We start from the raw sequence: 56,364 nt of genomic DNA, 5'->3' as shown, positions 1-56,364 counted from the left end.
AGCCTACATGATGACGATCGGGCACACGCCGGGTGTCGACCCCGAGAGCTTCGTGCATTCGAAATACATCATCCTGTGGGCCTGCAACACGCTGAGCACGAACTCGCATCACTGGCCGTTCATCGAGCAGGCGAAGAAGGCCGGCGCCAAGCTCGTGGTGATCGATCCCGTCCGCACCCGCACCGCGCGCCTCGCCGACTGGCATGTTCCGATCCGGCCCGGCACCGACGCTGCGCTCGCGCTGGCGATGATCCACGTCATCATCAAGGAGAATCTGGTCGATCGCGACTACGTCGACAAATACACCGTCGGCTACGACGAACTGGCCGAGCGCGCCTCGACCTACACGCCCGAATTCGCTGCGCAGGAAACCGGCATTCCCGCCAGCGACATCGTCAAGCTGGCCAGGGAATTTGCGACCACGCCGCCCGCCGTGGTGCGCATCGGCGTCGCGGTCGAGCGGCATGCCGGCGGCGGCCAGACCGTGCGCGCGATCGCGTGTCTGCCCGGATTGATCGGCGCCTGGAAGCATGTCGGCGGCGGCCTGCTCCAGCTGCCGATCTGGGCGTTCCCGGTCCGATGGGACGTCCTGATGCGTCCCGACCTTCAGCCAGAGAAGATGCGTGTGCTCAATTCCTGGCGTCTTGGAGCGGCGCTCACGGGCGAACTCGGCTTCGACCCGCCGATCAAGGCGCTGTTCGTCTACAACGCCAATCCGATGGCGATGGTGACCGAGCAGGGCAAGCTCGAAAAGGGCCTCGAACGCGAAGACCTCTTCACCGTCGTCAGCGAGCATTTCCTGACTGACACCGCCAGATATGCCGACATCGTTCTGCCCGCGACCACCCAGCTCGAGCAGAAGGACATCATGTTCTCCTGGGGACATCTCTATCTCTCCTACAACAACCAGGCGATCGAGCCGCTCGGCGAAGCCGTCTCCAACACCGAGCTGTTCCGTCGGCTCGCGCGCGCCATGGACATGACGGACGCCGCCTTCTTCCGGACCGACGACGAGATGATCGAGACCTCGCTCGACTGGAGCAATCCGGTGCTCGCCGGCATCACGCTCGACGACGTCAAGACCAAGGGCTATGTGCGCCTCAACATGCCGGCGCCCGCCGACTGGGCGCCGCATCGCGAGGGCAATTTTCCGACGGCGTCCGGAAAGTGCGAGTTCAAGTCGACGATCGCCGGCGGCGGCAACTTCGTGGTGCCGCTGTTTCGCCAGGGCTACAACGGCGACCAGGATGGCGCGCCGGTCGATCCCCTGCCCCACTACATCCCGCCGAACGAGAACGCGCGCCACGCTCCCGCGCTCGCAACGCGGTACCCGCTCAGCCTGATCTCGCCGAAAAGCCACGCCTTCCTGAATTCCAACTACGGCAACCTGCCGGCCCAGACTGCGCAGGCCGGCGAGGAGCAGGCGGTGCTGCTCAACCCGGACGATGCGGCAAAGCGCGGGATCGTCGCGGGCGCCCCGATCCGCGTGTTCAACGATCGCGGCTCGTTCGAGGCGTTCGCTACCGTGTCGCCCGACATCATGCCGGGCGTCGTGGTGGCGCCATCAGGCTACTGGCAGCGGTCCAACCGCAGAGGCGCGACGGTTCACGTGCTGACGCCGCCTGCCTTCGCCGACCTCGGCCGCGCGCCGACGTTCTCCGACATCCTCGTTCAGGTCAGCGGGGCCTGACGATGACATATGTGGTCACCGACAATTGCCGCGGCTGCCGATATACCGAATGCGTCACGGTCTGCCCGGTGGAGTGTTTTCACGTCGACGACGCCATGACCTATATCGATCCGGAAAACTGCATCGACTGCGGCGGCTGTGCACCGGCCTGTCCGGTGGGCGCGATCGAGCCGGACTATCGCCTGGCCGCGGACAAGAAGTACTGGATCGACGTCAATCGGAAACGCGCGGCCGAGACTCCCGTCATCAGCGCACGTCTTGCGCCGCTGCCGGGCGCCGACGCGCGCAAGCTGGAACTGGGTCGATGACGGGTTCTGCTGCGAGCGAACTGCGTATCGCCGTCGTCGGCAGCGGACCCAGCGGCTTCTACACGACCGAGGCCCTGTTGCGCTCGGGCGCGCCCGTGACCGTCGACATGTTCGAACGGCTTCCCGTGCCGTACGGGCTGGTGCGGTTCGGCGTTGCCCCCGACCATCCAAAGCTCAAGCAGGTCACGATGGCCTTCGACAGGATCGCGAAAGCGCCTGGCTTTCGTTTCATCGGCGGCGTCAAAGTCGGAGACGATGTCTCCGTCGGCGAGCTCCGCGAGGCCTATGACGCTGTCGTGCTTGCAACCGGCGCCGAACTGAGCCGACCTCTCGGCATTCCGGGCGAAGCTCTGCCCGGAAGCCACAGCGCAGGTGATTTCGTCGCGTGGTACAACGGCCACCCGGAATTCCGCGACCTCCAGTTCGATTTCGACCATGAGGCTGCGATCGTCATCGGTCATGGCAATGTCGCGCTCGACGTCGCACGCATTCTCGCCAAGACAGCCGACGAGCTGCGCCAGACCGACATCGCGCGCCACGCGCTCGATGTGCTGGCGGAGAGCCGGATTCGCGAAATCCATGTCATCGGCCGCGGCGGACCGGCGCAGGCGAAATTCAGCGCGAAGGAATTGCGTGACTTCCTCGAACTCGGCGCATGCGACACGGCTGTCGACGGCCGCGACGTCGCGCCGGACGAGTTCGAACCGCAGCCCCCCGGAGATCCGGAGCTGATCGAAAAGCTGGCGCTGCTGCGCGGCTTCTCGCAGCATGCCGTGACCAAGCCACGGCGCTGTCTCGTTCGCTTTGGCCTGTCGCCCCTCGCGATCAAGGGTCGCGGCCGGGTCGAAACGGTCTCATTCAGGCAGCGGTCAGGCGCCGTCGAGGACATCGCTTGCGGCCTCGTCTTCAGCAGCGTCGGCCGACGAACGACGCCTGTCGCCGGCGTTCCCTACGATGACGATCGCGGCGTCCATGCCAACATGGATGGACGTGTCGCGAACGGTGGTTCGGTGATCGATGGGCTCTATGTCTGCGGATGGAGCAAGCGCGGGCCGAGCGGCACGATCGGCACCAATCGCGGCTGCGGGATCGCCACTGCAGAGGCCGTCCTGGCCGATCTCGTCCACCGGCGGACGCGTTCGGACACGCCCGAGGCATTGCTTTCGCGCGTGGTCAACCGCGTCGCACGGATCGTGAGCTATCCGGACTGGATGACGATCGATACGGCCGAGAAATGCAGGGGAGCGTTGCTCGGCAAGCCGCGAGAGAAATTCGTCACGATCCCCGACATGCTCGCAGCAGTGGGCGCGTGACCCCGAACGGGGTCACTGCACCGAACAGAGCTTGCATCTATTCCTGATCGACGAGATCGTCCTCGAGGATCGCCATCTGGAACTGGAACGAGCGATCATCATCCTCGTCGTCGACGAAGAGCACGCCGATGAATTCCTCGCCGATATAGACCTCGGCGGAATCATCCTTCTTCGGCCGCGGCACGACGCGGATCTTGGGATTGCCGAATACGCGCTTCAGATACGCGTCCAGCTTTCTGACTTCTTTGACGTCCACGGCAAGTCTCCGATCAAAATTGGTCGGCGGGTTTTAGGACGAGACGCGACGAACCGCCAGCATGAATTGCCAAAGAATTTGGGGACGGCAAGGGCCGGAGAATCCGGCCCTTAACTCGAGATCAAAGCCCCATCGCGTTGATCATCTGATCCATGGTGCGCGACGGCTCGGCGCAGCCGGCTTCGCCGACGATCTTGGCGGGCACGCCGGCGACCGTGACGTTGTGCGGCACCGGCTTCACGACGACCGAGCCCGCCGCGATGCGCGCGCAATGGCCGATCTCGATGTTGCCGAGAATTTTTGCACCCGCGCCGATCAGCACGCCGTGGCGAATCTTGGGATGGCGGTCCTCGTTCTCCTTGCCGGTGCCGCCGAGCGTGACGCCGTGGAGGATCGAGACGTCGTCCTCGATGACCGCCGTCTCGCCGCAGACGAAACCGGTGGCGTGATCGAGGAAGATGCCACGGCCGATGCGCGCAGCGGGATTGATGTCGGTCTGGAACACCGCCGAGGCGCGGCTCTGGAGATAATACGCGAAGTCCTTGCGGCCCTTCAGCCAGAGCCAGTGCGCGAGGCGATGGGTCTGGATGGCATGGAAGCCCTTGAAGTAGAGCAAGGGATCGATGAAGCGCGAGGTGGCGGGATCGCGATCGTAGACGGCGACGAGATCGGCGCGGAAGGCGTTGCCGAGATCGGGATCGTCGCGCAGCGCTTCGTCATAGGTCTGGCGCACGAGATCGCCCGACAGCGCGGAGTGATCGAGCCGGTCGGCGAGACGGTGGATCACCGAATCCTCGAGGCGGCTGTGATGCAGCACCGTCGAGTAGATGAAGGTCGCAAGCTCGGGCTCGCGATGGACGATGTCCTCCGCTTCGCCCCGGATCCGGTCCCAGATCGGATCGAGCGATGCGAGCTTTCCTCCCGGATTGACCTGATGCACTGCCATGGGATTTGCTCTTTCGAATTGGCTCGTTTTGCGGGCTCTATAGCACAGTCTAGACGACAAAGTCCTGACCGGCTTGCCTGAGAGTGAACAGCACCTTGCCCCGCGAAAGCATGCCAACGCCTTGAAACACAACGATTTATTCTGGCGCCCCCAGGCGACAAGGTTGGCTCAAAGTGGTCAGGGTTTTGCCAAATTCAAGCCGGGGCGCGTCAAACTATTGGTGAATTCTCTCCCAAGCCTTATTGCGGGCTGGGTCCGGACGACGACGGAGCGGTTTTGAGCATCACCACCGAACAATTGCGCGTAGGCGCCGCGGGATCGCTTTGGCTGCGGCTGGCGGCCGTCACCCTGCCCCTCCTGATGATCGCGCCGGCGTTCTGGAACGGCTATCCGCTGTTGCAATGGGATACCGGCGGCTATCTGGCGCGCTGGTACGAAGGCTATCTCGTCCCCAGCCGGTCCACCGTGTTCGGCCTCTATCTGCACTATGGCGAAAGCTTCGGCTTCTGGATCAACCTCGCGGTGCAGTCGCTGGCCGCGCTGTGGCTGTTGCAACTCACCTTGCGCGTGCTCGGCCTGATGCAGACGTCCCGCTTCGTTGCGATCAGCCTGATCCTCATGGTGTCGACGGCGCTGCCCTGGCTCGCCAGCATGCTGCTCACGGACATCTTCGCCGGGCTCTCGATCCTGTCGCTGTTCCTGCTGGTCATCGGCGGGCAACGGACATCAACGCTCGAAAAGATCTCGCTGTTCGGCTTCGCCGCCTTTGCCGCCGCAACCCATAGCGCCACGCTCGGCGTGCTGCTCGGCCTCTGTGTCGCGGGCTGGATGGCGCGGCCGTTCCTGGGCCGCAGGCTTCCGCGCGCAGGACTGGCGCAGGCGAGCATGACCATCGTCGTGGGCGGCCTGATGCTGGTGTCGGCGAACCACGCGCTGTCGGGGAAATGGGCCTGGACGCCCGGCGGCTACGGCGTCGCCTTCGGCCGCATGATGCAGGACGGCATCGTCACGCGGTTTCTCAACGACCATTGCCCGCGCGAAAACTTCAAGCTCTGTCCCTATCGCAACCAATTGCCGGCGACCGCCGACGAGTTCCTGTGGGGCAAGAGCATGTTCAACACGCTGGGCCGCTTCGAAGGCATGAACGACGAAATGGGCTACATCGTCGTGCATTCACTCGCCGACTATCCGGCCTGGCAGGCCGGCGCGGCCTTGCGCGCGATGGGACAGCAATTGCTGCATGTGGCGACCGGCGAAGGCACCAATGGCTGGATCCCGCACACCTATGGGATCATCGAGCGCTACATCCCCGCGCAGGTCGCGCCGATGCGCGCCGCGCGCCAGCAGCACTGGAGCGTCGATTTCGACTACATCAACTGGCTGCATGTCCCCGTCGCGCTGGCCTCGATGCTGGCGCTGGTCGTACTGCTCGCGCATGGGCTCGCGAACCGCCGGCTCGACGACCTGACGCTGCTGGCGGGGACCGTGACGCTGGCGCTGCTCGGCAATGCCTTCATCTGCGCCGTGATCTCCGGCCCGCACGACCGCTACGGCGCGCGGATGGCCTGGGTCGCGACGTTCGTCGTGCTGATGGCCCTGTCGCGTCGCTTGGGCCCCGAGCCGGCGGACGAACCCTCAGCTGCGGCGTGAGAGGAAGTCCAGCACGCCGGTCTTGTAGACCTTGTCGCCGACCGCGCGCATGTGATCGCGACCCGGGATGTCGAGCACTTCCGAACCGGGGATGATGGCGCCGAGCGCGCCGGCGGATCCCGCGACGTCGTCGGTGGAGCCGACCGCGATCAGCACGGGCACCTCGATCCGCGCGGCCTCCTGCCTCGTCATGAGATCGCGCGTGCCGCGCAGGCACGCGGCGAGCGCCTTGCGGTCGGACCGGGTCTGATCGGCGAACGCGCGAAACGTGCGCCCGACGGGATCGGTGACGTCGTCGAGCGAAGGCACTTCCAGCGCCTTCGCCACGTTCTCGCCGGGGCCGGTGCCCTCGATCAGGCCGCCGATGCCGATGCCGCCCAGGATCGCCGAGCGCAGGCGCTGCGGCTCGTTGAGGCCGAGCCAGGCCGTCATCCGTCCGCCCATGGAGTATCCCATGATATCGGCCTGCGGGATCGCGAGATGATCCATCAGCGCCAGCACGTCGCCGGCCATGGTCGGAATCGAATATTGCGCGGGCTCGTAGAGCTTTGCACTTTCGCCATGGCCGCGATTGTCGAGCGCAATCACGCGGCGGCCGTTCTTGCGCAGCTCCGAGACCCAGGTCGGATAGACCCAGTTCACGTTCTTGCTCGAGGCAAAGCCGTGCACCAGGATGATCGGATCGCCCTCGCCTTCGTCGAGATAGGCAATTTCAACGGCGCCGTTGTGAAAGCTCGGCATCATCAGTTCCAGAGGTCTTGAGGGGGGACAAGCGATCTTAGAGCATGATCCGGAAAAGTGTGCAGCGGTTTTTCCTCGCGGCAAACGCGGAACGCGCTTGCGCGGAGATCATGCCCAAACAATAGCCCAGGCGGGTCGACGAATGACCTCAATCTCGTCGCGCTTTAGGCCTTAAGGGCCGCATCCGCCAGAGCGGCTTCGGCGGCGATCTGGGCACGGCGGAGCCGCCGCGCACGTTTCCGGTCGCACCAGGCCTGGGTCAGGCGCTCGGTGGTGGCCTTGATCGAGGACAACAGGCCGAACAGCGTCAAGACCGCGCCAAACAGCCACATCGCCAGATCGAACACGCCGCCGACGAGCAGCAGCGCGCCGCGCCCGAGCAGCTTCATGATCGCACGGGTCTTGCTGCCTTGCGCTTCGGCCAGCCGCGCCGCGCGCGCGACGTCCTTGGGGCCTTCGGCAATCCGCAGCGTGTCCATGGCACCGCGCGTGCCGGTCTTCCCGGCCACGCGCGTGACGTCCTTGCCGAGCCGGACCAGCGCGCCCGCCTTCTCGGCCCGGAACGCGGCCCGGATCGCGCTGACGGTTTCGCCCGGGCGGAACACGGAACCCTTGGCGACCGCGTTCTGCAGCATCGGGGTGTCGACGATTTCGCGTGCCGAACGGCCGGCCCATGCAGCGAGCCCTTCGCCGAGCCGTCCGACCTTCCGCGCATCCTTCACCAGCGTCAGCCCGGCCCGCACCGGCGCTGCGCCGCCGACGGAGACGTAGGTTGCCGCCGTCACCGCAAGGCCCGCGGTCGCAAGGCCCAGCACGAGACGGTCGGTCTCCTCGCCCATCGCCAGATGCTTGCCCTCACGCACGACGTCCCTGACGTCGCCAATCACGAAGAGGTCGCCGGCAACGGTTCCGGACAGGCTCGCGACATCGTCGGCGTTGCCGGTGACGAGGCCGGTGGCGAAACGTTTTGCGAAATGCGACGTGGAGTTCTCCGCCTTGACCGCATCGCTCACGCGATTGAGGAGGTCGTCCGGAAGCGCGATGTTGCGATCGCGCGCCAGCGCCACGAAACTGTCGGCGAGATCGGCGTCGCCGGCTGTGAGCGCGGCCTCGATGTTGTCCTGGACCAGTCGGTCGTTCTGCCGCAGCAGCGCGTCGAGCCTGAGCTCGGAGAGCAGGTGCGGATCGTCCTGGGCGGCGAGGACCGCACCGGCCTCGCGGGCACGCGGCGCTACCTGCGCGAGCAAAAGGCTGCAAGCCGCAATACCGGTCAACGCTGTGCTGATTCGCAGCCATTTCATGCAAAAAAGTCCGGAAGGTCCTGGCTCATCGGCGCCCGATGATTCGTCTTTCGTCTCAAATTGCGCGCGTTCACAGACATAGTATGCCAAAATTGCGACACAACGTCCCCGACGAAAGAAGGGCTTCTCTGGGGCGACAAGATTGTGTCGAATTTGGATGAGCAAATGAGCATGGGGCAGTTGCAACCTTTCGGTTCCACTGGACTAGCAATCATCCGTACCCCCCAGTATGGTCCGCGGCGTCTCAAAAGATACCCGCGTCAGCGTTGATTGTGTCTGCCGCCACTGCCACTCCAGGATGAACTACGATGTCCGACCATGTCGTCCCGCACTTCCATAACGATGCCGGTGTCCCCGTCATCGAGATCGGCTCGCAAGAGTTCATGTGCGTGGGCGCCAACCCTCCGTTCGATCATCCGCACGTCTTTCTCGACCTCGGCAACGACAACGAGATCATCTGCCCTTACTGCTCGACGCTGTACCGCTTCGCGGCCGACCTGAAGGCGGGCGAAGCCCGCCCGCCGGAATGCGTCCTGAAGGACAAGGTGGCCTGACCGCGTCCATCGGTCAGGGGTGGCGCTCTCCCGAACGATTGTCATCGCCGGTGCCGGCATCGGTGGACTGACGGCGGCGCTTGCGCTTGCCGCGCGCGGCTTCCGCATCGTCGTGCTGGAAAAGGCCGAGCGCCTCGAGGAAGTCGGCGCCGGCCTGCAGCTCTCCCCCAATGCCAGCCGCGTGCTGGTCGAGCTCGGCCTCACCGAGCGCCTCAAGCTGCGCGCCGTCGTTCCCGAGGCGGTCTCGATCATGAGCGCGCGGGCCGGCGGCGAGTTGCTGCGCATGCCGCTCGGCGAAGCAGCCTCGCTGCGCGCCGGCGCCCCCTATTGGGTGGTGCATCGTGCCGATCTGCAATCCGCGCTGGCCGGCGCGGTCGCCGACCATCCCGATATCGACCTGAAGCTGGGGGCAACCTTCGAGGACGTCGCGCCTCATGCCAAGGGACTGACCGTGGTCCATCGCAGCGGCACGATCCGCCGCAGCGATCTCGCCAGCGCCCTGATCGGGGCCGACGGCATCTGGTCGACGGTACGCCAGCATCTGTTTCCCGAGGTGCAGCCGCGCTTCTCCGGGCTGATCGCCTGGCGCGGCACGTTCGATGCCACGCAGCTGCCGAAGGACTACACCGCCCGGCGGGTGCAGCTCTGGATGGGGGCGAACGCTCATCTCGTCGCCTATCCGATCGCAGGCGGACGCCAGATCAACGTGGTCGCGGTGCTGCCGGGCACCTGGAACAGGCCGGGCTGGAGCACGCCCGGCGAACCGCGCGAGGTGATGGACGCGTTCGCCGCGCCGCGCTGGCCGCCGGCGGCGCGGATGATGCTATCCGCGGTCGACGGCTGGCGGAAATGGGCGCTGTTCGGCGTGCCCGACGGCTGCCCCTGGAGCAAGGGCCCGGTCGCGCTGCTCGGCGACGCCGTCCATGCGATGCTGCCCTTCGCCGCGCAAGGCGCCGGCATGGCGATCGAGGACGCCGCCGTGCTTGCGCAGCGCGTGAGCCTCGAGGCCGCCGAGAGCAGCGCGGGCATCACCGCCGCGCTGAAGCAATATGGCGCCGCGCGCCAGGCCCGCGTGCGGCGGGTGCAGCGGACCGCGCGGCAGCAGGGCCGCATCTATCATTTCAGCGGGCCGCTCGCGATCGCGCGCGATCTTGCGATCCGTGCGCTCGGCCCGGACCGCATGCTGGCGCGGCAGGACTGGATCTACGGCTGGCGGCCCTGAGGCTGGTGGAGTCTCAGCGCGCGGCGCTGCCGGATCTCGTCGGGGCGGGCTTGATCACCGGCGGCTGCGGAGTCGAGGCCGGCGGCTTTGCATCGGGCGGCGTCTCCCGGCACCTGTTGCGGCGCCAGGCGTCTTCGGCGAGCTGCGCCTGCCCGCGCACCGCGACATAGTCGTTGCGATAGGCGAGCTCGGACACGACAGCCCCGCCGGCCCCGGTCTGCGCCTTGTCCATCAGTCTCTGCAAATCGGCCGTGCGAGCGGCGAGCCCCTTGCGCTCGGTCTCGAGCTGCTTGCAATCGTACAATTCGTACCTGGCGGGATCGGCAAAGGCGGGTGCGACCGTCTCACTGATGCCGGCGCAGCCGGCCAAGACCGCGCCGCCGGCGAGCAGCACGAGAAGCGCGCCGCAACAGCGCAGGGAAGCGGAAAGCGAAGCAGCCATGCCGGATGAATAGTCCCCGTGGATTGAGAATGCCTAAAGCAGCAACAGATGTCCGGATTGAGGCTTTGCCTTGTGCGCCCGGCTCGCTTAAGGAAGGACACCCGCCGGGCCGGCAAGACGCCAATTCCAGACGGCCGCAGGTGGACTTAAGTGTTTGATCTCGTTGGATCAAGCGGGCATGGCGGAATTGGTAGACGCAAGGGACTTAAAATCCCTCGGCGCGCAAGCGCTGTGCCGGTTCGACCCCGGCTGCCCGCACCATCCGAGCTGACGGGGGCGAGGATGGTGATACGCCGCCTGCAATCGCATCGCTTTCGTCCGGGCGCGCCGGCGTCATTGCGATTCCGCGCGCACTCAGACGGCAACATTCCGCTCGACCTGAAGCTCCCTGAAAACCTTCGTCACGGGCAGGTGAAACGGCAAATCCGTGTTGGTGTGGTGCCAGCGGAACGGACACGTCTTCTCGATCGAGATGCCGAGCGTCGAGTTGAGCGCGCCGAAGCCATCGATCGTGCCCATCACGTCGATGATCTTCCTGTATCGGGGCGGCATCGCGACTGCCGCGGACACCGTGACGATCCAGAACTTGTCGGCGGGAATGGCCTGTTCGACCGCCGGTGTTTCCTTCAGCTCGTACAGCGCTTCCGAGATCACGAGGTTGCCCTTGGAGTGGCCGGTCACCAGCGAGAAGCTGAAGCGGCCATCGCTCAGCAAAGCCATGACCGTCCTTGTATCCAGGCTGATGCGGCCGAGTTCGATCGGTGACGTCGGCGGGCTCAGAGTCTCCGGACGGTTGAGCGCCCGGCTCATGTCGTCGAGCTCCTCGAACTGATGGCGCAGGCGATTGAGGGTGCCGAACCAGAACCAGCCGCCGAGCGCCTCGGTCATGAGGTCGGCAAGCCCATAGCCCGACACCACGGCCGCGACCGCGACGCCAAACGCGTCGGCGACATTCCGCGCGAAGGCCGCCGCCCCCAGCGCCGAACTGCCGACACCCGCCACCGCAAGGATGCGGACATCGGCGCCGCCGGCATTGGCGAAGTCTTCCACGGTGTTGCAGAGCTTGAGCGTTCCGGCGCCGGATGGCGGGACGATCAGGATGGCGCCCTCGCGCGCCAGCCAAGGGGCCGTCTCGCGCGCCTCCTCATGGGTCACCTTGCCGATGTCGTAGAAGATTCCGTCGAGGACCGCGTTCCTGCGGCGAAATGACTCCAGGGCGGCCTCGCGCAACGGCGTCCGGGATTCGAATATCTCCTCAAGACTGTTGCGGCCAAGCTGGGCCGTCGCGAGCGAACGTTGCGTAGAGAGCATCACGGTCCTCCGCAGGCAGTCGAGCGAAGGTTACCGTAGCAAGAACCTTGCCACCTTGGGTGGCATCACTGCGCCGTTCAGACGGACCCAGGCTCGCCACTGGATCCCGGAGCAGGACCGCGGCCACGCCCGTCGCGCAAACCATTCGTTTACCAACTCGCCCGTCGCCCTGCGGAACCCGCCGGGCGCAACCGGCCTTTACTCGACCTTAGACCGTCTTCCCCTAAAGCAAACGATGTCTGCCGCCGTTGCCGCAGACTTCAGAGGAAACGCGGGGGCCTGCAGCGCCGGCTTCGATGGTGAGAGCTCTCATGGACGCGCGCGAGAATTGGTCCCGGTCCGGGATTGGCGGGGCGCCCACGGCGTTCGGACGCTGCCTGCACGGGCGTGAGATCTACTTCGTCCTGATCGCGTTCCTGTCGGTGTTCTACATTTCGAACGGACCGGTGCAGCTCAGCCATTACGACCTCGGCTGGCACATCGCCGCCGGAGACCTCATCAGGGAGCGTGGCGAGATCCCGTATAGGGATCCATGGGCGTTCACGCTCGCAGACAAGCGCTGGTATAATCTGTCGTGGCTCTGGGACGTGATTGCCAGCGTGCTCTATCAGCACACGGGGCTTGCCGGAATCGTCCTGCTGGTCGTCGCCTGCGGCGCGGTCATCGTCGGATATCTCACCTCATGCGGCCTGCGCAGCGGCGCGTCGGTCCCGGCGGTCTGCATCACCGTCTTCGCCGCATGCCTGCTCTACCCCTGCTACGAGGCGGCGCCCAACACGTATCTGGCGGCATCGCCGAATATCGCGACCATGCTGTTCGCGGTGATCTTCTACGGCGAATGCCTGCAGCGGCGCAGATGGTTCCTGCTGCCGGCGATGATGGTGCTATGGGTCAATCTGCATGGCGGCTTCATGCTCGCCTTTCCCATCATCGGCGTCTTCGCCGGCGTCGCCTTGCTTCGGCGGGACTGGGCGAACTTCAGGAATTATTGCCTCGCGGCCATCGGGTGCGTCGCTGCGATCTTCGTCAATCCGCTGGGATGGCACATCCATGACGGCGTGATGGCGACGCTGGGCCATTTCATCCAGGCCAATATCGGCGAATGGCGTCCCTACTTCCACAACATGGAGCTGCCCGGAAGCATTCCCGCCATCGCCTACGCATTGACGTTCATTGCGCTCGAGCTGCGCTACCGCAACTCGAGACCCATTCCGCTGGAGCCGCGCCTGCTGGCATGGCTGTTCCTGGTTCTGGGCCTCTACCAGTTCAGGTACATCGCGTTCTTCTTCATCTTCTCGGCAGTCCCGATGGCGCTTCACGTCGATCGCCTGTTGCCCGAGCGCCTGTCGAGGCTCGACATCCGCCGCGCGATGCTGGCGGCCGGGATCGTCGGTGTCTTCGTGCTGCCGCTCAGCTTCCTGCAGGTGCGACCGGCGCTGGCGCTGCCGGACATGCTCTCGGAGGAGGATGCCGGCTACCTGCTCGCGCATTCCACGCATTCGCGCGTGCTCAACCACTGGAATTCCGGCGGGCTGCTGATCTTCCGCACCCACGGCGCGGTGCCGATGTTCGTGGACGGCCGGGCGGCGACCGCCTATCCGGACGAGCTGCTCCGCGACTATCTCAAGCTGGTGCGCTGGGACATCGACGCGGCCGCCTGGGACACAGTGATCAGGAAATACAGGATCGATGCGGTGCTCTGGGTCAGAGCCCATGAACAGCTGAGGCAGTTCCTCGTCAGCCAGAGAGGCTGGAGAGAAGAGTACACCGGCGCCTATATGAGCCTCTACACTGCGCCGCCGGCCCCATCTGCCGAGGGCGCGAACGCGGCCGCGTCGAGATAGGATCACGTCCGCTGCGGTTCGTGCGCAAGCAGGATCCAGAAACAGATCAGCGCGAGCGTGAGCTGGCCGTACCCGCCCATGAACGCGGTGACCGAGGCTGACGCCAGGATCGGAATGGCGACCGCAACCGTCAGCGCAACGAGCATCATCGCCGCAGGCAGATCGACGACGAGAACGGCCGCGTAGAGCGCCACCTGGAAGAAGGTGTACTCCTTCGGCCTCGGCGTGCAGAGATAGAGCGCGTACATCGCGAGCACGGTGATGCGCATCGCCGCGGCGGGATGATCGACCAGCCAGTCGTCGAGCACTTGCAGCAGCGAGGCCTTGCCGGCGCGCACCTGCGGCCTGACCATGCGCCACACCGAGACGGCGAACGGCGCGAGCACGAGTGTGATCGCGATGAGCCCGTAGAGGCCGATGACGAACAGCTTGCTGCCGGCAAGTCCAATTCGGCCTGCAAATGTCGAGGCAATCAGCAGCAGCGACGGATTGACCTCGCTCGCGGGCGAATGCTGTCCGGGGATCTGGCCGGTGATCGCGCTGAGCCAGCTCCGCGACAGATCCGGGTAGAACGCCAGCGAAAGCAGGATCGGCAGGGCGAACATACCCGCCGCCACCGCAATCAGAAGCAGCTTGCGTCGCCTCGGCTGCGGCAGGAAATAGAGCGCGGCGAGGATCGGCAAGAACACCAGCTTGAAGGCGGTGACGAGGCCGAGCACGGCCGCACCGGCGAGCTGCGGCACGAGGCTCGCCCCACCCCGCTCGTCGGACTGCACCGGACGTAGCAACAATGCGAGCGACGCCGCCGTCAGCATCCCGCTGAGAATCTCGAAATTACCGGTCGCAACGACCCAGTCGAAGCCGAGGAAACCACCGAGCACGATGGCGCCCCGCAGCACGGCGTCTTGCCAGCGCCCTTTGGTCGTGCCGAGAGCGGGCAGCAGCAGCGCACAGATCACCGCAAGGACGAGATAGATCGGCTTGTAATGGGCGACGAGAAAACCGCCGGTGCAGAGCGGCCGAAAGGCGTCGAGGGTAACCGGAAGATACGGGTAAGAGAGTTTCGTATCCTTCAGGTTCTTGACGAAATACGGATCGAGCCCCTGAAGGTGAGCATCCACCGCGGCACAATTGATCCGCACGTCCCAGCCAAAGGTATTTTCCGCGGCGAGGTCAACGGTAACGGACATGGCGACCAGCGCCGCCGCGAGCAGGATCAACCAGGTCAGCCAACGGCTCCGTGACCCGTTCGCGGCCACGGATCCGGCATCTGCGGACGAGGCGAGGCTCGTCATGAACGCACGTCCTGCGCCTCAAGTCGCATCGGCTCCGCGCGAAAATCGAGCAGCAGAATCCAGAAGCATGCCAGCGCGACAATGAGGAGGACAAAGCCGCCCTCCACCGTGTGTCCCGAAATCGAGACGAGGCCAGGAGCGATGAAGCCGACGGCGAGCATGGCGGCGAGTGCCAGAGCCGGAAGATCGGCGATGAGGACCGCGGCATAGACCGCGAGCTCGAAGAAGGCATATTCCTTGAGGCGCGGCGAGCTGACGTAGAGCGCAAACATCGCGAGCACGGTGACGCGCGAGGCCACGTGGGGATGGTCGATCAGCCAGCGATCGAGCCGCGTCAGAAGCGATCCCCCTGCCCGAGCCGGTCCGCTGTCGACCGCGCGCAGGACGGAGAGCGCGAACGGCACCAGCACGAGCGCGAGTGCGGCGAGCGCAAAGGTCGCGAACATAACAGGCTTGCTGTCGCCGAGCCCGACCTGCTCCAGGAGGCTGCGCGCCAGCAGCAGCAGCGACGGATTGGTTTCCATGAGCTCGACGGCATGCTGATCGGGGATCTGCTTCGTCAGCACACCCACCCAGCTCGAGAACAGGTCGGCGTAGAACATCCTCGAGATCAGGATCGGCCATGCGAAGCCGAACGCGGCCACCGCGATCAGCACCAGCTTGCGCGCGCGCGGCAGCGGCAGGAAATAGAGCGCGGCGATCACGGGACAGAACACCAGCTTGAAGGAGGTCATGAGACCAAGCAGTGCAGCGCCGCCGACGCGCAAGGCGAAGCCGCGGTCCCCAGCGCCGGATGCCGTTGAGCGAAGCAGCAGCCTCAGCGCGACCGCAGTCAGCACGCCGCCCAGGATCGCGAAATTCCCGGACGCCCAGACCCATTCGAAGCCGATGAACGCGCCGAACGTACAGAGCAGCCTGAGCGCGACATCGCGCGGGCTGGTTTGCGTTCGGCCAAGCCCTGGCAAGAGCAGGCCGCAGAGCACGGCGAGGACGAGATAGAGGCCCATGTGATGAGCAACGAGGACGCCGCCCGCGCACACGGGGCGGAAGACGTCGAGCGTCACAGGCAGATAGGGGTAGGAGAACCTGGTGCCCTTCAAATTCTTGACGAAATAGGGATCGAGCCCATCGGCATAGGCATCGACCGCGGCGCAATTGACGCGAACGTCCCAGCCGTAGTTCAGGGGAAGCGTACCGTCGCTGACGAGATTGCCAAGCACCAGCAGCGCCGTCAGCCCGATCAGCCAGGCAAGCCAAGTGTTTCGCCCAGTGTTTCGCCTTTCGGTCATGTCGACCGAGGGGCCCAACCATCGTGCTACGTCGGACACTGCGAGATACCTGTCTTGCCGGTTCCTCCGGGGCGTGCCTGCGCGGCGCCCCGTCGGGCCACAATGGACAGGATGAGTTGCGGATTCATCTCCCCGGTGGGCGTCCGCGATCTTATGGTGAATGACTGGTTGCCGGCGCGCGGCTGGAGACGGCGGCGGACCAACAACCCCTCGACGCCGCCGTCGGGATGACGGGCGACCTCACCAACTCGTGTCCGCCCGGGCCTCGCCTGACAGCCATCCCGAAACATGGGTTGTGCGACGCAGCATGAACCTGGATAAAGCCCCTGATTTCTAGAGGTGAGCTTCTTGTCCGACGTCAATGCCGACGATTGGGTGTCCTCCGGACACCGGCCCATGGGTTTTCCCGAATTTGTCATCGTGATCGCGTCCATCATGGCGCTCAATCCGCTCGCGATGGACATGATGCTGCCTGCGCTGCCCAATATCGGGGCGGCATTCAAGATCCCCGTCGCCAATCATCTCCAGCTGGTGCTGTCGACCTTCCTGATCGGCTTCGGCGTCGGCCAGTTCGTCATGGGCCCGTTGTCGGATCGCTTCGGCCGCCGCCCGGTGCTGCTCGGCGGCATGGCGGTCTATGCGGTCGCGAGCGTGCTGGCGGTCGCCGCGCCCTCGTTCGAGACGCTGCTGCTGGCGCGCGCGCTGCAAGGGCTCGGCACCTCGGCAACGCGCGTGATCGCGACCTCGATCGTGCGCGACTGCTATGTCGGCCGCCGCATGGCGAGCGTGATGTCGCTCGCGATGATGGTGTTCATCGCCGTGCCCGTGATCGCGCCGTCATTCGGACAGGCGGTGCTGCTGGTGACGGCTTGGCGCGGCATCTTCGTCGTGCTGATGCTCTACGGTCTGCTCGCGCTCGTATGGTGCGTATTGCGGCTGCCTGAAACCCTCCCCGAATCGGAACGCCGGTCGCTGGCGCCCGCCGACGTGCTCTCGGCTTTCCGCCAGACGGTGACCAATCGCCAGACCATCGGCTATGCGACGGCCGCCGGCAGCGTCATCGGCGCACTGTTTGCCTATGTGTTCTGCGCCCAGCAGGTCTTCACAGGCGTCTATCATCTCGGTCGCTACTTTCCGCTCGCCTTCGCCGCGATCGCGGCAGGCACCGCCGTGGCGGGCTTCCTCAATTCCCAGCTGGTCGGACGGCTCGGCATGCGCGTGATCTCGCATGGCGCGCTGACGCTCTACACCGTCGTGGCGGGCGTGATGCTGCTGACGGAGATTCTCGGCGTGCTGCCGCTCTCCCTGTTCATGGTGCTCTCGGCGCTGATGATGTTCTCGTTCGGCATGATGGTCGCGAACTTCACTGCGCTCGCCATGGAGCCGCAGGGCCACATCGCCGGCACCGCTTCATCGCTCTACGGCTCGATCACGACTCTGATCGGCATCGTGGTCGGCATGGCGATCGGCCAGAGCTTTGACGGCACGCTGCTGCCGTTCTCGGTCGGCTTCTTCCTGTCGACGCTGGCTGCGCTCGCGATCGTGCTGGTGGTGGAGAAAGGACGGCTGTTCAAGCCGCATCATCGTCCTGTGAGTTGAGGAACCTCCCGGCGGCCTCGATGTTGTACTGCAGCAATTCGAAAGGCCGCTGTTATGGAACTGGAACTCCACAAAGACCACCACGCCTCGGAGCCGAAGGACTCGAAGCATTCCGAGCCGAATGCGGAGCAGGCCGCGTTCACCGCACCATTTGCCAGCGAAGGGCTGGAGCAAGTGCGCGACAGCCATTGCTGAGCCCGCGCCCTACTCCGCAGCCCGCCTGCTGGCGCTGAAGTCTTCGGCAGCGCCCTCCGGTGCCGAGCTTCTTCCGCGCGGCGGCACCATCAACACAACCACCTCACGCGTCACGCCGGGCTTGCCCCAAAGCATTGCCCGCACCGTGAACTCGCGCTTGACGGAATGCTCGGCGCGCGAAGACACCCCCTCCATCCAGCGGCTGCAATAGTCCTGGCCGCGGAAACAGAGCGCGGCCCAGCCGCGGTCCAGCGTCGTCTTGCGCGGCAGGCCCCAATTATACTGATACGCGAACGGCCGTGCATAACGCGGATGGTCGGGGCTGTAGAATGCGGTCGCAAACGCCAGCGAATCGTCGCCGCTGACGGCGCTCAGCGGCTCGCCGGTCAGCTCGCGCCATTCGCGGGTCAACTCGTTCGCCGCCTTCGCGTAGAAATTCCGGCATTCTTCATAGCCGTGGTCGTTGCGATAGACGGCATGGATCGGGGCTGCGACCAGAACGGTGGCGAGCGCGACGCCGGCCACGATCACCGTGACGTTGACGGTGTAGAAGCGCTCGATCGGATAGCGCGTGCCGCAGACCACGAGAACTGCGAACAGGAACAGCCCCTGCAACGCCCATAGCGACGGCAAATCCGTCCCCATCGCGAGCGAAATCAGCACCGGCAGCACGATTGTTCCGATCGCAACGTAGAAGAGAAGTCGCAGGCCCGGGCTCATCGCGGCAAAGTCGGCCGGAAACTGCTTCAGCCGCGTGCCGGCGATCAACGCCCAGAACACGGCCGACACGCTCATGGCGGCCGCCAGCCCCAGCAGGAAGTTTCTGACCTCACTGAGCGAGCTCACAACATTGCCGTTTGCGTGGGCCAGCGCATAGGTGAAGGTCGATGCGCCCGTCGTCGCGAGCCAATACAGATGCGGCGACAGCACTGCGAGCCCGACGACGACCGAGATCCAGGGCGATGCCGAGAAGAAATAGGCGCGCCGCGCCGGGTGCGCCAGCGCGGCAAAGGCGAAGCTCGCGACGAGGAAGATCGAATAATATTTGCCGACCATCGCCAGCGCCGTCGTGAATCCCACCGCAACCGCCCATGGCGCGGTGCGGGTCTCGAATGCGCGCAGGAAGCACCAGGTCGCCAGCGGCCAGATCGCAAGCAGCACCGCATTGGCGTTGAAACGCTGGGCGTGGAATTGATAGGCCGGCGTCAGCATCAACAGCAGCAGCACCAGCACGCGCTTGTGCCCGGTCACGAACCGCCGCGAGATCAGATCGACAAAGAACAGCGCGAGCCCGGCATTGGCCATCGCCATCAATTGCAGCGACCAGTCGCTGAGCGGAAACACCGAGGTCCAGGCTGCCGTAACCCACCCCATCAGCGGCGGATGCTTGTGATAGCCGAAGGCGAAATTCCGTCCCAGCGTCCAGGCCTCGAGCGTATCGGGATGCAGCCCGCCGCCGGCATAGGCGATGACGAGATACAGCGTCCAGATCGCAACGAAGCAGGCGATGAGAAGCGGCACGGCCCAGCCCGCCTCAATGCCATCGAGCCAGCGCAGGAAAGGCCGGCGCCAGCGCGCCGGCGCTCGATCGGACCGTTCGGCCATCGCCTGGAATGCAAAATCGAACGGCACGGGGAGCAAATGGGACAGGGAAAGATGCGCGAAGACGCCACATCTATTTCAGGATGGAAACAAATAGCAACAATCGGAAACTGGAAAAGTTAAAAAGCGGCCGCCTTCTCAACCAATGCAAGAACAGTAAACGAAAACGGCGCCGCTGATGACAGCGGCGCCGCGCGATGGTCGAGCCGAAAGGCGCGAGGCCGCGCCTTTCGCTTACTCCGTCTTGTCGATGTTCCAGAACACCGGGGTTGCCGGGCCGTCGAGCACGCCGGTGAGCGACTTCCGCCACGCGCTCGGCGCCTGATATTGACCCAGCGGCATGTAAAGCACCTGGTCGTAGGCTTCCTTCTGGATCTCGGCCGCGATCTTCTTCTGCTCCTCCGCCGAGGTCGCGCGAACGAAGGCGTCCTTGAGCTGCTCGATCTTGGCGTCCTCCGCCCAGCCGAACCAGCCGCCCTTCCTGCCCTGCCCGCCGACGGCGACGTTGGAGATCGGGTTGTCCACGTCGGCGCTGACCCAGTTGGTGATGAACATGTTCCAGCCGCCCTCCTTCGGGGGCTTCTGGCTGGCGCGCCGGCTCACTACCGTCTGCCAGTCGGTCGCCTGCAGGTCGACCTTGAAGCCGGCTTCGCGCAGCTGCTGAGCCACCACGATCGGTTGCGCCTTCAGCAGCAGCACGTCGCCCGGCGCCATGAGCACGACCGGTGTCCCGTCATAACCGGACTCGGCGAGCGCCTTCCTGGCCGCAGCCATGTCGCCGCCCTTCGCGAGGGTCTCGCCGCCAATGTCCGTCGCGAACGGCGTGTCGCAAATGAAGGCCGCAGCACAAGTCTTGTAGTATTTGGGATTGCCGATCAGCGCATCGAGCACGTCCTTCTGCTTGACCGCCAGGAATGCGGCGCGGCGGACCTTGACGTTGTCGAACGGCGGATGGAGGAAGTTCATCCGTGCGCCCGTCTGGAATCCGAACTTGTTCAGGATCTCGATCTTGAGCTCCTTGTCGGCTTCGATGGCGGGCAACATTTCGATGGCAGGAAATTCCATGAAATCGACGTCGCCCGACTGCAGCGCGTTCAACGCCGTCTGCGCGTCCGGCATCGTGATCCATTCGACGCGGTCGACCTTCACCACCTTGCCGCCGGTGGTCCAGCTCGCCGGCTCCTTGCGCGGCACATAGTCGGTGTTCTTGACATAGACCGACTTCACGCCCGGCTGGAATTCGCCCTGCACGAACTTGAAGGGGCCGGAGCCGATCTGCTCGGGAATCTGCTTGTCCACCGGCGTCTCGGCGAGACGCTTCGGCATCATGAAGGCGACCCGCGAGGACGGCTTGCCGATCGATTCCAGCACGAGCGCGTACGGCTCCTTCAGCTTCAGCGTGATGGTCTTGGGGTCGGTCGCCTCGAGGCTCGCGGTGAACAGCATCATCTGCTGCCCCATGCCGTCGACAGCGGCCCAGCGCTTCAGGGAGGCAACGCAATCTTCCGCGGTGACGGGCGTGCCGTCATGCCACTTCAGACCGTCGCGGAGCGTGAAGGTGTAGGTCAGCTTGTCGTCGGAGATCTTCCAATCCGCCATCTGCGGCTGGATCTTGAAGTTCGAATCCGTCGCGATCAGCGTGTCGTAGACCATGTAGCCATGGTCGCGCGAGATGTAGGCGCTGGTGAAGATCGGATCGAGGATGCGCAGGTCCGAATGCATCACGGCGGTGATGGTCTTGCCTGCGGCAAGAACCGGCGAGGCCAGCGCGGAAAGGGCCACCACCGAAAGCGCAAGTCTTGAAGCGAACGCGAGACGTCCCCGGCGCATCATTTCGAACATCGAAGGTCTCCTGACGGTTCTTTTGGCAATTTTCTTGGAAGTTCTTTTGGCAGTTCTCCAGGCAAGCGGCGCCGCTGATGACAGCGGCGCCGCGCGATGGTCGAAGCGAAAGTCGCGAGAAGCGCCTTTCCTTACTTGGACTTGGCCTTACTCAGACTTGTCGACGTTCCAGAACAGCGGCGTTGCCGGGCCGTCGAGCACGCCGGTCAGCGATTTGCGCCAGCCGCTCGGCAGCAGGTACTGCCCGAGCGGGATGTAGATCACCTGCTCATAGGCTTCCTTCTGGATGTCGGCCGCGATCTTCTTCTGCTCGTCGATCGAGGACGCGCGGACGAAGGCGTCCTTGAGCTGCTCGATCTTGGCGTCTTCCGCCCAGCCGAACCAGCCCTTCTTGCCCTGGCCGCCGATCGAGAGATTGGCGATCGGGTTGGACACGTCGGCCGCGACCCAGTTGGTGAAGAACATGTTCCAGCCCCCCTCCTTCGGCGGCTTCTGGCTGGCGCGGCGGCTCACCACCGTCTGCCAGTCGGTCGCCTGCAGGTCGACCTTGAAGCCGGCCTCGCGCAGCAGCTGGGCAGCCACGATCGGCTGCGCCTTGAGCGTCGTGACGTCGCCAGGCGCCATCACCACGACCGGGGTGCCGTCGTAGCCGGACTCGGCGAGCGCCTTCTTGGCTTCCGCCATGCCGTTGCCCTTCACCAGGGTTTCCGCGCCGACCTCGGTCGCAAACGGCGTGTCGCAGACGAAGAACGCGCCGCAGATCTTCTGGTACTTGGCATTGCCGACGAGCGCGTCGAGAACGTCCTTCTGGTTCATCGCCAGCAGGGCAGCACGGCGCACCTTCACGTTGTCGAACGGCGGATAGAGGAAGTTCATCCGGCCGAGGGTCTGGAAACCGAACTTGTTGGAGACCTCGATCGTGAGCTCCTTGTTCGCTTCCAGCACCGGCAACATGTCGTAGGGCAGGTTTTCCATGAAGTCGATGTCGCCCGACTGCAGCGCATTCACCGCGGTCTGCGAGTCCGGCATCGTGATCCACTCGACGCGGTCGACCTTCACCACCTTGCCGCCGGAGGTCCAGCTCGCCGGCTCCTTGCGCGGCACGTAATCGGTGTTCTTGACGTAGACCGCCTTCACGCCGGGCTGGAATTCGCCCTGCACGAACTTGAAGGGACCCGAGCCGATCTGCTCGGGGATCTGCTTGTCCGGCGGGATCTCGGCGAGACGCTTCGGCATCATGAAGGCGACGCGCGAGGACGGCTTGCCGATGGAATCGAGGACGAGGCCGTAGGGTTCCTTCAGCTTCAGCGTGATGGTCTTGGCGTCGGTCGCCTCGAGGCTCGCGGTGAAGTCCCAGAGCTTCTGGCCCATGCCGTCGACCGCGGCCCAGCGCTTGAGCGAGGCGACGCAGTCTTCCGCCGTCACGGGCGCGCCGTCATGCCACTTCAGGCCGTCGCGCAGCGTGAAAGTGTAGGTGAGCTTGTCGTCGGAGATCTTCCAATCCGCCATCTGCGGCTGGATCTTGAAATTCGAATCGGGGGCCACCAGCGTGTCGTAGACCATGTAGCCATGGTCACGCGTGATGTAGGCCGTGGTGAAGATCGGATCGATGATGCGAAGGTCGGAATGCATCACCGCGGTAAGGGTCTTGCCGGCCGCAAGCACCGGCGAGGCCAGTGCCGTTGAAAGCGCGACGACCGACAGCGCAAGTTTGGAGGCGAACGCGCGAGGCCCCCGGCGCATGAAGTTGGACATAAAAAGTTTCTCCTGACGTGAAACTGTTCAAAGGCAGGTTATTGGTTGAGCATCCGGTTCGTTCCTTGGGCGAACTAACCTCATGCAATGCCTTTATCTTTTCGAGACTTGCAGACAGTGTTGAGCGCGTCAATCCGGTTTCGTCGCAAGCCCTCGCAGCGCGCGCACGGGCTCCACAAAGATCGGTTTGGCTCTACAACGCTCTCCGCTTGTCCTGCCCCGCGCCGATGCAATGCGCGTTCCATCTTTCGCAGCTTGAGAGACATTAAGATGAATCCAGCCAATCTTCCCTTCGATTCCGAGGCCATGCTCGAGGGCCTGCGCACCTGGGTGGAATGCGAAAGCCCGACCTGGGACGCGAACGCGGTGAACCACATGCTCGATATCGCAGCGCGGGATATGGCGATCATGGGTGCGACGATCGAGCGCATCGCCGGCCGTCAGGGTTTTGGCGGAGTGATCCGCGCGCGTTTTCCGCATCCGAAACAGGGCGAGCCGGGCATCCTGATCGCCGGTCACATGGATACCGTCCATCCGGTCGGCACCATCGAGAAGCTGAAATGGCGGCGCGAGGGCAACAAATGCTACGGCCCCGGCATATACGACATGAAAGGCGGCAATTATCTCTCGCTGGAAGCGATCCGGCAGCTGGCGCGCGCCTCGTTCACCACGCCGCTGCCGGTCACCGTGCTGTTCACGCCCGACGAGGAAGTCGGCACGCCTTCGACGCGCGACATCATCGAGGCGGAAGCCGCGCGCAATAAATACGTGCTGGTGCCCGAGCCCGGCCGCGCCGACAACGGCGTCACTACCGGACGTTACGCCATCGCACGCTTCAATCTCGAGGCGACGGGACGGCCGAGCCACGCCGGCGCGACGCTGTCGGCGGGCCGTTCGGCAATTCGCGAAATGGCGCGGCAGATTCTCGCGATCGACGCGATGACGACGGAGGACTGCACCTTCTCGGTCGGCGTCGTGCATGGCGGACAATGGGTCAATTGCGTTGCCACGACCGCGACCGGCGAGGCGCTGTCGATGGCCAAGCGCCAGGCCGATCTCGACCGCGGCGTCGAGCGGATGCTGGCACTCTCGGGCACCAAGAACGACGTCAGCTTCAAGGTGACGCGCGGCGTGACGCGGCCGGTCTGGGAGCCGGATGCCGGCACCATGGCGTTGTACGAGAAGGCGCGCGGCATCGCCAAATCCCTCGGCGCGGAATTACCGCATGCGAGCTCCGGCGGCGGCTCCGACGGCAACTTCACCGGTGCGATGGGAATCCCAACTCTCGATGGCCTCGGCGTGCGCGGCGGCAACGGCCACACACTCGAGGAGTTCATCGAGGTCGATAGCCTCGTCGAACGCGGGCGCTTGATGGCGGGATTGCTGGCGACGCTGGAGTAAATTGAATCAACTTCGCACTGCACAATGCGTTGGCAATCGCGGTCTAAATTTAGCCTTGTCTAAAAATGAGGCGTATCGTACTGCTCGATCGTCCACGCGACGATGCGGGAGAGATCGCAACGAAGGTTTTCGGCTTTCGTTGCGGCGCCGACGGAGCAACCGCCCCGGAAACTCTCAGGCAAAAGGACCGTATCGTCAGGACGATCTGGAGAGAGGCGGCGCGATTTCAGGCAATCGTGGCGTCCACCGAAGGGGATAGTCCGTTGCGTGATCCGCAGCGGATCAAGCTCTCAGGTAACCGTGACAGATGGGGCGCCGCCAACGGCCTTTGGCCGGCGGCCGACCTATCCTAACTCACGGGAGCCCCGAACCTGCCATGACCCATATCGCCATCATCGGCGCCGGCATCACCGGCGTGACGACTGCCTATGCCCTGCTCGAACGCGGCTTTGAGGTGACGGTGCTCGACAAGCACCGTTACGCCGCGATGGAAACATCGTTCGCCAATGGCGGACAGCTCTCCGCCAGCAATGCCGAAGTGTGGAACAGCACCGCGACCATCCTGAAAGGCTTGCGCTGGATGTTCCGGCGCGACGCGCCGCTGCTGATGAACCCGCGGCCGAACTGGCACAAATATTCGTGGATGAGCGAGTTCGTCGCCAACATCGGCAACTACCGCGCCAATACGATCGAGACCACGCGGCTCGCGATCGAAGCCCGCAAGCATCTGTTCGAGATCGCGGCGCGCGAAGGCATCGACTTCGATCTCGAGCGCCGCGGCATCCTCCACATCTATCACGACAAGACGGGTTTCGAATCCGGCCTGCGCGTCAACGCGCTGCTGCAGGAAGGTGGTCTCGATCGCCGTCCGGTGACGCCTGAGGAGATCCGCGCGATCGAGCCGACGCTGCGCAAGGCGTATTATGGCGGCTTCTACACGCCGTCGGATGCGACCGGCGATATCCACAAGTTCACCCGCGGGCTGGCGGACGCCTGCAAGCGGCGCGGCGCGACCTTCATCCACGAGGCCAATATCGATTCAATCGCGCGCGCCGGCAGCGGCTTCGTGCTCGGCTGGGCCGATCTTGCTGCAAGCGATGCCCTCGCCTCCGCGCGCGGCATGCTGAAGGCCGACGGTGTCGTGGTCTGCGCCGGCGTCGCCAGCCGCCACTTCGCCGCCCTCCTCGACGATCGCATCAACGTCTACCCGGTGAAGGGCTACTCGATCACCGTGCAGCTCGACACCGCCGAGAGCCGCAACGCGACGCCGACCGTGAGCCTGCTCGACGAAGCCGCCAAGATCGTCACCAGCCGGCTCGGTGCCGATCGTTTTCGCGTGGCCGGCACCGCCGAGTTCAACGACTTCAACCGCGACATCCGCGCCGACCGCGTGCAGCCGCTGGTCGACTGGGTGCGTAGCAACTTCCCCGCCATCGAGACCTCGCGCGTCGTGCCCTGGGCCGGGCTGCGCCCGATGATGCCGAACATGATGCCGGTGGTGCGCGCAGGGCGGATTCCGGGCGTGTTCTTCAACACCGGCCACGGCCATCTCGGCTGGACCCTGTCGGCCGCCACCGCGCACATGATCGCCGGGACCATCGACGGCTGGCGCGGGCTCAACGCGCCGCCGACCGTTCCTTCACTTGGGGTTGAGCGTGAGCTGCGTCATGCATCCTGAGTGGTTGAAGCCGGCGCGCGGCGGCCTCTTGCGACTGCCCTGCCCTTGGCACACAATTTGCCCCGAAAGACCGGCATCTCCGGCCGGCTTTCCCAGCCCTAGTGACAGGCGCGCATGATAGACACGTTCGAATCCACGGGCGCCCCAGGGCCCCACAAGTTCCGCAGCCGGAGATAGGTGCATGCTAGGTTATCTCATTCGCCGCGTTCTGGCCGCGGTGCCCGTGATGGGCGTCGTCGCGCTGTTCGTGTTCCTGCTGCTGCGGCTGACGCCGGGCGATCCCGCCGCGATCCTTGCCGGCGACAACGCGACACCCGAACGGCTCGAGCGCATCCGCGAATCGCTCGGCCTCAACGAGCCCCTGATCGTGCAGTTCATCACCTGGGTGAACAAGCTGCTGCACGGCGACCTCGGAACATCGCTGATCTCCAACCTGCCGGTCATGAAGATGATCGGCCAGCGCGTCGAGCCGTCGATCTCGATCGCGCTGTGCACCATCATCCTCGCCGTCATCGTCGCGGTGCCGCTGGGCGTGATCGCGGCGTGGAAGCACGGCACCTGGATCGACCGTTTCGTGATGGGCCTGTCCGTGCTCGGCTTCTCGGTGCCGGTGTTCGTGGTCGGCTATGTCTTGATCGAGGTCTTCGCGATCGATCTGCGCCTGGTGCCGGTGCAGGGCTTCCGCAGCATCTTCAACGGTTTCGGCCCGTTCTTCGAGCGCATGATCCTGCCGACCTGCGCCCTGTCCTTCATCTACATCGCGCTGATCGCGCGCATGACGCGCGCGGCGATGCTCGACGTTCTCGGCGAAGATTACGTGCGAACGGCACGTGCGAAAGGCATCAACGAGGTTGCCGTGATGATGCGGCATGCGCTGCGCAATGCCGCCGTGCCCGTGATCACCGTGATCGGCACCGGCTTTGCGCTGCTGATCTCCGGCGTCGTCGTCACCGAGAGCGTGTTCAACATCCCCGGCATCGGGCGTCTCACGGTCGATGCGGTGCTGGCGCGCGACTATCCGGTGATCCAGGCCATGATCCTGCTGACGTCGCTGATCTACGTCGTCGTCAATCTTCTCATCGACGTCGCCTATACACTGCTCGATCCCCGGATCCGGTACTGAGGCAAGGACAAGAACAAATGTCGGTCGATACCCTTCCCCAGTCGTCCATTCCGATCACGTCGCCGCTGCGGCCGCGCTTCGGATTCCTCACCTCGACGCCGATCATCGCGACGGCGACGTTCCTGCTCGCCCTGATCGTGGTGATCTCGATCCTCGCGCCGCTGATCGCGCCGCATGATCCGATCCAGCTTGCGCCGTCGCAGCGCCTCAAGCCGGCTTCGGCGCAATTCCTGCTCGGCACCGACGCTTACGGACGCGACCTGTTGTCGCGCGTGGTCTATGGCGGCCGCATCTCGCTTCTGATCGGCATCGGCTCGGCGATCCTGTCGATCGTCATCGGCCTTTCGATCGGCCTCGTCTCCGGCTTCTTCAAGCTGGTCGACTCCGTGATGATGCGCATCATGGACGGCCTGATGGCGATGCCGAGCATCCTGCTCGCGATCGCCGTGGTCTCGCTGTCCGGCGCCAGCATCTGGACCGTGCTGATCGCGATCACGATCCCTGAGATTCCGCGCGTGGCGCGCCTGGTCCGCTCGGTCGTGCTGTCGGCGCGCGAGGAGCCTTACGTCGAGGCCGCGATCTCGGTCGGCTCGAGCCTGCCGAAGATCATGTGGCGTCACCTGATGCCGAACACGATCGCGCCGCTGATCGTCCAGGGCACCTATGTCTGCGCCTCCGCGATCCTCACCGAGGCGATCCTCTCCTTCCTCGGCGCCGGCATCTCGCCGGAGACGCCGACCTGGGGCAACATCATGGCCGAGGGCCGCCAGTACTTCCAGATCAAGCCGTCGCTGATCTTCTGGCCGGGGCTTTTGCTCTCGATCGCCATCCTCAGCATCAACCTGATCGGCGACGCCGCCCGTGACGCCCTCGATCCCCGCATGAAGCAGCGGGAAGGGAAGTGAAACCATTTATTCCGTCATTCCGGGGCGGTGCGAAGCACCGAACCCGGAATCTCGAGGTTCCGGGTTCACGCTTACGCGCGCCCCGGAACGACGGTGGAGACCTCGCATGACCAACCCTGTTCTCGACATCAACAACCTCGTCGTCTCCGTCGGCAAGAAGCCGGGCGGCGCGAAGATCATCGACGGCATCTCGATCCAGGTGCGCGAGCGCGAGACGCTGTGCCTCGTCGGCGAAAGCGGCTCGGGCAAGTCGGTGACCTCGCTCACCACGATGGGCCTGTTGCCGAAGGGCACGCTGGTGCCGACCTCCGGCAGCGTCAAGCTGGTCGGCGAGGAGCTGCTCACCGCGACCGACCGCCGCCTGCGCCAGCTCCGCGCGACGCAGATGGCGATGATCTTCCAGGAGCCGATGACCGCGCTCAATCCGGTGGTGCCGGTCGGCCGCCAGATCGACGAGGTGCTGCGCGCCCACACCAAGCTCGATGCGAGGGCGCGCAAGAAGCGCATCCTCGACATGATGGAGCAGGTCCGCCTGCCCCAGGTCGAGCGCATCTTCGCCTCCTACCCGCACCGCCTCTCCGGCGGCCAGCGCCAGCGCATCATGATCGCGATGGCGCTGGTGCTGGAGCCGAAGCTGCTGATTGCGGACGAGCCGACCACCGCGCTCGACGTCACCACGCAGAAGCAGATTTTGACCCTGATCCGCGACCTCCAGCGCGATCACGGCACGGCCGTGCTGTTCATCACCCACGACATGGGCGTGGTGGCCGAGATCGCCGATCGCGTCGCGGTGATGCGGCAGGGCCGTCTCGTCGAGACCGGTCCGCTCGAGACCGTGCTGCGCAATCCGACCATGGAGTATACCCGCAACCTGCTGGCGTCGGTGCCGAGCCTGGTGCCGCGGCCGCCGCGCGAGGAGAGCCGCGAGCCTGTCGTGCTGGAGGCCAACGACCTCAGCAAGGTCTACAAGGAACGCGCGTTCTTCGGCAAAGGCCGCGAGGTCGTCGCCGCCGACAAGGTTACGCTGACGCTGCGCAAGGGCCGCACGCTCGGCATCGTCGGCGAGAGCGGCTCGGGCAAGTCCACTGTGGCGCGCTGCATCGTCCGCCTGATCGATCCGACTTCCGGCGGCGTGCGCCTTGCCGGCCGCGAGATCTCCGACATCTCGCGCCGTCTGCTGCAGCCGCATCGGCAGAAGATCCAGATCGTATTCCAGGATCCCTACCGCTCGCTCAATCCGCGCGTCACCGTCGGCGAGAGCATCGCGGAAGGCCCGATCAATTACGGGGTCTCGCATGCCGACGCGATGAAGCGCGCCCGCGAGCTGCTCGAGCTCGTCGGCCTGCCGGCCGACGCGGTGTCGCGCTATCCGCACCAGTTCTCCGGCGGCCAGCGCCAGCGCATCGCGATCGCCCGCGCCCTCGCGCTCGACCCGGACGTGCTGGTCGCAGACGAAGCCGTCTCCGCGCTCGACGTCTCGGTACAGGCGCAGGTGCTGGAACTGCTCGACGAGATCCAGAAGCGGCTCGGCATCGCCATCCTCTTCATCACCCACGATTTGCGCGTCGCAGCGCAGATCTGCGACGAGGTCGTGGTGATGCAGCACGGCCGTGTCGTCGAGCAGGGTCCCGCCGCCGAAGTGCTGACGCATCCAAAGGAGGCCTATACCAAGGCGCTGCTGGATGCGGCGCCGGGACGGAACTGGGATTTCGCGAACTTCCGGCCGGTGGTGGAAGGCGTGGGGGCGAGCGCGTAGGTCTATCCCTCGTCATTGCGAGCGCAGCGAAGCAATCCAGAATCCCTCCGCGGAAAGACTCTGGATTGCTTCGCTGCGCTCGCAATGACGGTGTGCGCGGCACACATTCCCAAAACGTCTTGACCCTATGCGTGGCGCGATTGCTTCCCGCCTTGCTCTCCTCGCAAAGCCGGGGCTAACGTCGCGCACTCCTGATTGACCGGACTGGAATTGATGACACGTATCGCCGTCGGCGGCTTCCTGCACGAGACCAACACTTTCGCCCCGACCAAGGCGACCTTCGCGGATTTCCAGCATGGCGGCGGCTGGCCGGCGATGACCGAAGGTGCCGACGTCCTGAAGGTGATGCGGCGCATCAATGTCGGCCTTGCCGGCTTCGTCGACAGTGCCGAAGCGAACCGCTGGGAACTCATTCCGACCATTGCCTGCGGTGCCAGCCCGTCGGCGCATGTCACCAAGGATGCGTTCGAGCGCATCGTGAAGGTCATGGTCGACGGCATCGCAGCCGCGGGCCCGATCGACGCGGTCTATCTCGACCTGCACGGTGCGATGGTGACCGAACATCTCGACGACGGCGAAGGCGAGATTTTGGCGCGCGTGCGCCGCGTCATCGGCAAGGATGTTCCGCTGGTCGCGAGCCTCGACCTGCACGCCAATGTCACGCCCGCAATGATGGATCATGCGGACGCGCTGATCGCCTACCGCACCTATCCGCATGTCGACATGGCCGAGACCGGCCGCGCCTGCGCAAAGCATCTCGCGCTGCTGCTGAAGACCAGGCAGCGTTTCGCAAAATCCTTCCGGCAATTGCCGTTCCTGATCGCGATCAGCTGGCAATGCACCAACGACTTTCCCACCAAGGGCATTTACGAAAAGCTCGCCGCGCTGGAGAGCGATGCGGTTCCGACCCTCTCCTTCGCGCCCGGCTTCCCCGCCGCCGATTTCCGCGACTGCGGCCCGAGTGTGTTCGCCTATGGCAAAACGCAGGAAGACGCGGACCGGGCGGCCGATGCGATCGTCAAGCTGATCGAAAGCCACGAGGACGATTTCGACGGCAAGATCTGGACACCCGACGACGGCGTGCGCCATGCGATGGAACTTTCGAAGGGCGCGAGCAAGCCGATCATCATCGCCGACACCCAGGACAATCCCGGCGCCGGTGGCGATTCCGACACCACGGGCATGCTGCGTGCGCTGGTTCGCAACAAGGCGAGCGCGGCGACCGGCGCCATCTACGATCCGGAATCGGCGAAGGCCGCGCACGCGGCCGGTGTGGGCGCCTCCGTGACGCTGTCGCTCGGCGGCAAGTCCGGCATCCCCGGCGACGAGCCCTATACCGAGACCTTTGTCGTGGAAAAGCTCTCCGACGGCCGCTTCATCGCGCCCGGTCCCTACTACGGCGGCCGCGAGATGGAGATGGGCCCCTCCGCAGCCTTGCGCATCGGCGACGTCCGCGTCGTCGTCTCCTCGCACAAGGCCCAGCTCGCCGACCAGGCGATGTACCGCTATGTCGGCATCGAGCCGACACAAGAGAAGATTTTGGTCAACAAGAGCTCGGTGCACTTCCGCGCCGATTTCGAGCCGATCGCGGAGAAGCTGATGATCTGCGCCGCGCCCGGCGCGATGCCGGCCGACACGGCTTCCCTCCCCTGGACGCGCCTGCGCCCGGGCATCCGCATCAAGCCGAACGGCCCCGTTTTCAATCCTCCTTCACGCTAACCGGACAGGACCACATGCCCACCATCGACCGGATCGACGGCTATGCCGACGAACTCACTGCTATCAGGCGCGACCTCCACGCCCATCCCGAGATCGGCTTCGAGGAAGTGCGCACTTCCGGCATCGTCGCCGACAAGCTGAAGAGCTGGGGCATCGAGGTGCATCGCGGCCTCGGCGGCACCGGCGTGATCGGCGTCATCAAGGGCAAGGGTTCGGGCGGCAAGCGCATCGGCTTGCGCGCCGACATGGATGCGCTGCCGATGGAAGAGAATACCAATCTGAAATGGAGCTCGAAGATCCCCGGCCGCTTCCACGGCTGCGGCCATGACGGGCACACCACCATGCTGCTCGGCACCGCGCGCTATCTCGCCGAGACCCGGAATTTCGACGGCACCGTGCACCTGATCTTCCAGCCGGCCGAGGAAGGCCTCGGCGGCGCCCGCGCCATGATCAAGGACGGGCTGTTCGAGAAGTTCCCCTGCGACGAGCTCTACGGCCTGCACAACGCGCCCGACCTCAACCACGGCGAGATCGCGATCCTGCCCGGCCCGGCCATGGCCAGCGCCGACTTCTTCGACCTCCGCATCACCGGCTACGGCGCGCATGGCGCGATGCCCGAGCGCTCCAAGGACGCGGTGATCATCGCGACCACGCTGGCGCAGGCGATCCAGACCATCGTCAGCCGCAACGTCGAGCCGCTGCAGGCCGCCGTCATCTCGATCACGCAGATCCATGCGGGTTCCGCCTATAACGTCATCCCTGGCGAAGCGCATCTCTGCGGCACCATCCGCACCTTCTCGAATGAAGTCCGCGCCCTGATCGCCGAACGCATCCGCACCATCTGCGCCGGCATCGCGGCCGCGTATCAGTGCACGATCGAAGCCGACATCCGCGACACGTTCGGCGTGCTGGTCAACCAGGTCGAGCAGTCCAAGGTGGTCGAGGAGGTCGCGCGCACCATCGTCGATCCCGCCAACGTGATCACCCGCGCCCAGCCGAAGATGGGCAGCGAGGATTTCGCCGACATGCTGCAGACCATTCCCGGCGCCTATTTCTGGGTCGGCCATGACGGCTCGGTGCCGGTGCACAATCCCGGCTTCGTGCTGGACGACAAGATCCTGCCGATCGGCGCCAGCATGTTCGCGCGCATCATCGAAACGCGCATGCCGGTGAGCTAGCAATGCACAAGAAGAGCCCTGAGGAAGCGGTCACCTCGCTGCACGATCTGTCCGCGGTCGACCTGATCGCGGGCTATCGGGCCAAACAGTTCTCGCCGAGCGAGGTGCTGGAGGACGTGCTCGCGCATGTCGCGGCGTGGGAACCGCATCTGAAGGCGCTCTATGCGTTCGACCCCGACAGCGCGCGCGAGGCCGCAAAGGCCTCGACCGCGCGCTGGACCGGGGGCGAGCCGTCAGGCGCGCTCGACGGCGTGCCTGTCACGGTGAAGGACAACATCGCGACCAAGGGCGTGCCGGTGCCGCTGGGCGCTGCCAGCGTCAAGCTGGTGCCGGCCGAGAAGGACGCACCGCCCGCCGCGCGGCTGCGCGAGGCCGGCGCGATCATCTTCGCCAAGACCACGATGCCCGATTACGGCATGCTGTCGTCCGGGCTCTCCTCTTTCCATGCGCTCGCGCGCAATCCCTGGGACCTCAGCAAGAACCCGGGCGGCTCCAGCGCCGGCGCAGGCGCCGCTGCCGCGGCCGGCTATGGTCCCCTCCATCTCGGCACCGATATCGGCGGCTCGGTTCGCCTGCCCGCGGGCTGGTGCGGCCTCGTCGGCCTGAAGCCGAGTTTTGGCCGCGTGCCGATCGATCCCACCTATGTCGGCCGTGTCGCCGGTCCCATGACCCGCACCGTCGATGATTGCGCGCTGATGATGAGCGCGATCGCAAAGCCCGACCGGCGCGACGGCATGAGCCTGCCGGCCGAGCCGCTGAACTGGAAGGGCTTGGAAAAGTCTCCGCGAAAGCTGCGCATCGGCCTGATGCTCGATCCCGGCTGCGGCCTGGCGCTGGAGAAGCCGGTGCGCGAGGTCGCGGTGAAGGCCGCGAAGGCCTTTGAATCCGCGGGCGCAGTCGTGACGGAAGTCGACGGCATCCTCACCCGCGAGATGCTCGACGGCCTCGACAATTTCTGGCGCGCGCGGATGTGGGACGATCTGTCGAAACTGACGTCGGCCGAACAGGCAAAGGTGCTGCCTTATATCTTCAAATGGGGCGAGTCCGGCGCGAAGCTCTCGGGTGTCGACGTCATCCGCGGCTTCAACCAGACCATGGCGATCCGCGCGGCGGCGTCAAAGCTGTTCTGTGAGCTCGACTATGTGATCTCGCCGACCGCGCCAAACGTGAACTATCCGGCGGAGTGGGCCTCCCCGACCAACGATCCCATGAAGCCGTTCGAGCACATCGCCTATACCGTGCCATGGAATATGTCGGAGAATCCGGCCGTCTCCCTCAATGGCGGCTTCGACGCCAAGGGTTTTCCCATCGGCTTGCAGATCGTCGGCCGCCGTTTCGACGACATCGGCGTGCTCGGCATGGCCAAGGCTTTTGAAGGCCTGCGCGGCGCACAGAAGCCCTGGCCGAAGCCGCCGGCACAGTAAACACTCTCTCGTCATTCCGGGTTGCGCCCTCTTGGCGCAAGCCCGGAATCCATTCATCCGCACAATTGATGCGGAGAAATGGATTCTCAGGTGCGCAATAGCGCACCATAGCTCGCGCTTCGCGCGCCCCGGAATGACGTGCTAGAGAGACCGACAAAGAAACAAGGGAGGAAACCACCATGGCGTATGAGACGATCAAGTACGAGGTCGCCGAGCAGATCCTCACCATCACGCTGAACCGGCCCGACAAGCTCAACGCCTTCAACGCGCAGATGCAGGCCGAGCTGATCGACGCGTTCGACGCCGCCGACAAGGACGACAATGTCCGCGCCATCATCGTCACCGGCGCCGGCCGCGGCTTTTGCGCCGGCGCCGATCTGTCGTCGGGCGCCGACACGTTCGACCGCGACGCGCGGCGCGGGCCCGTCAAACGTTTTGCCGACGGCAAGGTCGACTACAGCGATCCGCAGGTGCGCGACGGCGGCGGCCAGGTCACGCTGCGCATCTTCAAATGCCTCAAGCCCGTCATCGCCGCGGTGAACGGCCCCGCCGTCGGCATCGGCGTCACCATGCAGCTCGCGATGGACATCCGTATCGCCTCGGAGGCTGCGCGCTTCGGCTTCGTGTTCTCCCAGCGCGGCATCGTGCCGGAGGCCGCCTCGAGCTGGTTCCTGCCGCGCATCGTCGGCATCTCGCAGGCGCTGGAATGGTGCTATTCGGGACGCGTGTTCCCGGCGCAGGAAGCGCTTGCGGGCCGTCTCGTCAGCAAGGTCGTGGCCCCCGACGATCTGCTCCCGACCGCCCGCGCATTGGCAAAAGAGTTTGCGGCCAAGACGGCGCCGGTGTCGGTGGCGCTGATCCGCCAGATGATGTGGCGCATGATGGGCGCTGACGATCCCATGGAAGCCCACAAGGTCGACAGCCGTGGCATCTACGCCCGCGGCCGCTCCGACGACGTTAGGGAAGGCGTGGTGTCGTTCCTGGAGAAGCGTCCCGCACAGTTCAAGAACAAGGTGTCCAGCGACATGCCGGATTATTTCCCGTGGTGGACGGAGCGGGAGTACAAGTGACCCTCTCGTAGGGTGGGCAAAGCGAAGCGTGCCCACGCATTTTTTGCAATCGAGAGAGGTGGTGGGCACGGCGCAAGAGCGCCTTTGCCCACCCTACGGCACCGTCATTCCATCACCAGCGCCACGCGCCCGATCGCCTTGCGGTCGATCAAGAGCCGCATCGCCTTTGCAAACTCCTCCAGCGGCAGGCGGTGCGAGACGTTGGGGCGCAGCTTGCCCTCCTCCGCCCATTGCAAGAGCGCCTTCAGGCGGACCTCGCCGAGCGCGGGGTTCTTCCGCACCGCTTCGCCGGCGCGCACGCCGAGCACGCTGGCGCCCTTGATCAGCAAGAGATTGGTCTTGGCCAAGCCGATGCCGCCGGTGAAACCGATCACCAGCAGCCGCGCGCCCCAGGCGATGCAGCGCATCGAGTCCTCGAACACTTCGCCGCCGACGGGATCGAACACGACATCCGCCCCGCGCCCGTCAGTGATGCGCTTGACGGCATCGCGAAACGGCTCGCGGTCGTAGCGGACGAGATGATCGGCGCCGCGCGATTTCGCGATCGCAAGCTTTTCGTCGCTGGAGGCGGTCGCGATCACGGTCGCGCCCAACATCTTGCCGATCTCGACGGCGGCAAGGCCGACGCCGCCGCCGGCACCGTGCACCAGCAGCACCTCGCCCGGCTCGACCCGGCCGCGATCGATCAACGCGTGATAGGCCGTGCCGTGGCCGGCGAGATAGGTCGCGGCTTCGGCGTAGTCGAACGTGGACGGCTTAGGGGTGAGCTGCGCCGGCGTCACGATGGCTTCGTCGGTAAAGGCGCCATGACGCATCTTGACGATGACCTTGTCGCCGACGGCGACGCCCCGCGCCTCTGCGCCGACCTCGGTGACGTCACCCGCAGCCTCCATGCCGGGCGTGAACGGCAGCTCGGGCTTGAGCTGATATTCACCGGCCGCCATCAGCACGTCAGGAAAATTCAAGCCGGCGGCGCGGATCGCGACGCGCAACTCGCCCGGCTTGAGCGCACGCGATGGAAACTCCTCCAGCCGCAAAGTCTCGGGCGCGCCGAGCGCGCGGCAGACGACAGCGCGCACCATCAGGCCGCGCTCGCCTTGCTGCGCGTAAGAGCCTCGCGGATCAACGGCAGGCGGTCATTGCCGAAATACATGTCGGTCTTGTTCACGAAGATCGTCGGCGAGCCGAAGCCGCCGCGCGCGACGACCTCCTCCGTATTGGCCTTGAGCTGGTCCTTGATGCCCTGCTCGGAAATACCGGCAAGGAACTTCTGCTCGTCGATGCCGACCTTTTTGCAGATCCCGGCGAGCACCGCGTCCTGCGAGATGTCCTTGTCCTCGCTCCAATAGGCCTCGAACACGGCGGTCGCGAACGGCACCATGTCTTTGCCGAGCCAGATGCAGCCGCGCATGGCCTTGACGCTGTTCACCGGAAACACCGTCGGCGGCATCTTGATCGCAAGGCCCGCCGAGCGCGCCCAGTCCGCGAGGTCCTTTTTCATATAGCGCGCCTTCAGCGGCACCGGTGTCTCGCGCTGGGCGTAGACGCTCGGATTGACCGTGTTGAAGATGCCGCCGACCAGGATCGGTCGCCAGACGACCTCGGTGCCGAGCTCTTTCGCCAGCGGCTGGATGTTGTGAAAGGCGAGATAGGTCCAGGGGCTGGAGCAGTCGAAGAAGAATTCGATCATGGCGTTTCCTTGTGTCTTGTTACTCTCGATCTCTCCCCGTCATTGCGAGGAGCGGAGCGACGAAGCAATCCAGACTCTTTCCGCGGAATCAGTCTGGATTGCTTCGCTTCGCTCGCAATGACGAGGAGGCAGCAGTGGCTACTTCCTTCCCAACACTTCCTTAGCCCGCTGGCCGAACATGATCTTGCGTGATTCCTCGTCGAACGGCTCTTTCACGAATTTGCCGATCGCAAGCCCCGCCTGCACCTGCGGCCGCGCCCGCACCTCGGCGTACCAGCGTTTCACGCTCGGATAGTCGTCGAGCGTGAAGCCTTGCGCCTTGTGAGTCATGGTCCAGGGGAAGCAGGCGATGTCGGCGATGGAATAGTCGCCGGCGACATAGGCGCCGGTCTTGTCGAGCTGCCGGTCGAGCACGCCGTAGAGCCGCGCCGCCTCGTCGCGATAGCGCTCGATCGCATAAGGGATCTTCTCGGCCGCATAGAGCGCGAAATGGCCGTGCTGGCCAAGCATGGGCCCGAGGCCCGCCATCTGCCACATCACCCATTGAATGGTGGTGGAGCGCCCGCGCAAATCAGCCGGCAGCAAACGGCCGGTCTTCTCCGCGAGATAGATCAGGATCGCGCCGGTCTCGAACGCCGAGAACGGTGCGCCGGCATCGGCGGGCTCATGATCGACGATCGCGGGAATGCGGTTGTTTGGGCTGATCGCCAGAAACTCAGGATTGAACTGCTCGCCAACGCGAATGTTGACGGGCTTCACGGTGTAGGGAAGCCCGAGTTCCTCCAGCATGATCGAGATTTTCCAGCCGTTCGGCGTCGGCGCGTAATAGAGGTCGATCATGACCTTTTCCTTGGCCTTCCCTCTGGCCCTTTCTTGGGCCTTCCCTGTCGCCGCCGCTGGAATAGAGAGCGACTTTCGTTGTTCTGTACCTCGACGTTAGGACATGGCAGGAAGGGGCGCAACTCAACCTGCCGGGAGGGCCGCCATGCTGTTTCCAACCACGATCGCCGGCTCCCTGCCGAAGCCGGAATGGCTCGCCGAGCCCAACATGCTCTGGGCGCCCTGGAAGTCCGGAGGCGACGAACTTGCCCGCGCCAAGCGTGACGCGACGCTGATCTGGCTGAAGATCCAGGAGGACGCCGGCATCGACATCGTCACCGAGGGCGAGCAGGCCCGGCAGCATTTCGTGCACGGTTTCCTGGAGAAGATCGAGGGCATCGATTTTGCCCACAAGGTCGAGATGGGAATCCGCAAGGACCGCTACAAGGCAATGGTGCCGCAGGTGGTCGCCCCGCTCCGGCTGAAGGACCGCGTCCATGCCTTCGAGGCGCGCGTCGCGCGCTCGCATACGAAGAAGAAGCTGAAATTCACCCTGCCCGGCCCGATGACCATCATCGACACCATTGCCGACCGCTACTATGGCGACCGGGTCAAGATGGCGTTCGCCTTCGCCGAGCTGCTCAACGAGGAAGCCAAGGCGTTGCAAGCCGACGGCGTCGATCTCGTGCAGTTCGACGAGCCCGCCTTCAACGTCTACATGGACGAGGTCAACGACTGGGGCATCAAGGCGCTGGAGCGCGCCGCGCAGGGCCTCACCTGCGCCACCGCCGTGCACATCTGCTACGGCTACGGCATCAAGGCCAATACGGACTGGAAGGAGACGCTCGGCGCGCAATGGCGGCAATATGAGCAGATCTTCCCCGCGATCGATGCGAGCCCGATCCAGCAGGTCGCGATCGAGTGTCGCAATTCGAAGGTGCCGCTCGACCTGCTCGCGCTGCTGAAGACCAAGATCGTGCAGGCCGGCGTGATCGATGTCGCCAGCGACACGGTCGAGACCGCCGAGGACGTCGTGAAGGTGATTGAGGCGGTGTCGAAATTCGTGCCCAAGAGCAACATCATCGCCACCACCAATTGCGGCATGGCGCCGATGCGGCGCGAGATCGCGGAAGCCAAGCTGATGGCGCTCGGCGCCGGCGCCGCGCTGGCGCGCGAGAAGCTGGGATGATGGCGGTGCGCGTCGCCGGCATCGTCGCCGTGCTGGTGGTTGCCGCGTTGCCGGCACGCGCGGAGGACCGCTCGGTGCTCGTCAATTGCCAGGCGACGGTCGAGCGCGCATCGAAGAATGCGACCGCCGCCAGCGAAGCCGAGTTGACCCGCTGCCGCCAGGTGATCCGGGAATGGGCGCTGCGCGATGCGCGGATGACCGTCGACGAACGGGGGCGGCCGATACGCTAGTGCGAGGCCGTCGGATGCAGCACCGGCTGATATCCGGCGATGATCGCACGCAGCGTGGACGGCGGCGTCAGCAACATCGGACGATCGAGGGCGCGTGCATGCGGGGCATAGCCCGCGAACGACCACAGCAGCGCCCTGCCCTGCGTCACCAAAAAGCTCTCGTCACCCTGCTGCACCATTGCGCCGTCGGGCAATTGCGCGGGCGGCATCGGTAATTCATGCAGCCGTTTCCTGCCACGATCGAGCCGCTCCTGATGCAGGACGGCATCCATCGCCTTCGCGCTCACCGCACTCAGACCATTGCCCTTCTCCCACGCGGCTCGAAAGCGGCGGGCGTCATCGCGGCGACAAAAGAAGCAGGGCCGATGGCCTGCGGCAAAGGCGGTGGCTTCATCCAGGAAGAACAGCTCGGTCCAGCTCCGCCGCGCCATCACCGGCCGCCGCCAGCCTCGGAATTCGCACAGGCAGGTGATCCAGGCCGGTGACGACCAGCGCTTCGTCAGCAGCGTCTTGGTCGCGGGATCGTGGATGATGCCGCGGTTGCCGGTGAACAGGCCCCGATGCGGCGTCGCGATGATCTCGCCGGTGGGAGTGACGCGGTTTTGCAGGGGCATGGTGGCCTCCGCCCGTCATTGCGAGCGAAGCGAAGCAATCCAGAAATGCATCCGCGGAAGCAGTCTGGATTGCTTCGCTGCGCTCGCAATGACTGCGGCGGTCACGCCGCGCCGTCGCGCAGCGGCGGGTGGTAGGACAACGCGGTGTCCCAGGGGAAGAAGATCCAGGTGTCCTGCGACACCTCCGTGATGAAGGTGTCGACCAACGGGCGGCCCATCGGCTTGGCGTAGACGGTGGCGAAATGCGCATCGGGCAGCATCTCGCGGACCAGCCTGCCGGTCTTGCCGGTGTCGACGAGGTCGTCGACGATCAAGAGGCCCTTGCCGGTGCCGCCGCCGAGCTTCATGGCAGCCTCGGAAATGCCCTTGAGCACCTGAAGCTCACCCTGCTTGTTGTGGTCGTAGCTGGCGATGCAGACCGTATCGATCACGCGCACGCCGAGCTCGCGCGCCACGATCGCGGCCGGCACCAGCCCGCCGCGGGTGATCGCGATCACGGCATGGAATGGGCCGACCTCGTTGAGCCGCCAGGTCAACGCCCGGCAATCCCGGTGGAACTGGTCCCAGGACACCGGGAACGCCTTGCCGGCCTTCTCCTGCGCATTCAGTTCCGGTGCTTCACCCGCCATCATCGTCTCCTACCATTCGTCCGCCGGCAGCATGGTGCTAGCGGGTGATGTTCAATCCCGCCAGCATGTCCTTCACCGCCGCCATCGCTGCCGCGAGCTTATCTGCATCGCGCGATCGGACCACCAGATTGGTGTTTGGCTTCTGCTCTTCGTCCATGAAGGGATAGCTGCCGATGATGGTGTCGGGATGGGCGGCGGCAATGGCCCGCAGCGGGCTGCCGATGTCGCCCTCCCGCGCATTGGCACGAACCGATTCGGACAGCATGCGCACGCCCGATTTCAGCTTGGGCGAGACGATGTCCATCATCGCCTGCATGATCGAGGGCACACCCGCCATCACGATGACATTGCCGATCTTGAAGCCGGGCGCGAGGATGGTCGCGCTCTGGATCAGCTCGGCGCCGTCGGGGATGCGGGCCATGCGCAGGCGGGCCTCGTTGAGATCCTGCTCGCTCCAGCGCTCGCGGAAGCGGGCGACCACCTCGGGATGATGGTCGATGCCGACGCCAAAGGCCTTGGCGACGCTGTCGGCGGTGATGTCGTCATGGGTCGGCCCGATGCCGCCGGTGGTGAAGACGTAGGTGTAGCGATGCCGCAGTGCATCCAGCGCGGCGATGATGTCGGGCTCGTCGTCGGAAACGACCCGGACTTCCTTGAGGTCAATGCCGATATTGGTCAGGTACTCGGCGATGAAGCCGATATTCTTGTCCTTGGTCCGGCCGGACAGGATTTCGTCCCCAATGACCAGAATGCCCGCCGTGACGATCTCGCTCATGCCTTAAGTCCCTCACCTATGCGCCGACTTTGCCGAGGTAACGCGTTGAAGTCACGCGGTTTTGCTGCCGAAATAAGCAGTCCTCAGCCATTTTTTCAGGCAAGCTGCCTGCCATCCCCGGTAAATCCTGCCAGTCCATGCTTATCGCGCTGGCCCAGCCCTTGCTACCACATGAAAGTCATGCACTGTTGACGCATGGCCACGGAGAACAGTCGGGATCTATGGCAGTCGCGTTTGATGAAATGAATATTCCCGGCGGGGACCTTCGCCCCGCCTATCAGGAGCTGGCACGCTGGCTCAAGGAGACGCCTCCCGAGGCGCTCGAATATCGCCGCCAGGAAGCCGAGCTCCTGTTTCGGCGGATCGGCATCACCTTTGCAGTCTACGGCGATTCCGAGTCCACCGAGCGCCTGATCCCGTTCGACGTGATCCCCAGGATCATGTCCGGCAAGGAATGGGCACTGCTGGAGAAGGGCCTGAAGCAGCGCGTGCGCGCGCTCAACATGTTCCTGCGCGACATCTATCACGGCCGCGACATCCTCCGCGCCGAAATCGTGCCCGACGATCTGATCTTCCAGAACCCGGTCTTCCGCCCCGAGATGAACGGCCAGCAGGTGCCGCACGACGTCTACGTGCACATCGCCGGCATCGACATCGTCCGGGTCGACGCCGAGGACTTCATCGTGCTGGAGGACAACGCGCGCACGCCCTCGGGCGTGTCCTACATGCTGGAAAACCGCGAGATCATGATGCGGCTGTTTCCGGACCTGTTCGCCCGCCACAAGGTGGCGCCTGTCGAACGCTATCCGGACGAGCTGCTCGCCGCACTCCGCTCGGTCGCGCCGCATGGCGCATCGGGCGAGCCGACGGTCGCGCTGCTCACACCGGGCGTCTACAACTCGGCCTATTACGAGCACTCCTTCCTCGCCGACAAGCTCGGTATCGAGCTGGTCGAGGGCCGCGACCTCATCGTCAAGAACAACGAAGTGTTCATGCGCACGACGGAAGGGGTGAAACGGGTCGACGTGATCTATCGCCGCGTCGACGACGATTTCCTCGATCCCCTCACCTTCCGTCCCGACTCGGCGCTCGGCGTGCCCGGGCTGATGTCGGCCTATGCGGCCGGCAACATCACGCTCGCCAACGCCGTCGGCACCGGCATCGCCGATGACAAGGCGATCTACTCCTACATGCCCGACATCGTGAAATTCTATCTCGGCGAAGAGCCGATCCTGAAGAACGTGCCGACCTGGCGCTGCCGCGAGCCGAAGGACCTCGCCTATGTGCTGGATAACCTCGGCGAGCTCGTCGTCAAGGAAGTGCACGGCTCCGGCGGCTACGGCATGCTGATCGGCCCCGCCGCAACGAAAGCGACCATCGAAGCCTTCCGCGAGAAGCTCAAGCGCGAGCCGGAAGGTTTTATCGCCCAGCCGACGCTGGCGCTCTCGACCTGTCCGACTTGCACGGCAAGTGGCCTTGCCCCGCGCCATGTCGACCTTCGCCCCTTCGTGCTCACCGGCAGCAAGAGCACGACGATCGTGCCGGGCGGGCTCACCCGCGTCGCACTGAAGGAAGGCTCCCTGGTGGTCAATTCGAGCCAGGGCGGCGGCACCAAAGACACCTGGATTTTGGACGAGTAGTCAGATGCTGTCGCGTACCGCCGAAAACCTCTACTGGCTCGCCCGCTACGTCGAACGGGCCGAATATCTCGCGCGCACCATCGATGCGACGCTGCGCGTCACCGCGCTTCCCGCCGCCTATATCGGCAAGACCAATGAATGGGACTCGGCGCTTCTCACCGCCGGCGTCGCCGCGAGCTTCTATCAGGCTTATGAGGAAGCCAACGAGCACAACGTCGTCGAATATCTGTCGTTCTCACAGAACAACCCGTCCTCGATCCGGAACTGCATCGAGGCGGCGCGGCTGAACTCGCGCTCGGTGCGCACCGCGCTGACCAGCGAGATGTGGGACACCATCAACTCGGCCTGGATCGAGCTCCAGGCGGTCTGGAGCAAGGGCACCTCGACGCGCGAGGATCTCGCGAAATTCCTGCGCTTCGTGCAGGAGACCTCGCTGCGCTTCGACGGCTCGGCGTACCGGACCATGCTGCGCAACGATGCCTACTGGTTCTCGCGCATGGGCGTGCACCTCGAGCGCGCCGACAACACCGCCCGCATCCTCGACGTGAAGTACCATGTGCTGTTGCCCGAGGAAGAGCATGTCGGCGGCCCGCTCGACTTCTATCAGTGGAGCTCGATCCTGCGCTCGGTCTCGGCGCTGACGGCCTATCACTGGGTCTATCGCGAGACGCTCAAGCCGTGGCTGATCGCGGATCTCCTGATCCTCAACGACACGCTGCCGCGTTCGCTGGCCAGCTGCTACGGCAACCTCGTGCGCAACCTCGACCAGATCGGCGTCGCCTATGGCCGCCAGGGCCCGGCCCAGCGCCACGCCCGCGGCATCCGCAACCGGCTGGAACACAGCAATATGAACGACATTTTCCAGCATGGCGTGCATGAATTCATTCAGGAATTCATCGCGGACAATTCCAGGCTGGGCGAAATCATCACGAAGCAGTATTTGATCTGATACACGCCGTCATTCCGGGATGGTCCGAAGGACCAGACCCGGAATCTCGAGATTTTCGGGTTCGGTGCTGCGCACCGCCCCGGAATGACGCCAGAACAACGGTCCATCATGCGCCTGCGAATCCAGCACACCACGACCTATCGCTACGAGCCGGCGGCCACCAGCGTGATCCAGATCCTGCGCATGACGCCGTGCAGCCATGACGGGCAATATGTGGCGGAGTGGCAGATCGACGTCTCCACGGACACCAAGCTCGACACCCATGAGGACGCCTTCGGCAACGTCACCCATGTGCTGTCCTGCGGACCCGTCGGCGACATCAAGATCACCGCCGAAGGGCTGATCGAGACCCACGACACCGGTGGCGTGCTGCGCGGCGCCGACGAGCGCTTTCCGGCCGGGATGTTCTTGCGTCCTACCGATCTCACCACGGTCAACCCGGCGATGGCGGCGGTCGCGCGGCAGCTGCGCAGCGAGGCCGAGAGCGACACGCTCGGCTTCCTGCACGCGCTGATGAGCGAGATCAGCGATCACATGACCTTCGACGAGGACCCGACCAACAGCGGCACCTCGGCGGCCGAGGCGTTTACGCTCAAGCGCGGCGTCTGCCAGGACTACGCACACATCTTCATCGCCTGCGCCCGCACCGGCGGCGTGCCCGCGCGCTTCGTCTCCGGCCATTTCCTGCGCTCCGACGGCACGGTGCACCAGGATGCCGGCCACGCCTGGGCGGAGGCGTATGTGCCCGATCTCGGCTGGGTCGGCTTCGATCCCGCCAACTGCATCTGCACCACGGACGCCCATGTCCGCGTCGCGATCGGGCTCGATTATCTCGGCGCCGCCCCCGTGCGCGGCACCCGCTATGGCGGCGGCGCGGAGACGCTGACGGTCGCGGTCAAGGTCGAGCAGGCCGGCCGCGGCGGGCAATCGCAGTCGCAGTCCCAGCGGCAGAGCTAGCAGCGTTACAGCCGTAACCGACGACCGCCGCGCTGAAACCGCGCCGTAGCACGGTCCGTCCAATTCTTGTTGCGATCCGTTCCCGCAACAGAGGTTGAGACAGATGCGGCTTCAAGAAAGACTCAGCGATCATTTCGCACTGCGCGATCCCCAGAAAGCCATGCTTGTGGGCATCCGGGAATTGGCACCCGAGATCACGGCCCGCGCCGCCGAGATCGAAGCTGCGCGCCGCATCCCGCCCGACCTGGTGGAGCGGCTGAGGTCGATCGGGGTCTTCCGGATGTTCGTTCCGCGGAGCCATGGCGGGCTGGAGCTCGATTTTCCCGATGGCCTCGAGGTCATCAAGGCACTGACCCGTCTCGACGGCTCGGTCGGCTGGATCTCGATCGTCGGCGCAGTCGGCAGCCTGTTCGCCGCCGCGTCTCATCCCGACCTGTATCAGCGAATCTATCAGGACGGACCGGACGTGGCGATCTGCGGCTCATCCCAACCGGGCGGAACGGCAGAGCGTGTGGCGGACGGCTACCGCGTCAAGGGCCGCTGGCCGTTCGCCAGCTCTTGCACGCATGCCCAATGGATCGGCGGGTTCTGCATCGTTACCGAGAATGGCAAACCGGTCGCCGGGCCGCAGGGCAAGCCGCAGATTCGCGTCGTTGTGCTGCCGGCGCACGACTGGGAGATCGAGGACACTTGGTATGCGGCGGGGCTCGAGGGCACCGGCAGCCATCACATCACGCTGCGGGAGAGGCTGGTTCCGGAGGTGCATGTCTTCGACCTCGAAGCTCCGCCTCGCATGTCGGGTCCGCTCTACCAGGCGCTCCGGCAATGGCTGCCATTGTTTCACGGTGCATTCTCGGTCGGCCTCGCCGAGGGCGCGGTCGATGACCTGCTCGCGCTGGCCCATACCGGGCGGCAGCAATTGTATGCGGCCGTACCGATGCGGGAGTCCGAGACCTTCCAGTTCTGCCTCGGCCGGATTTGCGCCGACCTCAGGGCTGCGCAGGCGTTTCACGAGGTCCAGGTTGCCGGCCACTGGCGCCGCGCGCAGGCCGGCACGTTGAATGACGAAGACCTCATGATCGAGGGGGCCAGATCCGCGGTCTGGCTCGCGACGACCTGCGTCGGCATCGCAGATGCGTCCTTTGCGCTGGCCGGAAGCAGCGCGGTCTACGACAGCTCGCCGCTGCAGCGGCGCCTGCGCGACCTTCACGTCGGCGCGCAGCACGCTCACGCGCAGCAGAGGCAATATGTCGACGTCGGCAAGCTCGCCTTGCGCCGTTCGGCCGAGCCTGCCGCCTGACCGCATGAGCCGTGCTACACTCGCGGGATCAGACCTGATCCCGCGAGGCCCGCATGGCGACTGTAAAACTGCTTTCGGACGATGAACTCTCCACCGAGGCGCGCGCCGTTTTCGACGACATCCGCAAGGTGCGGCAGTCGGATTTCGTCAACAATTTCTGGCGCGCGCTGGCGCATGATCCGAAGACGCTGCGGCGGACCTGGGAGAGCATCAAGGAGGTGATGGCTCCGGGCGCGCTCGATCCCAAGGTCAAGGAAATGCTCTATGTCGCGGTCTCGATCGCGCATGGCTGTAGCTATTGCATCCACTCCCACACCGCTGCCGCCCGGGCCAAGGGCATGAGCGCCGCCGAATATGGCGAGTTGCTCGCCATCGTCGGCATGGCGGCGGAAACGAACCGGCTGGTCACCGCGCTCGGCGTCCCCGTCGATGAGGCATTTCTGGTCGATAGCGCGGATTGAGGTCGGCGCGGAGAACCAAGCCGTTTCCTCCCGTCATTCCGGGGTGCGCGCCCCGGAATGACAGCCTCCCCCCGCGGGATTCGGGGGTTGGAGCGGCCGGCGAAATTCGCTAGTAATTCCGCGCAAACGCGTTCGGGGACTGGAAATGACCTATTGCTGCGGAATCCTGGTTCGGGACGGTCTGGTGATGATCGCCGATACCCGCACCAATGCCGGCCTCGACAACGTCTCGACCTTCCGCAAGCTGCATATCTTCTCCAAGCCCGGCGACCGCATCATGGCGATCGCCAGCGCCGGAAACCTCGCCATCAGCCAGTCGGTGCTCTCGACGCTGACCGAAGGCCTCGAGGACCCCAACACGGGCGAGATCGAGACGCTGATGAACGCGCCCACCATGTTCCAGGCCGCCCAGCGCATCGGCCGGGCGATCCGGGCGGTGCATGCGACCGAAGGCCCGGCGCTGAAGTCCGAGGACGTCTCCTTCGACGTTTCCTTCCTGTTCGGCGGCCAGATCAAGGGCGCACGCATGCGCCTGTTCATGGTCTACACCGCCGGCAATTTCATCGAGTGCACCACCGATACGCCGTACCTTCAGATCGGCGAGCACAAATACGGCAAGCCGGTGCTCGACCGCGCCATGCATTACGACGTCGAGCTCTACGAGGCGCTGAAGACCGGCCTGATCTCGATGGACTCGACCATGCGGTCCAATCTCGGCGTCGGCCTGCCGATCGACGTGCTGGTGGTGCGCACGGACGCCTGCGAGGCCGATCTCAACCACCGCATCGAGGCGGGCGAGCCCTATTTCCACGATCTGCGCTCGCGCTGGTCGGCGGCCTTGCGCGCCGCGCACCAGAACATCCCGCGCCCGCCCTACAAGAACGAAAAAGAACCCAAAACCTGACAGCTCAAGAGAAAAGGCAGGAAACGATGAGTGAAGCGAAAAAGATCGCAGTGGTGACGGGCGCCGGCACCGGTGTCGGGCGCGCGGCGTCGCTGGCGCTGATGAACGCCGGCTTCACCGTGGTGCTCACCGGCCGCCGGCTCGACATGCTCGAGGAGACCGCAAAGCTCGGCCCCGCGGGCAAAAGCCTGTGCGTCACCGCCGACATGACCAAGCCGGACTCGATTGCCGCGCTGTTCGACAAGGTGAAGGCGACCTATGGCCGCCTCGACGTGCTGTTCAACAATGCCGGCATGGGCGCGCCGGCGGTGAACTTCGAGGACCTCAGCCTCGAGCAGTGGCAGGCGGTGGTGAACACCAACCTCACCGGCCCGTTCCTGTGCACCCAGCACGCCTTCCGCATCATGAAGGACCAGAGCCCGCGCGGCGGCCGCATCATCAACAACGGCTCGATCTCGGCGCACGCGCCGCGGCCGTTCTCGGCGGCCTACACCTCGACCAAGCACGCCATCACCGGCCTCACCAAGGCCAGCAACCTCGATGGCCGCATGTATGACATCGCGGTCGGCCAGGTCGACATCGGCAATGCCGCAACCCCGATGACCGATCGCATGGTCAACGGCCCCGGCGTGCTGCAGCCCGACGGCACCACCAAGCACGAGCCCCGCATGGACGCCAAGGCTGTCGGCGATGCCGTCGCCTACATGGCCGGCCTGCCGCTCGACGCCAACGTGCTGACCATGACGGTGATGGCCACCAAGATGCCGTTCGTCGGACGCGGCTGAACAAAACTGCGAAAACAACCCCATGCACAGTAGGCGGCATGGGGTTGTGGCCTGACTTCGCCAAGCAGGGTGACATCGACTAAATCCCCAAGCTGCCTCCACAATCGTCATTGCGAGCGCAGCGAAGCAATCCAGGCTGCCTCAGCGGTGGGATTCTGGATTGCTTCGTCGCAAGGGCTCCTCGCAATGACGAGGAGGGAGCGGAGGGCCCCTACTCCAGGCTCTCCACCTGCCGCAGGCTCGGAAACAGCTTCATCCAGAGCAGCGCCACTGCGACCGTGCAGACGCCGCCGAGCACGGCGGCGGGCATGGTGCCGAACAGGGCGGCCGTCAGCCCGCTCTCGAACTGGCCGAGCTGGTTCGAGGCGTTGATGAAGAGGAAATTCACCGCGCCGACCCGGCCGCGCATCTCGTCGGGCGTCGACAGCTGCACCAGCGAGAAGCGGATCACGACGCTGATCGTGTCGGCCGCGCCGAGGATCGCGAGCGACAGCACCGACAGCCACATCCAGGGGGACAGCGCGAACACGATCGTGGCGATGCCGAACACGATCACGGCCTGAAACATGCGCAGGCCCACATGATGCGAGATGGCGTGGCGCGCCAGCACCATGGTCATCAGGAGCGCGCCGACCGCAGGCGCCGCGCGAAGCACGCCGAGGCCCACCGGGCCGGTCTGGAGGATGTCGCGGGCATAGATCGGCAGGAGCGCGGTGACGCCGCCGAACAGCACCGCGAACAGATCGAGCGAGATGGTACCGAGAATCGCGGGATTGCTGCGGATGAAACGGACCCCGGCAAAGATGTTGTCCGCCTCGTCCATGTCCTTGGCGACGGCCTGCGGCCGCGGCCGGATGAAGCCGGTCAGGATCATCCCAAGAATCCAGAACAGCAGCATCACGGCGTAGGCGAGATGCGGCGCGATCGCGTAGGCGAAACCGCCGAGCGCGGGACCCGTGATGGTCGCGACCTGGCCCGCACCGCTCGCGACCTCGGTGGCGCGCTGGAGCGAACCCTGCGGCGCGATCAGCGGCAGCAGCGCCGCGGTCGTCGGGCTCTCGAAGGCGCCGGCAATGCCGAGCACGAACGTCGCGATGAAGATCTGCACCTCGCTGACCGCGCCGAGATAGGTGATGGTTGCGAGATAGAGCGCGGTCGCGGCTTCCACGAGCTGGCAGAGCTGGACCACGCGCTTGCGCTCGAAACGGTCGGCGGCGTGGCCGGCGACGAACACCAGGAGCGCCGTGGGCAGGAACTGCACGAGCCCGACCATGCCGAGGTCGAAGGCCGAGCCGGTGAGATCGTAGATCTGCCAGCCGATCGCGACCGCCGCGATCTGGCTCGAAAAGCGTGACAGGCTACGCGAGAGCAGGAAGAACAGGAAGGCGCGGTGGGCGAGGAGCGCGCCGGCGCTGACCGGCGGATTTCGGGATATTGGCTGCTCTGGCATCGCCTCTTCGGTCACCTCGGACTGTCCGCCCCCTGATCTGATGGGCTTCCCGCGTGGCTGAGACGGGTCCGCTTGTCAACAACGGGACACTTCCGGGGCCGGTCGGCATTGCCTTTGCAACGCACGCGCGGCCATAATCATTGGGGGTTTTGGGGACATCATGCTTCGCCTGCAATCGGCACTCGGCATTTTCGCATTGCTGCTGATCGCCTTCGCGCTCGCAGAGAATCGCCGCGCGGTCTCGCTGCGCCAGGCGGCGATCGGCCTCGCCGCGACCTTCGTCACCGCGGTCGTGCTGCTGAAACTGCCGGTCGTCGCCCATGCCTTCGGCACCATCAACGACGCGGTCGGCGCGATCTCGGCGGCCTCGCGCGCAGGCTCCGCCTTCGTGTTCGGCTATGTCGGCGGCGGCGCCCTGCCCTTCGACCTGAAGGTGCCCGGCGCCGACTTCATCCTGGCGTTCCAGGCGCTGCCGATCGTGCTGGTCATGAGCGTGCTGACCACGCTGCTGTTCTATTGGCGCGTGCTGCCGCCGATCGTGCGCGGCATGGCCTGGCTGCTGGAGCGCACCCTCGGCGTCGGCGGCGCGGTCGGGCTCTCGACCGCCGCCAACATCTTCCTCGGCATGGTCGAGGCGCCGCTGTTCGTGCGGCCCTATCTGACGCAGATGACCCGCAGCGAATTGTTTCTGGTCATGACCGGCGGCATGGCCGGCATCGCCGGCACCGTGCTGGTGCTCTATGCGACGCTGCTGGCGCCGCTCATCCCCGACTCGGCCGCGCATTTCGTGATCGCATCCGTGCTGGGCGCGCCGGCCGCGATCCTCGTCAGCCTGATCATGGTGCCCGAGACCTCGGACAAGCGCACCGGCGGCGCGCTGGAGGATCCGGAAATGGACGTCGCCAGCACGATGGACGCGATCGTGAAAGGCACGAGCGCAGGGCTCGAGCTGCTGCTCAACATCGTCGCCATGCTCTTGGTGCTGGTGGCGCTGGTCTATCTCGTCAACGCCATCCTCGGCCTGTTGCCAAACATCGGCGGCGCCGCGATCTCGCTGCAGCGTCTGCTGGGCCTGGTGATGGCGCCGGTGTGCTGGCTGATGGGATTGCCGTGGGACCAGGCGGTGACGGCCGGCAGCCTGATGGGCACCAAGACCGTGCTCAACGAGCTGATCGCCTATGTCGACTTCTCGAAGCTGCCGCCCGATACGCTCGATCCGCGCTCGCGCCTGATCATGCTTTACGCGATGTGCGGCTTCGCAAACTTCGCCAGCCTCGGCATCATGATCGGCGGCCTGGGGGTGATGGCGCCGGAGCGGCGCGCGGAGATCAACGCGCTCGGGCTGAAGTCGATCGTGTCGGGGACGCTGACAACGTGCTTGATTGGAGCGGTAGTGGGGGTGTTGGCGTGACGTCGTAGCCCGGATGGAGCGTAGCGCAATCCGGGACAGCGTCACCGCCGGATACAGCGGCCCCGGCGCTCCATCCGGGCTACGAGCTGCCATTGCGAGCGAAGCGAAGCAATCCAGAATCTGTCCGCGGAGACAGTCTGGATTGCTTCGCTGCGCTCGCAATGACGACGGAGAGAGCTACGCCTTCAACTCCACCGTCTTGAATTCCGCCGGCAGGATCACCTCCAGCAGCTCGACGTCGTCCGAATAATCCAGGATCATGTGTTTGATCTTCGGCGGCTGGGTCCAGGCGCTGCCCTGCTTCATCAAGGTCTCGCCCTGCCCGTCCATGTAGGTCTTCACCCAGCCCTTGAGCACGTAGACCATCTGGAATTCGACGTCGTGGAAATGCAGCTTCGAGACCTCCGCCGGATCGCAGGGGCCTTGCAGCCGGATCACATGCGCCTGCGCCAGGCCATGGGTCGCATCGGCGATGCCGAGGTCGCGGTATTTTGCGTAGGCGCGCAGGCCGTCGGCCTTGAAGTCCTCTTCGCGGTGATGGCTGATCGCGATGCGCTGCCTCCGACGTGCCGGCTTCTTCGGTGCCACCGTGCGCGCCTTTGCCTTGACCGCCTTGCGTGCCGAGGACCGCGCCGCGGCCTTGGTGCCACTCCGCTTCTTCACGGCGGTCTTCGATGCGGGTCTTGATGCCTTTTGCCTGGCCATTGTCTGCCTCCCTGATCTGAGCCGCGCCCGCCGGACGGGCGCAACCCGAAGGCAGATTAGCCAGTCCTGGACCGGGCAGCAATTGCGGGACCTGGATCAGTGAACGACATGCCCCGGTCGCTCGTAGCTTGTCCGAAGCTGTCGTGGCGAACGGCCGTCGTCTCGTATTCGCTCCCGCGCCGATTTAGTCTCGCCCGGAGATTCTGGGGGATTGATTCATGAGCAACAGCGTAGGTCAGCGTGCATTCCACAATGCCCGGCTTCGGAAGCGGCAGCAGGCCGAAGTACTGCCATTGCTCGGGCTTGCCCTCCAGTTGCACAAGCAAGGGCTTCTCCCCGAGGCCCGGAATGGCTATCGCCAGGTCCTGCAGCTCGAGCCCAATCAGTTCATTGCGCTGCATATGCTCGGCAGTTTGGAGTCTGACGCCAAGAACTATCAGGAAGCCGAAATCCTGCTGAGCCGGGCGGTTGCCGTAGATCCGAAATCTGCCGACGCTCACATGAGCCGAGGCATCGCGCTGAACAAGCTACGACGTCACGATGAGGCCCGCGAGAGCTATCGAAGGGCCCTCGCCTTGCGCCCCAACTACGCCTTAGCCCTGTCCAATCTCGGCAACGCGAGCGTGACCGTCGATCTTCAGCAAGCGCTCGAGTGCTACGACAAGGCGCTCGCAATCGACGCAAATCTTGCCGAAGCCCACAACGGCCGGGGTTGGGTGCTCTGCCGTCTGCGCAATTATGACGAGGCCATCGCAAGCCTGAACCGCGCGCTGTCGATCAAGCCCGACTATGCCTCGGCCCTGGCGAACCGCGCCATCGCATTGCAGGAGCTTCTGCGATTTGACGACGCCATGGCGGATTGCAATCAGGCGATCGCCCTGGCGCCCGACGAGATGAACGGGTGGCTCGGGCGCGCCAATGTCTGGCTGCAGACCCAGCAAATCGCCGAAGCATTGCACGATAGCGAGAAAGCCATCGCGCTCGATCCCGATGCCGCTCAAGCTCACCTGGTCCAGGGCGTTTGTCTCTCCACACTTGGGCGGGTCGACGAAGCTTTGGCCAGTTACGACAGAGCGCTCGAGATCGAGCCTAACTTCCCGGGCGCGATCTCCAACAAGATATTCACGCTCGATTTCGTGGCGGATGCCAGCGTTGAGCAGCATCAGCAAGCGCGGCAGCTCTGGTGGGAGCGGATCGGCACGACGTTCGCTTCAGAAGTGGCGGGACCGTACGACAACAGCCGCGATCCGGATCGCCCTCTGGTGCTCGGCTACGTCTCGTCGGACTTCAACGCGCATTCGGCCGCGTTCATATTCAAGCCGGTCCTGCAATACCACGACCGGGCACAGTTCGAGGTCGTGTGCTACTCTTGTTCGTCGAAAGTGGATCCGGCGACCGCCGAATTTCAAAAGATCGCCGATCGCTGGCGCGACGCCTCGCAATGGAGCGACGATCGCCTCGCCGATCAGATCCGCGCCGATGGCGTCGATATCCTGATCGACCTGTCCGGCCACACCAAAGGAAACCGCCTCAGCGTGTTTGCGCGCAAGCCGGCGCCGATCCAGGCCCATGGCTGGGGGCATGGCACCGGCACCGGGCTGCCGACGATCGATTATCTGTTCTCGGACCCGGTCGCGATTCCTGCCCCGGTCCGGCATCTGTTTGCGGAAACCGTCGTCGACCTGCCGTGCTTCGTGACACTGGAGCCGCTGCCAATGGAGCTTGCGAGGACGTCAACGCCGGCGATCTCGAACGGCTTCATCACATTCGGTGTCTTCAATCGCATCAGCAAGATTTCGGACCAGGCCGCGCAGGCCTGGTCAAGGATTCTCGAGCGGGTGCCGGGATCCCGGCTGCTGATCAAGGATGTTGCGCTGGACGATCAACTGGTCCGCGACAATCTGCTGGCACGGCTTGCAGCTTGCGGCGTTCCGGCCGAACGCGTCGAACTGCTCGGCACCACCTTGCGGGTCGATCATCTGGCAGCGTTCAATCGCGTCGATATCGCCCTCGACCCGTTCCCGCAGAATGGCGGTGTCAGCACGTTGGAAGCCTTGCAGATGGGCGTGCCCGTGGTGGCGAAGCTCGGGAACAGTCTGCCCAGCCGTGCCGCCGGCTCCATTCTCACCGCGCTCGGCCTGCCGGACTGGGTGACGGATAGCGAGGAGGCCTATGTCGACATCGCGGTGAGCCGTGCGGCTGAGATCGGCGATCTCGACAAGTTGCGCAGCGAACTGCCCGGACAAGTCCGGGCTGCGGCCGCCTGCAACCCGGTCGCCTACGCGCAAGCGGTGGACGAGGCCTATCGCGCGATGTGGAAGCGCTATTGCAGCAGCGGCGCCTGATCTCTGCCTCGGGCAACCACGGAGATAGCGCGTTCGCCCGACGCAGCTCCAGCCGAGATATCGTAGGATGGGCAAAGCGAAGCGTGCCCACCATGCCGGGTGCGATCGTGGAGAGATGGTGGGCACGGCGCGCAGGCGCGCGCCTTTGCCCACCCTACGAGACCGCGCCTTAAATCAATGCAGCCGGAACACGCCGTCGACGGCGCGCAACTCGGCGGGCTTGATCAGCTTGGAATGCGCGACGGTCACCGAGAACAGCGGACCGTCGAGCTTTTCCTGCCAGAAGGCCAGGAAGTCGGTCAGCGCCGGAAATTTCGGAAACATGTCGTAGTTCTGCCAGACATAGGTCTGGAGCAGCGAGGGATGATCCGGCATCCGGTAGAGAATTTGTGCCGTCGTCAGCCCGTAGCCCAGCATCTGTTTCCGGAAGTCTTCGGAAACGCCCCCAACCCGCAGTCCCATGCCAACCTCCTTTGCAGGAGCGCATTCAGGGGGCGGCTTTCCGGTACGCTGCTTACGAGCCACCCGGTGGAGATGCGCTCACATGAGAGAAATGTGACGCAAACTGACAACCCATCTCAAGCCCAAAAGTTTAACAAGCTGTTGAAATTCAATGCGTTAGCAGCAGATACGACCCCGTGCTAATACGGCCTCCCACGGAGCCTCGAAGAGGCCTCCAAGGCTGGTTAACGATGGAAAAGAGATTCTGGCAGTCCGCGCTTCCAGGTGCCGATTTTTCTGCTAGAAGCCCTTGCCCCCGCAAAATTCCTGTCCTATTTCAGCCTCGCCTGTGCTAGCACTCGCGGGCACAGACTGCTAACGCCAAAAAATTCCCATATCGTGCAACTACTTAGGAGGACTGCATGAAATTCCGTCCGCTTCACGACCGCGTCGTGGTCAAGCGCATCGACGCAGAAGAGAAGACCGCTGGCGGCATCATCATTCCCGACACTGCCAAGGAAAAGCCCTCCCAGGGTGAAGTCGTCGCCGTTGGCCCCGGTGGCCGCGACGAAGCCGGCAAGCTGATCCCGATCGACCTGAAGGTCGGCGACCGCGTGCTGTTCGGCAAGTGGTCCGGCACCGAGGTCAAGATCGACGGCGTCGATCTCTTGATCATGAAGGAAAGCGACATCATGGGCGTCCTCGACGTCCCCGCTTCCAAGAAGAAGGCGGCCTAACAGCCCCCTCTCTCCCTCCCATCAAACATTATCCAAGGAAAATTCCAGATGGCAGCCAAAGAAGTCAAATTCTCGGTTGAAGCGCGCGACAAGATGCTGCGCGGCGTCGACGTTCTCGCCAACGCGGTGAAGGTCACGCTCGGTCCGAAGGGCCGCAACGTCGTGCTCGACAAGTCGTTCGGCGCTCCCCGCATCACCAAGGACGGCGTCACCGTCGCCAAGGAGATCGAGCTCGACGACAAGTTCGAGAACATGGGCGCCCAGATGGTGCGCGAAGTCGCCTCCAAGTCCGCTGACGCGGCCGGCGACGGCACCACCACCGCCACCGTGCTCGCCCAGGCGATCGTGAAGGAAGGCGCCAAGTCGGTCGCCGCCGGCATGAACCCGATGGACCTCAAGCGCGGCATCGATCTTGCGGTCGAAGCCGTCGTTGCGGACCTGCAGAAGAACTCCAAGAAGGTCACCTCGAACGAGGAGATCGCCCAGGTCGGCACCATCTCGGCCAACGGCGACCAGGAGATCGGCAAGTTCCTCTCCGACGCCATGAAGAAGGTCGGCAACGAGGGTGTCATCACCGTCGAGGAAGCCAAGTCGCTCGAGACCGAACTCGACGTTGTCGAGGGCATGCAGTTCGACCGCGGCTACATCTCGCCCTACTTCGTCACCAACGCCGACAAGATGCGCGTTGAGATGGACGACGCCTACATCCTCATCAACGAGAAGAAGCTCTCCTCGCTGAACGAGCTGCTGCCGCTGCTCGAGGCCGTGGTGCAGACCGGCAAGCCGCTGGTCATCGTCGCCGAGGACGTCGAAGGCGAAGCCCTCGCGACCCTGGTCGTGAACCGCCTGCGCGGCGGCCTGAAGGTCGCGGCCGTCAAGGCTCCGGGCTTCGGCGATCGCCGCAAGGCCATGCTGCAGGACATC

51 protein-coding genes, 1 tRNA gene and 2 riboswitches (2 of these 54 running past the window's edge) are annotated in these 56,364 nt (G+C 64.9%); of the genes, 32 read left to right on the top strand and 20 right to left on the bottom strand.

The genetic code is table 11. From position 1 onward, the window contains the following. The 3 genes in view from QA649_RS18960 to QA649_RS18950 are tightly spaced (at most 2 nt apart) and all read left to right on the top strand, a layout consistent with a single transcriptional unit that may run on beyond the window. A protein-coding gene (locus QA649_RS18960) for a molybdopterin-dependent oxidoreductase (RefSeq protein WP_283025513.1) crosses the window boundary here: on the top strand, positions 1-1,690 show its 3' portion. The gene continues 437 nt to the left of window position 1, outside the view; the window shows 1,690 of its 2,127 coding nt (coding positions 438-2,127); the start codon falls outside the window, past its left edge; its stop codon occupies positions 1,688-1,690. Positions 1,691-1,692: 2 nt separating this feature from the next. Then, positions 1,693-1,998, top strand: coding sequence for a ferredoxin family protein (locus tag QA649_RS18955; protein WP_283025512.1), 306 nt, complete (start codon positions 1,693-1,695; stop codon positions 1,996-1,998). Beyond that, complete coding sequence (locus QA649_RS18950) at positions 1,995-3,311, top strand: FAD-dependent oxidoreductase (protein ID WP_283025511.1); 1,317 nt, start codon at positions 1,995-1,997, stop codon at positions 3,309-3,311. The genes QA649_RS18955 and QA649_RS18950 overlap by 4 nt, the downstream gene beginning before the upstream one ends. Before the next feature lie 37 nt (positions 3,312-3,348). Here QA649_RS18950 and QA649_RS18945 read toward each other — a convergent pair whose 3' ends face one another. Both QA649_RS18945 and cysE read right to left on the bottom strand, forming a co-directional pair. Then, positions 3,349-3,567, bottom strand: a complete 219-nt coding sequence (locus tag QA649_RS18945; protein WP_007602550.1) for a DUF3126 family protein — start codon at positions 3,565-3,567, stop codon at positions 3,349-3,351. A gap of 121 nt (positions 3,568-3,688) precedes the next feature. Further along, positions 3,689-4,513 (bottom strand): serine O-acetyltransferase, encoded by an 825-nt coding sequence (cysE, locus tag QA649_RS18940; protein WP_018647046.1) that lies wholly within the window; start codon positions 4,511-4,513, stop codon positions 3,689-3,691. Positions 4,514-4,789: 276 nt separating this feature from the next. Here cysE and QA649_RS18935 point away from each other — a divergent pair, with 276 nt between their 5' ends. Continuing rightward, the gene (locus QA649_RS18935) at positions 4,790-6,163 is read left to right on the top strand and encodes a hypothetical protein (protein WP_283025510.1); all 1,374 of its coding nucleotides are present in this window, start codon (positions 4,790-4,792) and stop codon (positions 6,161-6,163) included. Here QA649_RS18935 and QA649_RS18930 read toward each other — a convergent pair. Both QA649_RS18930 and QA649_RS18925 read right to left on the bottom strand, forming a co-directional pair. Continuing rightward, the gene (locus QA649_RS18930; RefSeq protein ID WP_283025509.1) at positions 6,149-6,904 is read right to left on the bottom strand and encodes an alpha/beta hydrolase; all 756 of its coding nucleotides are present in this window, start codon (positions 6,902-6,904) and stop codon (positions 6,149-6,151) included. The genes QA649_RS18935 and QA649_RS18930 overlap by 15 nt on opposite strands. 164 nt (positions 6,905-7,068) lie before the next feature. Beyond that, complete coding sequence (locus QA649_RS18925; protein WP_283025508.1) at positions 7,069-8,205, bottom strand: hypothetical protein; 1,137 nt, start codon at positions 8,203-8,205, stop codon at positions 7,069-7,071. Positions 8,206-8,513: 308 nt separating this feature from the next. On the opposite strand from QA649_RS18925, the gene QA649_RS18920 reads away from it, so the two are divergent. After that, complete coding sequence (locus QA649_RS18920; protein ID WP_007602543.1) at positions 8,514-8,759, top strand: zinc-finger domain-containing protein; 246 nt, start codon at positions 8,514-8,516, stop codon at positions 8,757-8,759. Positions 8,760-8,778: 19 nt separating this feature from the next. Beyond that, a complete protein-coding gene (locus tag QA649_RS18915) occupies positions 8,779-9,981 on the top strand; it encodes an FAD-dependent monooxygenase (RefSeq protein WP_283025507.1) in 1,203 nt (400 codons plus the stop codon). A gap of 13 nt (positions 9,982-9,994) precedes the next feature. Here QA649_RS18915 and QA649_RS18910 read toward each other — a convergent pair whose 3' ends face one another. Continuing rightward, positions 9,995-10,423 (bottom strand): twin-arginine translocation pathway signal, encoded by a 429-nt coding sequence (locus tag QA649_RS18910; RefSeq protein WP_283025506.1) that lies wholly within the window; start codon positions 10,421-10,423, stop codon positions 9,995-9,997. Positions 10,424-10,595: 172 nt separating this feature from the next. Between QA649_RS18910 and QA649_RS18905 the strand changes: the two genes are divergently transcribed. Further along, positions 10,596-10,684 (top strand) — tRNA-Leu (locus tag QA649_RS18905). Positions 10,685-10,777: 93 nt separating this feature from the next. Here the strand turns inward: QA649_RS18905 and QA649_RS18900 are convergent. Beyond that, positions 10,778-11,734, bottom strand: coding sequence for a hypothetical protein (locus tag QA649_RS18900; RefSeq protein WP_283025505.1), 957 nt, complete (start codon positions 11,732-11,734; stop codon positions 10,778-10,780). Positions 11,735-12,045: 311 nt separating this feature from the next. Here QA649_RS18900 and QA649_RS18895 point away from each other — a divergent pair, with 311 nt between their 5' ends. Continuing rightward, on the top strand, positions 12,046-13,578 hold the full coding sequence (locus QA649_RS18895; RefSeq protein WP_283025504.1) for a hypothetical protein: 1,533 nt from the start codon (positions 12,046-12,048) through the stop codon (positions 13,576-13,578). A gap of 2 nt (positions 13,579-13,580) precedes the next feature. Here the strand turns inward: QA649_RS18895 and QA649_RS18890 are convergent, their stop codons facing one another. Together QA649_RS18890 and QA649_RS18885 are read right to left on the bottom strand one after the other, a co-directional pair. Further along, positions 13,581-14,873, bottom strand: a complete 1,293-nt coding sequence (locus QA649_RS18890) for a hypothetical protein (protein WP_283025503.1) — start codon at positions 14,871-14,873, stop codon at positions 13,581-13,583. Continuing rightward, positions 14,870-16,162, bottom strand: a complete 1,293-nt coding sequence (locus QA649_RS18885; RefSeq protein ID WP_283025502.1) for a hypothetical protein — start codon at positions 16,160-16,162, stop codon at positions 14,870-14,872. The genes QA649_RS18890 and QA649_RS18885 overlap by 4 nt, the downstream gene beginning before the upstream one ends. A gap of 348 nt (positions 16,163-16,510) precedes the next feature. On the opposite strand from QA649_RS18885, the gene QA649_RS18880 reads away from it, so the two are divergent. Both QA649_RS18880 and QA649_RS18875 read left to right on the top strand, forming a co-directional pair. Further along, complete coding sequence (locus tag QA649_RS18880) at positions 16,511-17,761, top strand: multidrug effflux MFS transporter (RefSeq protein WP_283025501.1); 1,251 nt, start codon at positions 16,511-16,513, stop codon at positions 17,759-17,761. A 54-nt stretch (positions 17,762-17,815) separates the two neighbouring features. Continuing rightward, positions 17,816-17,956 (top strand): hypothetical protein, encoded by a 141-nt coding sequence (locus tag QA649_RS18875; RefSeq protein ID WP_283025500.1) that lies wholly within the window; start codon positions 17,816-17,818, stop codon positions 17,954-17,956. 9 nt (positions 17,957-17,965) lie between these two features. Here QA649_RS18875 and QA649_RS18870 read toward each other — a convergent pair whose 3' ends face one another. The 3 genes from QA649_RS18870 to QA649_RS18860 form a co-directional block, all read right to left on the bottom strand. Beyond that, entirely contained in the window at positions 17,966-19,561 is a 1,596-nt protein-coding gene (locus QA649_RS18870) for a glycosyltransferase family 39 protein (RefSeq protein WP_283025499.1), read from the bottom strand. Positions 19,562-19,792: 231 nt separating this feature from the next. Beyond that, positions 19,793-21,400 (bottom strand): ABC transporter substrate-binding protein, encoded by a 1,608-nt coding sequence (locus tag QA649_RS18865; protein ID WP_283025498.1) that lies wholly within the window; start codon positions 21,398-21,400, stop codon positions 19,793-19,795. 147 nt (positions 21,401-21,547) lie between these two features. Next, complete coding sequence (locus QA649_RS18860; RefSeq protein WP_283025497.1) at positions 21,548-23,155, bottom strand: ABC transporter substrate-binding protein; 1,608 nt, start codon at positions 23,153-23,155, stop codon at positions 21,548-21,550. Between the two features lie 270 nt (positions 23,156-23,425). Here QA649_RS18860 and QA649_RS18855 point away from each other — a divergent pair, with 270 nt between their 5' ends. The 9 genes from QA649_RS18855 (at position 23,426) to QA649_RS18815 (ending at position 35,409) form a co-directional block, all read left to right on the top strand. Next, a complete protein-coding gene (locus QA649_RS18855) occupies positions 23,426-24,556 on the top strand; it encodes a M20/M25/M40 family metallo-hydrolase (protein WP_283025496.1) in 1,131 nt (376 codons plus the stop codon). 95 nt (positions 24,557-24,651) lie between these two features. After that, positions 24,652-24,756, top strand: a riboswitch (glycine riboswitch). 3 nt (positions 24,757-24,759) lie between these two features. Then, positions 24,760-24,865: riboswitch (glycine riboswitch) on the top strand. A 67-nt stretch (positions 24,866-24,932) separates the two neighbouring features. Continuing rightward, positions 24,933-26,234 carry a D-amino acid dehydrogenase gene (locus QA649_RS18850; protein ID WP_283025495.1) on the top strand — a complete coding sequence of 434 codons (1,302 nt, stop codon included), beginning with the start codon at positions 24,933-24,935 and terminating at the stop codon, positions 26,232-26,234. Between the two features lie 181 nt (positions 26,235-26,415). Beyond that, positions 26,416-27,357 (top strand): ABC transporter permease, encoded by a 942-nt coding sequence (locus QA649_RS18845; protein WP_018647027.1) that lies wholly within the window; start codon positions 26,416-26,418, stop codon positions 27,355-27,357. A gap of 17 nt (positions 27,358-27,374) precedes the next feature. Then, positions 27,375-28,262: an ABC transporter permease gene (locus QA649_RS18840; RefSeq protein ID WP_018647026.1), complete on the top strand. Its 888-nt coding sequence runs from the start codon at positions 27,375-27,377 to the stop codon at positions 28,260-28,262. Between the two features lie 106 nt (positions 28,263-28,368). Further along, a complete protein-coding gene (locus QA649_RS18835) occupies positions 28,369-30,018 on the top strand; it encodes an ABC transporter ATP-binding protein (protein WP_283025494.1) in 1,650 nt (549 codons plus the stop codon). Between the two features lie 213 nt (positions 30,019-30,231). After that, positions 30,232-31,737, top strand: coding sequence for a M81 family metallopeptidase (locus QA649_RS18830; RefSeq protein WP_283025493.1), 1,506 nt, complete (start codon positions 30,232-30,234; stop codon positions 31,735-31,737). Positions 31,738-31,751: 14 nt separating this feature from the next. Then, positions 31,752-32,915 carry a M20 aminoacylase family protein gene (locus tag QA649_RS18825; RefSeq protein ID WP_283025492.1) on the top strand — a complete coding sequence of 388 codons (1,164 nt, stop codon included), beginning with the start codon at positions 31,752-31,754 and terminating at the stop codon, positions 32,913-32,915. Positions 32,916-32,917: 2 nt separating this feature from the next. Beyond that, positions 32,918-34,339, top strand: a complete 1,422-nt coding sequence (locus QA649_RS18820; protein ID WP_283025491.1) for an amidase — start codon at positions 32,918-32,920, stop codon at positions 34,337-34,339. Between the two features lie 179 nt (positions 34,340-34,518). After that, the gene (locus tag QA649_RS18815; protein ID WP_283025490.1) at positions 34,519-35,409 is read left to right on the top strand and encodes a crotonase/enoyl-CoA hydratase family protein; all 891 of its coding nucleotides are present in this window, start codon (positions 34,519-34,521) and stop codon (positions 35,407-35,409) included. A gap of 104 nt (positions 35,410-35,513) precedes the next feature. Here QA649_RS18815 and QA649_RS18810 read toward each other — a convergent pair whose 3' ends face one another. The 3 genes from QA649_RS18810 to QA649_RS18800 all read right to left on the bottom strand — a co-directional run bounded on the left by QA649_RS18810 (position 35,514) and on the right by QA649_RS18800 (position 37,939). Beyond that, positions 35,514-36,491 carry an NADPH:quinone oxidoreductase family protein gene (locus tag QA649_RS18810; protein ID WP_283025489.1) on the bottom strand — a complete coding sequence of 326 codons (978 nt, stop codon included), beginning with the start codon at positions 36,489-36,491 and terminating at the stop codon, positions 35,514-35,516. Then, positions 36,491-37,099 carry a 2-hydroxychromene-2-carboxylate isomerase gene (locus tag QA649_RS18805; protein WP_283025488.1) on the bottom strand — a complete coding sequence of 203 codons (609 nt, stop codon included), beginning with the start codon at positions 37,097-37,099 and terminating at the stop codon, positions 36,491-36,493. The genes QA649_RS18810 and QA649_RS18805 overlap by 1 nt, the downstream gene beginning before the upstream one ends. A 138-nt stretch (positions 37,100-37,237) precedes the next feature. Next, positions 37,238-37,939 (bottom strand): glutathione S-transferase N-terminal domain-containing protein, encoded by a 702-nt coding sequence (locus tag QA649_RS18800; RefSeq protein WP_283025487.1) that lies wholly within the window; start codon positions 37,937-37,939, stop codon positions 37,238-37,240. A 145-nt stretch (positions 37,940-38,084) separates the two neighbouring features. Here QA649_RS18800 and QA649_RS18795 point away from each other — a divergent pair, with 145 nt between their 5' ends. Together QA649_RS18795 and QA649_RS18790 are read left to right on the top strand one after the other, a co-directional pair. Then, positions 38,085-39,107, top strand: coding sequence for a methionine synthase (locus QA649_RS18795; protein WP_283025486.1), 1,023 nt, complete (start codon positions 38,085-38,087; stop codon positions 39,105-39,107). After that, entirely contained in the window at positions 39,104-39,337 is a 234-nt protein-coding gene (locus QA649_RS18790) for a hypothetical protein (protein WP_283025485.1), read from the top strand. Before QA649_RS18795 ends, QA649_RS18790 begins: the two co-directional genes overlap by 4 nt. Here the strand turns inward: QA649_RS18790 and QA649_RS18785 are convergent. The 3 genes from QA649_RS18785 to QA649_RS18775 all read right to left on the bottom strand — a co-directional run bounded on the left by QA649_RS18785 (position 39,334) and on the right by QA649_RS18775 (position 41,355). After that, a complete protein-coding gene (locus QA649_RS18785; RefSeq protein ID WP_283025484.1) occupies positions 39,334-39,951 on the bottom strand; it encodes a hypothetical protein in 618 nt (205 codons plus the stop codon). The two genes, QA649_RS18790 and QA649_RS18785, sit on opposite strands and share 4 nt — an antisense overlap. A 101-nt stretch (positions 39,952-40,052) precedes the next feature. After that, positions 40,053-40,580: a xanthine phosphoribosyltransferase gene (gene gpt, locus QA649_RS18780; RefSeq protein WP_283025483.1), complete on the bottom strand. Its 528-nt coding sequence runs from the start codon at positions 40,578-40,580 to the stop codon at positions 40,053-40,055. Between the two features lie 37 nt (positions 40,581-40,617). After that, positions 40,618-41,355, bottom strand: coding sequence for a molybdopterin-binding protein (locus tag QA649_RS18775; protein WP_283025482.1), 738 nt, complete (start codon positions 41,353-41,355; stop codon positions 40,618-40,620). Positions 41,356-41,576: 221 nt separating this feature from the next. Between QA649_RS18775 and QA649_RS18770 the strand changes: the two genes are divergently transcribed. The 7 genes from QA649_RS18770 (at position 41,577) to QA649_RS18740 (ending at position 48,351) form a co-directional block, all read left to right on the top strand. Further along, complete coding sequence (locus QA649_RS18770) at positions 41,577-42,995, top strand: circularly permuted type 2 ATP-grasp protein (protein ID WP_283025481.1); 1,419 nt, start codon at positions 41,577-41,579, stop codon at positions 42,993-42,995. A gap of 4 nt (positions 42,996-42,999) precedes the next feature. Beyond that, positions 43,000-43,944 (top strand): alpha-E domain-containing protein, encoded by a 945-nt coding sequence (locus QA649_RS18765; protein ID WP_036015356.1) that lies wholly within the window; start codon positions 43,000-43,002, stop codon positions 43,942-43,944. Positions 43,945-44,052: 108 nt separating this feature from the next. After that, complete coding sequence (locus QA649_RS18760; protein ID WP_283025480.1) at positions 44,053-44,901, top strand: transglutaminase family protein; 849 nt, start codon at positions 44,053-44,055, stop codon at positions 44,899-44,901. Between the two features lie 160 nt (positions 44,902-45,061). Then, positions 45,062-46,201, top strand: coding sequence for an acyl-CoA dehydrogenase family protein (locus QA649_RS18755; RefSeq protein ID WP_283025479.1), 1,140 nt, complete (start codon positions 45,062-45,064; stop codon positions 46,199-46,201). Positions 46,202-46,254: 53 nt separating this feature from the next. Then, positions 46,255-46,662, top strand: a complete 408-nt coding sequence (locus QA649_RS18750) for a carboxymuconolactone decarboxylase family protein (RefSeq protein WP_283025478.1) — start codon at positions 46,255-46,257, stop codon at positions 46,660-46,662. Between the two features lie 145 nt (positions 46,663-46,807). Then, positions 46,808-47,566, top strand: a complete 759-nt coding sequence (locus QA649_RS18745; protein WP_057740901.1) for a proteasome-type protease — start codon at positions 46,808-46,810, stop codon at positions 47,564-47,566. A gap of 26 nt (positions 47,567-47,592) precedes the next feature. Then, positions 47,593-48,351, top strand: a complete 759-nt coding sequence (locus QA649_RS18740) for an SDR family oxidoreductase (protein ID WP_283025477.1) — start codon at positions 47,593-47,595, stop codon at positions 48,349-48,351. Positions 48,352-48,562: 211 nt separating this feature from the next. Here QA649_RS18740 and QA649_RS18735 read toward each other — a convergent pair whose 3' ends face one another. Further along, complete coding sequence (locus QA649_RS18735) at positions 48,563-49,801, bottom strand: MFS transporter (protein ID WP_283025476.1); 1,239 nt, start codon at positions 49,799-49,801, stop codon at positions 48,563-48,565. 160 nt (positions 49,802-49,961) lie between these two features. Between QA649_RS18735 and QA649_RS18730 the strand changes: the two genes are divergently transcribed. Continuing rightward, the gene (locus QA649_RS18730) at positions 49,962-51,212 is read left to right on the top strand and encodes a nucleoside transporter C-terminal domain-containing protein (protein WP_283025475.1); all 1,251 of its coding nucleotides are present in this window, start codon (positions 49,962-49,964) and stop codon (positions 51,210-51,212) included. Between the two features lie 177 nt (positions 51,213-51,389). On the opposite strand, the gene QA649_RS18725 is transcribed toward QA649_RS18730, so the two are convergent. Next, complete coding sequence (locus tag QA649_RS18725; protein ID WP_283025474.1) at positions 51,390-51,917, bottom strand: cupin domain-containing protein; 528 nt, start codon at positions 51,915-51,917, stop codon at positions 51,390-51,392. Between the two features lie 218 nt (positions 51,918-52,135). Here QA649_RS18725 and QA649_RS18720 point away from each other — a divergent pair, with 218 nt between their 5' ends. Further along, positions 52,136-54,262, top strand: coding sequence for a tetratricopeptide repeat protein (locus QA649_RS18720; protein WP_283025473.1), 2,127 nt, complete (start codon positions 52,136-52,138; stop codon positions 54,260-54,262). Between the two features lie 174 nt (positions 54,263-54,436). Here the strand turns inward: QA649_RS18720 and QA649_RS18715 are convergent, their stop codons facing one another. Next, positions 54,437-54,724 (bottom strand): usg protein, encoded by a 288-nt coding sequence (locus tag QA649_RS18715; protein ID WP_018648592.1) that lies wholly within the window; start codon positions 54,722-54,724, stop codon positions 54,437-54,439. Positions 54,725-55,125: 401 nt separating this feature from the next. Here QA649_RS18715 and QA649_RS18710 point away from each other — a divergent pair, with 401 nt between their 5' ends. Then, the gene (locus tag QA649_RS18710) at positions 55,126-55,440 is read left to right on the top strand and encodes a co-chaperone GroES (RefSeq protein ID WP_014494241.1); all 315 of its coding nucleotides are present in this window, start codon (positions 55,126-55,128) and stop codon (positions 55,438-55,440) included. A 48-nt stretch (positions 55,441-55,488) separates the two neighbouring features. After that, a protein-coding gene (gene groL / locus QA649_RS18705; protein WP_027560140.1) for a chaperonin GroEL crosses the window boundary here: on the top strand, positions 55,489-56,364 show its 5' portion. 765 nt of this gene lie beyond the right edge of the window; 876 of the gene's 1,641 nt are visible here — the first part of the coding sequence; its start codon is at positions 55,489-55,491; the stop codon falls past the right edge of the window.

Source organism: Bradyrhizobium sp. CB1717, from assembly GCF_029714325.1.
Taxonomy (GTDB): domain Bacteria; phylum Pseudomonadota; class Alphaproteobacteria; order Rhizobiales; family Xanthobacteraceae; genus Bradyrhizobium.
Note: the sequence above shows the minus strand (reverse complement) of the source record. Positions and strands in the feature narration are given on the sequence as shown.

Excerpts from the sequence above, each read along its gene's own strand:
- QA649_RS18955 (WP_283025512.1), top strand. The coding sequence starts at position 1,693 with ATGACATATGTGGTCACCGACAATTGCCGCGGCTGCCGATATACCGAA.
- QA649_RS18950 (WP_283025511.1), top strand. The coding sequence starts at position 1,995 with ATGACGGGTTCTGCTGCGAGCGAACTGCGTATCGCCGTCGTCGGCAGC.
- cysE (WP_018647046.1), bottom strand. The coding sequence starts at position 4,513 with ATGGCAGTGCATCAGGTCAATCCGGGAGGAAAGCTCGCATCGCTCGAT.
- QA649_RS18930 (WP_283025509.1), bottom strand. The coding sequence starts at position 6,904 with ATGCCGAGCTTTCACAACGGCGCCGTTGAAATTGCCTATCTCGACGAA.
- QA649_RS18925 (WP_283025508.1), bottom strand. The coding sequence starts at position 8,205 with ATGAAATGGCTGCGAATCAGCACAGCGTTGACCGGTATTGCGGCTTGC.
- QA649_RS18920 (WP_007602543.1), top strand. The coding sequence starts at position 8,514 with ATGTCCGACCATGTCGTCCCGCACTTCCATAACGATGCCGGTGTCCCC.
- QA649_RS18910 (WP_283025506.1), bottom strand. The coding sequence starts at position 10,423 with ATGGCTGCTTCGCTTTCCGCTTCCCTGCGCTGTTGCGGCGCGCTTCTC.
- QA649_RS18900 (WP_283025505.1), bottom strand. The coding sequence starts at position 11,734 with ATGCTCTCTACGCAACGTTCGCTCGCGACGGCCCAGCTTGGCCGCAAC.
- QA649_RS18895 (WP_283025504.1), top strand. The coding sequence starts at position 12,046 with ATGGACGCGCGCGAGAATTGGTCCCGGTCCGGGATTGGCGGGGCGCCC.
- QA649_RS18890 (WP_283025503.1), bottom strand. The coding sequence starts at position 14,873 with ATGACGAGCCTCGCCTCGTCCGCAGATGCCGGATCCGTGGCCGCGAAC.
- QA649_RS18885 (WP_283025502.1), bottom strand. The coding sequence starts at position 16,162 with ATGACCGAAAGGCGAAACACTGGGCGAAACACTTGGCTTGCCTGGCTG.
- QA649_RS18875 (WP_283025500.1), top strand. The coding sequence starts at position 17,816 with ATGGAACTGGAACTCCACAAAGACCACCACGCCTCGGAGCCGAAGGAC.
- QA649_RS18870 (WP_283025499.1), bottom strand. The coding sequence starts at position 19,561 with ATGGCCGAACGGTCCGATCGAGCGCCGGCGCGCTGGCGCCGGCCTTTC.
- QA649_RS18865 (WP_283025498.1), bottom strand. The coding sequence starts at position 21,400 with ATGTTCGAAATGATGCGCCGGGGACGTCTCGCGTTCGCTTCAAGACTT.
- QA649_RS18860 (WP_283025497.1), bottom strand. The coding sequence starts at position 23,155 with ATGTCCAACTTCATGCGCCGGGGGCCTCGCGCGTTCGCCTCCAAACTT.
- QA649_RS18855 (WP_283025496.1), top strand. The coding sequence starts at position 23,426 with ATGAATCCAGCCAATCTTCCCTTCGATTCCGAGGCCATGCTCGAGGGC.
- QA649_RS18850 (WP_283025495.1), top strand. The coding sequence starts at position 24,933 with ATGACCCATATCGCCATCATCGGCGCCGGCATCACCGGCGTGACGACT.
- QA649_RS18845 (WP_018647027.1), top strand. The coding sequence starts at position 26,416 with ATGCTAGGTTATCTCATTCGCCGCGTTCTGGCCGCGGTGCCCGTGATG.
- QA649_RS18840 (WP_018647026.1), top strand. The coding sequence starts at position 27,375 with ATGTCGGTCGATACCCTTCCCCAGTCGTCCATTCCGATCACGTCGCCG.
- QA649_RS18835 (WP_283025494.1), top strand. The coding sequence starts at position 28,369 with ATGACCAACCCTGTTCTCGACATCAACAACCTCGTCGTCTCCGTCGGC.
- QA649_RS18830 (WP_283025493.1), top strand. The coding sequence starts at position 30,232 with ATGACACGTATCGCCGTCGGCGGCTTCCTGCACGAGACCAACACTTTC.
- QA649_RS18825 (WP_283025492.1), top strand. The coding sequence starts at position 31,752 with ATGCCCACCATCGACCGGATCGACGGCTATGCCGACGAACTCACTGCT.
- QA649_RS18820 (WP_283025491.1), top strand. The coding sequence starts at position 32,918 with ATGCACAAGAAGAGCCCTGAGGAAGCGGTCACCTCGCTGCACGATCTG.
- QA649_RS18815 (WP_283025490.1), top strand. The coding sequence starts at position 34,519 with ATGGCGTATGAGACGATCAAGTACGAGGTCGCCGAGCAGATCCTCACC.
- QA649_RS18810 (WP_283025489.1), bottom strand. The coding sequence starts at position 36,491 with ATGGTGCGCGCTGTCGTCTGCCGCGCGCTCGGCGCGCCCGAGACTTTG.
- QA649_RS18805 (WP_283025488.1), bottom strand. The coding sequence starts at position 37,099 with ATGATCGAATTCTTCTTCGACTGCTCCAGCCCCTGGACCTATCTCGCC.
- QA649_RS18800 (WP_283025487.1), bottom strand. The coding sequence starts at position 37,939 with ATGATCGACCTCTATTACGCGCCGACGCCGAACGGCTGGAAAATCTCG.
- QA649_RS18795 (WP_283025486.1), top strand. The coding sequence starts at position 38,085 with ATGCTGTTTCCAACCACGATCGCCGGCTCCCTGCCGAAGCCGGAATGG.
- QA649_RS18790 (WP_283025485.1), top strand. The coding sequence starts at position 39,104 with ATGATGGCGGTGCGCGTCGCCGGCATCGTCGCCGTGCTGGTGGTTGCC.
- QA649_RS18785 (WP_283025484.1), bottom strand. The coding sequence starts at position 39,951 with ATGCCCCTGCAAAACCGCGTCACTCCCACCGGCGAGATCATCGCGACG.
- gpt (WP_283025483.1), bottom strand. The coding sequence starts at position 40,580 with ATGGCGGGTGAAGCACCGGAACTGAATGCGCAGGAGAAGGCCGGCAAG.
- QA649_RS18775 (WP_283025482.1), bottom strand. The coding sequence starts at position 41,355 with ATGAGCGAGATCGTCACGGCGGGCATTCTGGTCATTGGGGACGAAATC.
- QA649_RS18770 (WP_283025481.1), top strand. The coding sequence starts at position 41,577 with ATGGCAGTCGCGTTTGATGAAATGAATATTCCCGGCGGGGACCTTCGC.
- QA649_RS18765 (WP_036015356.1), top strand. The coding sequence starts at position 43,000 with ATGCTGTCGCGTACCGCCGAAAACCTCTACTGGCTCGCCCGCTACGTC.
- QA649_RS18760 (WP_283025480.1), top strand. The coding sequence starts at position 44,053 with ATGCGCCTGCGAATCCAGCACACCACGACCTATCGCTACGAGCCGGCG.
- QA649_RS18755 (WP_283025479.1), top strand. The coding sequence starts at position 45,062 with ATGCTTGTGGGCATCCGGGAATTGGCACCCGAGATCACGGCCCGCGCC.
- QA649_RS18750 (WP_283025478.1), top strand. The coding sequence starts at position 46,255 with ATGGCGACTGTAAAACTGCTTTCGGACGATGAACTCTCCACCGAGGCG.
- QA649_RS18745 (WP_057740901.1), top strand. The coding sequence starts at position 46,808 with ATGACCTATTGCTGCGGAATCCTGGTTCGGGACGGTCTGGTGATGATC.
- QA649_RS18740 (WP_283025477.1), top strand. The coding sequence starts at position 47,593 with ATGAGTGAAGCGAAAAAGATCGCAGTGGTGACGGGCGCCGGCACCGGT.
- QA649_RS18735 (WP_283025476.1), bottom strand. The coding sequence starts at position 49,801 with ATGCCAGAGCAGCCAATATCCCGAAATCCGCCGGTCAGCGCCGGCGCG.
- QA649_RS18730 (WP_283025475.1), top strand. The coding sequence starts at position 49,962 with ATGCTTCGCCTGCAATCGGCACTCGGCATTTTCGCATTGCTGCTGATC.
- QA649_RS18725 (WP_283025474.1), bottom strand. The coding sequence starts at position 51,917 with ATGGCCAGGCAAAAGGCATCAAGACCCGCATCGAAGACCGCCGTGAAG.
- QA649_RS18720 (WP_283025473.1), top strand. The coding sequence starts at position 52,136 with ATGAGCAACAGCGTAGGTCAGCGTGCATTCCACAATGCCCGGCTTCGG.
- QA649_RS18715 (WP_018648592.1), bottom strand. The coding sequence starts at position 54,724 with ATGGGACTGCGGGTTGGGGGCGTTTCCGAAGACTTCCGGAAACAGATG.
- QA649_RS18710 (WP_014494241.1), top strand. The coding sequence starts at position 55,126 with ATGAAATTCCGTCCGCTTCACGACCGCGTCGTGGTCAAGCGCATCGAC.